Genomic DNA, 57,671 nt, shown 5'->3' with positions numbered 1-57,671 from the left:
ACTGGGCGCGGAAGAAATTACGCGCGACATCTCGAACCTGGCTGAAAATCAGCTGGCACGTCTGGATGAGTCCGGTATCGTCTACATCGGCGCGGAAGTCCAAGCGGGCGACACCCTGGTTGGTAAAGTGACGCCAAAAGGCGAAACCCAGCTGACTCCGGAAGAGAAGCTGCTGCGCGCGATCTTCGGCGAAAAAGCCTCGGACGTAAAAGATACGTCGCTGCGCGTGCCTTCGGGCATGATCGGTACCGTGATCGACGTGCAAGTCTTCACCCGTGAAGGCATTGTGCGCGACAAGCGTGCCCAGCAAATTATCGATGACGAACTGAAACGCTTCCGTCTGGACTTGAACGACCAGATGCGTATCGTTGAAGGCGATGCCTTCCAGCGTCTGGAAAAAATGCTGATCGGCAAAGTTGTCAACGGCGGCCCGAAAAAGCTGGCCAAAGGCGCCAAGATCACCAAGGAATACCTGGCCGATCTGGACAAATACCACTGGTTCGACATCCGCCCTGCGGACGACGACGCCGCGGTAGCGCTGGAAGCGATCAAGGAGTCGATCAACGAGAAGCGTCACCAGTTCGATCTGGCCTTCGAAGAGAAGCGCAAGAAACTGACGCAAGGCGATGAGCTGCAACCAGGCGTGCAAAAAATGGTCAAGGTCTACCTGGCCGTGAAACGCCGCCTGCAGTCGGGCGACAAGATGGCAGGTCGCCACGGTAACAAGGGTGTGGTTTCCCGTATTGTTCCTGTGGAAGACATGCCATACATGGCCGACGGCACGCCAGCCGACGTTGTGCTGAACCCGCTGGGCGTTCCTTCGCGGATGAACGTTGGTCAGATTCTCGAGACGCACTTGGGCTGGGCTGCCAAGGGTCTGGGTATCCGCATCGGCGAAATGCTGAAGGCGCAAACCAAGGTCGAGCAAGTGCGCAAGTACCTGACGACGATCTACAACGACAACGGCCGCGCGGAAGATCTGAACGACTTCGACGACGAAGAGATCATGAAGCTGGCGGAAAACCTGAAAAAAGGTGTTCCATTCGCCACGCCAGTGTTCGACGGCGCCAATGAAGAAGAGATCCGCCGCATGCTGGACCTGGCGTATCCGGACGACATCGCCAAGAACCTGGGCATGACCGCTTCGAAAAACCAGGTGACCATGTATGACGGTCGCACCGGTGAAGCGTTCGAGCGCAAGGTCACTGTCGGCGTCATGCACATGCTGAAACTGCATCACTTGGTTGATGACAAGATGCATGCGCGTTCGACCGGTCCTTACTCGCTGGTGACGCAACAGCCGCTGGGTGGTAAAGCCCAGTTCGGTGGTCAGCGTTTCGGTGAGATGGAAGTCTGGGCACTGGAAGCGTATGGCGCGTCGTATGTCTTGCAAGAGATGTTGACGGTCAAGTCCGATGACGTGAATGGCCGTACCAAAGTGTACGAGAACCTCGTCAAGGGCGACCACGTGATCGACGCCGGCATGCCGGAATCGTTCAACGTGCTGGTCAAGGAAATCCGTTCGCTGGGTATCGATATCGACCTCGAACGCAACTAAACGACAGCACCCTGTCATTTGGTTTGGGAAACACAAAGCCCGGCTGGGAAACCACGCCGGGCAATGTAGTCTCAGGAATATAGAAATTTAATCACCTCTGGAGTGATACATGAAAGCACTGCTCGATCTATTCAAGCAAGTACAGACCAACGAGACCTTCGATGCAATCAAGATCGGTCTCGCTTCGCCTGAGAAAATCCGTTCGTGGTCCTACGGCGAAGTCAAGAAGCCGGAAACCATCAACTACCGTACCTTCAAGCCTGAGCGCGACGGCCTGTTCTGCGCCAAGATCTTTGGCCCGATCAAGGATTACGAATGCCTGTGCGGCAAGTACAAGCGCCTGAAACACCGCGGTGTGATCTGCGAAAAGTGCGGCGTCGAAGTCACCTTGGCCAAAGTGCGCCGCGAGCGCATGGGCCACATCGAGCTGGCTTCGCCGACCGCGCACATCTGGTTCCTGAAGTCGCTGCCGTCGCGTCTGGGCATGGTCCTGGACATGACCCTGCGGGACATCGAACGCGTGCTGTACTTTGAAGCATACGTCGTGACCGATCCAGGCATGACCCCGCTGAAGAAGTGCCAGATCATGTCGGAAGACGACTACGCCGCCAAGTACGAAGAGTACGGCGACGACTTCACCGCCTTCATGGGTGCCGAAGGTATCCGTGAACTGCTGCGCTCGATCGACATCCACCGCGATGCCGAAACCCTGCGCGTGGAACTGAAGGAATCGAAATCCGAAGCCAAGATCAAGAAATACGCGAAGCGCCTGAAAGTGCTGGAAGCGTTCCAACGTTCGGGCATCAAGCCTGACTGGATGATCATGGAAGTGCTGCCAGTGCTGCCGCCGGAATTGCGTCCGCTGGTACCGCTGGACGGTGGCCGTTTCGCGACCTCGGATCTGAACGATCTGTATCGCCGCGTCATCAACCGTAACAACCGTCTGAAACGCCTGATGGAGCTGCGCGCTCCAGAGATCATCACGCGTAACGAAAAGCGCATGCTGCAAGAAGCGGTCGATTCGCTGCTGGACAACGGCCGTCGCGGCAAAGCGATGACCGGCGCTAACAAGCGTCCGCTGAAGTCCTTGGCCGAGATGATCAAGGGCAAGGGCGGCCGTTTCCGTCAAAACTTGCTGGGCAAACGCGTCGATTACTCCGGTCGTTCGGTCATCGTCGTGGGCCCGCAATTGAAACTGCATCAGTGCGGCTTGCCGAAACTGATGGCACTGGAACTGTTCAAGCCATTCATTTTCAATAAACTGGAACTGATGGGTCTGGCTACCACGATCAAGGCCGCTAAAAAGCTGGTCGAGATCCAGGAACCGGTCGTGTGGGACATCCTGGAAGACGTGATCCGCGAACATCCGATCATGTTGAACCGCGCACCGACCTTGCACCGTCTGGGTATCCAGGCGTTCGAGCCAGTCCTGATTGAAGGCAAGGCCATCCAGCTGCACCCGCTCGTCTGCGCCGCATTCAACGCCGACTTTGACGGTGACCAAATGGCGGTCCACGTTCCTCTGTCGATCGAAGCGCAGATGGAAGCACGCACCTTGATGCTGGCATCGAACAACATCCTGTTCCCATCGAACGGCGAACCATCGATCGTTCCTTCCCAGGATATCGTGCTGGGTCTGTACTACGCGACCCGCGAAGCGATCAATGCGAAGAACGAAGGGATGATGTTCCCTGACGTGTCGGAAGTGATCCGCGCCTATGACAACAAGGAAGTCGAACTGACGACCCGCGTCACCGTGCGTATTACCGAATACCCGAAAAACGCCGAAACGGGCGAATTCGAGAAAACGGTAACCCGCTACGAAACGACGATCGGCCGTGCGATCCTGTCGGAAATTCTGCCGAAAGGCCTGCCGTTCTCCGTCCTGAACCGCGCGCTGAAAAAGAAAGAAATTTCCAAGCTGATCAACACGTCGTTCCGCAAGTGCGGCCTGCGCGCCACCGTGGTGTTCGCAGACAAACTGATGCAATCGGGTTTCCGCCTGGCGACACGCGCCGGTATCTCGATCTGCGTCGACGACATGCTGGTACCGCCGCAAAAAGTCACGCTGATCGCGACGGCCGAATCGGAAGTCAAGCAGATCGAACAGCAATACGCCTCGGGTCTCGTGACCGCCGGCGAGCGTTACAACAAGGTCGTCGATATCTGGGGCAAAACCTCGGATGAAGTCGGCAAGGCCATGATGGACCAGCTCAAAGTCGAAGACGTGATCCGCCGCGACGGCACCAAGTCGACGCAAGAATCGTTCAACGCCATTTACATGATGGCCGACTCCGGCGCGCGCGGTTCCGCAGCCCAGATTCGCCAGTTGGCCGGTATGCGTGGTCTGATGGCCAAACCGGATGGCTCGATTATCGAAACGCCGATTACCGCGAACTTCCGCGAAGGTCTGAACGTTTTGCAGTACTTCATTTCGACCCACGGTGCGCGTAAAGGTCTGGCCGATACGGCGCTGAAAACGGCGAACTCCGGTTACCTGACGCGTCGTCTGGTTGACGTGACGCAAGACTTGGTGGTGATCGAGGACGATTGCGGCACCATGAACGGCGCCGTCATGAAGGCACTGGTCGAAGGTGGTGAAGTCATCGAACCGTTGCGTGACCGTATCCTCGGCCGCGTGGTGGTGCATGACGTCGTCAATCCTGAAACCCAGGAAACGCTGTACGAAGCCGGCACCCTGATGGACGAAGACATGGTCGAAGAGATCGAGCGTCTGTCCATCGATGAAGTCAAGGTCCGCACGCCACTGACTTGCGACACGCGCTTCGGCCTGTGCGCCAAGTGCTATGGCCGCGACCTGGGCCGCGGTATGCTGGTCAACGCCGGCGAAGCCGTCGGTGTGGTGGCAGCGCAGTCGATTGGTGAACCTGGTACCCAGCTGACCATGCGTACGTTCCACATTGGTGGTGCGGCATCGCGTGCGGCAGTGGCATCGTCGGTGGAAGCCAAGTCGAACGGTACCATCCGCTTCACGGCAACCATGCGTTACGTGACGAACGGCAAGGGCGCGCAAATCGTCATTTCCCGTTCCGGTGAAGTGCTGATTACCGACGACCACGGCCGTGAGCGTGAGCGTCATAAAGTACCGTACGGTGCGACCCTGATCGTCAAGGACGGCATGGTCATCAAGGCCGGTACGGCCCTGGCAACGTGGGATCCGCTGACCCGTCCGATCATTACCGAATACGCCGGTCAAGTGCGTTTCGAGAACGTCGAAGAAGGCGTCACCGTCGCCCGTCAGGTCGACGAAGTGACCGGTCTGTCCACCCTGGTGGCGATCGATGCGAAACGTCGCGGTTCGCTGACCAAGACCCTGCGTCCGCAAGTCAAGCTGATCAACGACGCGAACGAAGAAGTCAAGATCGCCGGTACCGAACACTCGGTGGCGATCGGCTTCCAGGTCGGCGCGCTGATCATGGTCAAGGACGGTCAACAGGTATCGGTGGGTGAAGTGCTGGCACGTATTCCTACCGAATCGCAAAAAACGCGCGATATTACCGGTGGTCTGCCACGCGTTGCGGAACTGTTCGAAGCGCGCTCGCCGAAAGACGCCGGTATGCTGGCGGAAGTCACGGGTACGGTTGCGTTCGGTAAAGAAACCAAGGGCAAGCAGCGTCTGGAAATCACGGACATGGACGGCAACAAGCATGAGTTCTTGATCACCAAGGACAAGCAAGTGCTGGTGCATGACGGCCAAGTCGTGAACAAGGGCGAGATGATCGTGGACGGCCCGGCCGATCCGCAAGACATCCTGCGTCTGCTGGGTATCGAAGCGCTGGCACATTACATCGTTGACGAAGTGCAGGACGTGTACCGTCTGCAAGGCGTGAAGATCAATGACAAGCACATCGAAGTGATCGTGCGTCAGATGCTGCGCCGCGTACAGATCGTCAATGCCGGCGACACCAACTACATCGTTGGCGAGCAGGTGGAGCGTTCGGAACTGCTGGACGAGAACGATCGCATGGCCGTTGAGAACAAGATTCCAGCGACCTACGAAAACGTCTTGTTGGGTATTACCAAGGCATCGCTGTCGACCGATTCGTTTATCTCGGCCGCATCGTTCCAGGAAACCACCCGCGTGCTGACCGAAGCGGCGATCATGGGCAAGCGCGATGGTCTGCGCGGCCTGAAAGAGAACGTCATCGTCGGCCGCCTGATTCCTGGCGGTACGGGCCTGGCCTTCCACCGCGCACGCAAAGAGAAAGAAGCGTGGGAAGTGGAAGAGCGTCAAGCGCTGCTGCTGGCCGATAAAACCACGCTGGCCGGTGCCGCCACCGAAGATCTGCTAGAAAATCGAGACCCAGTAACACCACGGCGACGAAGCGTAATCTGCGCTGCTAGCTGACAAGAACGGCACCTTCGGGTGCCGTTTTTTTATGCCCGTTGCACAGCCTTCCACGATGCACGCAAAGAGAAAGAAGCGTGGGAAGTGGAAGAGCGTCAAGCGCTGCTGCTGGCCGATAAAACCACGCTGGCCGGTGCCGCCACCGAAGATCTGCTAGAAAATCGAGACCCAGTAACACCACGGCGACGAAGCGTAATCTGCGTTGCTAGCTGACCGCTGCTAGCTGACAAGAACGGCACCTTCGGGTGCCGTTTTTTATGCCTGTCCGCATTGCCATGCGCGAAAAGATAGCGTGGCAGGCGGTAAATGATGGCAGCCCATTCCATTTGTCTATTCGTTTGGCATGCATATCGCCACGGCAGCACATCATTTATATCGCTCACTGAGGAAAACGATTTTCGGCTGTCGCTTGTTCGCACCCATTCATTTTTATTTCGCAGCCTATTTATATAAATGGCAAGCGTAAAATGGAAGGGCAACGCATGCATTAGAAGTCATGCTCTTATTACTGGCCCAGATGACGAACAAGATTCCTATGCAGGCATGCATCCTGATACGCTGATAGCTTAATACGGCCGAGTTAAATTACGTCGAGCATGTTTGAATTGATGGACTAAAACCGTGTAACGCGGTTGACGCCAGACTCGTGCAGGTGCGAGGCAGGATGGGTAGACGTGGCGCCGACGAATTTGAAGTGAGCGCTTACAAGAATGGCTGCTTGCCGTTGACGGCTCTTGGCTACTGCTGTTGCGTCATCCCGCTTTGCTGCCTATGGGCTCGCCCAACTGCTGGTGATGACGCATCACGGCGTTGTTGTGGCGTCACGCCCCGTTGCCTGCGCCACGCCAGTTTTCAGTTCATTCATGCTAAGATTTGGCGCATGATTGCCCAAGCCCTGTTTACTCCCGCCCAGCAAAAACTGCTGGGTTTGCTCTTTGTCCGCGTGAATGAAGGCTTTCACTTGAACGAGATCATGCGCTTGACGGGGCTGGGCAGCGCGTCGGCGCAGCGCGAGCTGCGCCGTCTGCATGAGTCCGGCCTGATCATATCGGAGCGGATCGGTAATGTGCGGCGCTTCTGGCCTAACAAGGAAAGTCTCGTGTATCCGGAGTTGAGCGGACTGGTGCAAAAAACCTTCGGCATCGTCGGCGTGCTCAGCATGACTCTGGCTCCATTGCGTGCCCAGCTGCACCTGGCATTCGTGTCGGGCGCCACGGCGAAGGGACAGGACCTGCCTGGCAGCGCCATCGATTTGCTGCTGGTGGGCGAAGAAGCCAATTATAGCGATCTATTGACGGGATTGGCCCCGGCCGAGCGAACCTTAAGGCGTAAAATCAATCCCAACCTATATACGCTGGCCGATTATCGCCGGCGGCTGCGTGAAGGCCAGCCATTTCTGCTGCAGGTATTACAGCAGCCGAAGTTGTTTGTCATCGGTGATGAATCGCTATTGCAGGCGCTGGCATTACCGGATTCTTCATTACAAGCGAATGACATGCCATCTGTATTCTAAAGGCCGGGCCTGGCATTCAATTTCAGGTACATGAAATTGTTGGCCAGAATAATATCTGAGGCGGATTGATCGTATGATGAATAAACTACAGGCTTTCGGTTTAATTGTTTCCCAAGCGGTGCGCGGAGAATTAACGTTTCCCACGAGCGTTAATTCAGCACTGCAATTGCAATTGGCCCTGGCTGAACCGGACTGCCATATCGACCATGCGATCAAGCTTGTACTGGCCGAGCCCTTGCTGGCGGCGCGCACGGTCGCGCTGGCCAATTCGGCCGTGTACAGCCGCGGCGATGCGGCGCCCGTGACCAGCGTGCGCGCCGCCGTCATGCGCATGGGCTACCGCAATCTGTACGCGCTGGTGGCGGCCATGGTGGTGCGCCAGTTCGGCAGCAAGATCATCGACCCCGTGCTGCGCCAGAAGGCGACCCAGCTGTGGGAGCACACTGCCCACGTGGCGGCGCTGGCGCACGTGCTGGCCCGCCGCGTGACGAACGTCGATGCCGATACGGCGCTGTTCGCCGGCATCGTGCATGAGGTGGGCGGTTTTTACCTGTTGTCGCGTGCCGATGAATTTCCCGGCCTGCTCGACGACGATGCCGATCACTGGATGGAGTCCGCTGAAGAAATTATTTCCCGCGAAGTCATGAAGAAGCTGCTGATTCCGCGGGCCGTGAGCGAAGCCATCGAAGGCTTGCGCGATGGCTTGCTGTCCATTCCGCCCGACTCCCTGCTCGACACCTTGTTGTTGGCCAAGCAACTGTCGCCCGTGCCCTCGCCCTTGCAGGTGACGTACGTGGAAATGCTCACGCCCTCCGATTCCGTCATCGATTTCATTATCGACAACGAGACCCTGCAAAGCATCCTGGCCGAATCGGATGAGGAAGTACGCTCGATGAGTGCCGCGCTGCTCGTCTGAGGTCAGCGTATTGCTTGTCTGACCCGCCCACGCCGTCTGCCAGCATGCCTGCCGGGACCGGTCAGGGGCCGGGATGCAACACGACCTTGATGCATTGCTCCTGCTTCTTCTGGAAGATATCGTAGCCGTGCGGTGCTTCGTCCAGGCTCAAGTGATGGGAAATGATGGCACCGGGATCGAGCTCGCCCCGTTGTATCCGTTCCAGCAGCGGCTGCATGTAGCGCTGCACGTGGGTTTGCCCCGTCTTGATGGTCAATGAACGGTTCATGATGGAGCCAAACGGGATCTTGTCGCTGAAGCCGCCATACGCGCCCGGCACCGAGACGACGCCGCCGTTGCGGCACGCCATCAGTGCTTCGCGCAGGGCTGTGGGGCGGTCCGATTCCAGTTTCATCGTCTGCTTGAGGCGGTCGTAGATATAGCTGACGCCGGAACCGTGCGCTTCCATGCCGACGGCATCGATGCAGGCATCGGGCCCCCGTCCTCCCGTCATTTCCCGCAGGGCGTCGGGCACGTCCACCGCATCGAAATGCAGGGTTTCGGCGCCGGATAGTTCGCGTGCCATGCGCAGGCGTTCCGGGTAATGGTCGATGGCGATGACGCGCTCGGCGCCGAGCAGGAAGGCGCTCTGGATGGCGAACTGCCCCACGGGGCCGCAACCCCACACGGCCACCACCTGGCCCGGCGTGATGGCGCAGGCTTCGGCCGCCATGTAGCCGGTCGGCAGTATGTCCGAGAGGAACAGTACTTGTTCATCCTTGAGCTCGTCCGGCACCTGGATGGGGCCGACGTCGGCAAACGGCACGCGCACGTATTCCGCCTGGCCGCCCGCGTAACCGCCCGTCAGGTGGGAATAGCCAAAGATGCCCGCCCCCGAGTGGCCCCACATCTTTTCCGCCATGTAGGCGTTGGGATTGGAGTTCTCGCACACCGAGTACAGCTGTTGTTCGCAAAAGAAGCAGCGTCCGCAGGCGATGGGAAACGGCACGACCACCCGTTCTCCCACCTTGAGTTTGCGCACCGCGGAGCCCACCTCCACCACCTCGCCCATGAATTCATGGCCGAGGATGTCGCCTTGTTCCATGGTGGGCACGACGCCATTGTAGAGGTGCAAATCGGAACCGCAGATGGCCGTGGAACTGACCTTGATGATGGCGTCTCCGGGATTGAGGATGACGGGATCGGGTACTTGTTCGATCCGCACGTCGCGCTTGCCGTGCCAGCAATTGGCTTTCATGACACACCTCCGTTTGCTTGCGGTCGAGGGGCAGCGACCGTGCCGCCAGCCTTGTGCAGCAAGCGCGTCTTGAAGCTGCGCTTGCCCGACGGCTGGCCCTCTGTGGTGCTGACCTCGCCCGTTTCCATCCACTGCTTGAAGCGGCGCAAGGTGGTTTCGATCTGGTAGGCGGGCGCCTGGCTGAACAGGCCCGCCACGGCCGCGCCCACCTTGCCGGCCGGCGGCTGCATGTGCAGTTGCATGGTGACCACGGTGCCGCGCCCGCCGGGAGCGGGCGACAGTTCCAGCGCTCCCGTTTCGGCATGGTTTTGTGCCGCGCGCCAGCGCAAGCCCTGACCCGGACGCTCTTGCGTCAGTTCGCCTATCCACTCGCCCTCGACGCTGTGCCAGCGCGAGCGGCGCGCATCGATTACCTGCACCGACTGCAGGCCCGGCATGAAGCGGGGCAGGTTTTCCAGGTCGCGCCAGGCGCGGTAGCAATCGTCGGCGGAACGGTTGACGATGACGCTCTTTTGCAGCGCCAATCCCTCTTCGCCGGGCGCGGGTAATTCGCTCAGCTTGCGCGGCGCCAGTTGGGCGCTGGCGATGTAGTCGATGGCCGTCACGCCTGCCACCACGGCCGCCGTCGCCGCCAGGCGCGTGCGCGCATGGCGCCGGCTGGCCATGGCCACGCCCAGCAGCGACAGGTCCATGGCGTCGCCGGCGATGCGCGACCAGCGCCAGGCCGGAGCGGTTTCGCCGCGCAGCAAGGCCACGCCGCACGCCATTTCGCGCAGGCCGATGGCGCGTATCCAGAAAGACGAGACGCCGCGCAAGCCGCTGGCCCGCGCCAGGCCGCGCGGCGCCACCAGCTGGGCCAGTCCCAGGCCGATGCTGAGCCAGCCAAGCGCCGTGATCATGGCAGGCTTGCCGCGTGCGGTATCGTCGGGAATGTGCCGCGGCGGCCGTCCATCGGCCTGGCCGCGCGCACTGGTGTAGTGAAGAATGGCGTCATGCCCGTGATAGGGCATCTCCGCTGATGTTTGCCATGCGGGCGGGCCAGCCGTGGCGGCGTCGTTCCTGTCTTCGCTTTGCATGCTGCCTCCCTTCTGTGTATGGGAATTAGGCAGCATTGTCTGGTACGCGTTCCGGCGGGCGTGCGCGACATACGCTGGATCTGTGCCAGATCAAATATCGGCACGAAAAAAAACGGCAGCCCCAACTGGCGCTGCCGTTCTCGCAAGAGTGGGCTAGCTTACTTTTGCTGCGCGATCCACCGGTCGACCTTGGCTTCGAGCAGTTTCAGGGGCAGGGTGCCGTCGCCGAGCACCACTTCGTGGAACTTCGGCAGGCTGAACTTGTCGCCCAACGCCTGCTGGGCACGCTGGCGCAGTTCGACGATTTTCAGCGAACCGATCTTGTAGCCCAGCGCCTGGCCAGGCCAGGCCATGTAGCGTTCCGTTTCGCTCCTCGCCACGGCGTCATAGCCGAGGGTGTCGCGCATGTACTTGATCGTCTGCTCGCGCGTCCAGCCCTTGGTGTGCAAGCCCGTGTCGACCACCAGGCGCACGGCGCGCAGCATCTCGTCGTTCAAATGGCCGAAGTACTGGGCAGGATCGTCGAACAGGCCCATTTCCTTGCCCAGGGTTTCCGCATACAGGGCCCAGCCTTCCGTGAAGGCATTGTTGCCGCCGAAACGGCGGAAGTTCGGCAAGTCCATCTCTTGCACCAGCGCCAGGTGGAAATGGTGGCCCGGTTTGCCTTCGTGCAGGAACAGGGTGGTCATGCCCGTGTCGCCATACAGTTTCGGATCGGTGACGACGGACCAGAACACGCCGGGGCGCGAACCGTCGGCGGCCGGCGCCGTGTAGTGATCGGCGGCCGTATCGCGGCTCAGTTCAGGTTCCAGGCGCAAGTCCAGCGGCGCTTTCGGCACCAGGGTGAACAGGGCGGGCAATTTGCTGTCCAGTAGCACGTTCAGCTTGCGGTAGACGTCGAGCACTTCCTGCTCCGTCTTGAACGGGCGGTATTTCGCCTGTTCCGACACCCACACGGGCAAGCCGGCGGCCGGGCCGTTGTAGCCCATCTTCGGACCGACGATCGCGTATTGTTCCTGGATGCGCGCCACTTCCTTCAAGCCGATGGCGTGGATCTGCTCCGGTTTCAAATCCGTCGTGGTGCTGCTGGCCACGCGCGCCTGGTACCAGGCCGCGCCATCGGGCAGGGCGCTCCAGCCGCTGCTCGTGCGGCCGGCCGGCAGGTAATCGCGTTCCATGAAGGTGGCCAGGCGCTGCAGCGCAGGCATCAGCTTGGCCTCGATGATGACGGTGTAGGTTTGCGTCAGGCGTTCCCTGTCGGCGGCGGAAAAGCTGGCCGGCAAGTTCTTGATGGGCGTGTAATACACGCTGTCCTGCGGCGTGGCGCTGACGAGCTTCTTGAATTGCGGCAGGGCCGATTCCGTCAGCGCCTTCGGCAGCACGATGCCCATTTGCATGCCGACTTTCATGTTGGCGATGGCCTGGTCTATCCAGCCCGGCAACTGGCCGATACGGCTCAGGTAAGCATCGTATTCCTTGACCGTGGTCAGCGGTTGCGATGCCTCGCCGCCCGCATAATTGGCCAGGGTGACGGGCATGCTGTCCATCTGGTTCAAAGGCAGCAGGTATTCGGGGAAGCGCTCGAAGCTCAGCGCCGTGGCCAGTTCATAGTCGAGGATATCGTAGTTGATCTGGTCTTGGTGCGACAGCTGCGCGCGGGCAATACCGCGCAGGGTCTTCTGGTACTGGCGGTACAGGGCGAACTGCTTTGCGCGCGCGGCGGGCACGATGGCTGAACCGAGCTGGTCGTCAAAACGGTTGTCGCCGCTCTCTGTGGCATTGATCGGCTCGAAACGGGCCAACGCATCGTAGTACTGGTCGGCCAGCACTTGCAGCTGCTGCTTGGCTTTTGGCGCGCTGACGGCCGGCGCGACGGCCGGTTTGGCCGCGGGCTGGGCCGCTTGCGCCATGGGCGCGTAGGCGAGCAACAGGGAGATGGCCAGGGTGCCGAGGGTGCCGGCGGCAAAACGATGCTTCATGCGCGAGATCCTTTGTAAGGAGGGAATGAACGGAGGCGTAGCGAGGTCGGGGGTGGCCGTTCAAGAAGGAACAGCCGGGGCGTAAGCATACGCCATTGCCCAGTGCGTTTGGATAAATTGTGCGGAAGAAATGTTGCTATTTTTCCGTAGGCGGCAGGGCCGCTTTCATGGCTGGCCAGTGGCTGCTGGTCAAGGGACGGCAGGCCGGGCAGGGCGTGGCGTCGATCAGGCTTTCGATCTGCTGCGCGCGCGCCGCCGTTTGCGGATGCGAGGAAATCCAGTCCGGCACCTTGGCCTGATCCTTGCCATCGAGCCTCTGGAAAAAACGCAGCATGCCGTCGGGGCGGATCTGCGCGCGCTGCAAGGCCAGCAAACCGAGCCGGTCCGCTTCTTCCTCCATGTCGCGGCTGAGATACAGGGTGCCGGCCTGGTGCGCCAGCATGGCGGCCACGGCGCTGATGTCGCCGATGGTCAGGCCCACCAGGGCGCCCCAGCCCAGGCTGCTGATCATCTGCCGCAACGAATGGCGCTGTTCCACGTGCTGCACTTCATGCGCGAGCACGCCGGCCAGTTCGCCCGGGTCCCCCGCCTGGCGCAGTAAGCCCGTATGCACGACGATGATGCCGCCTGGCATGGCAAACGCGTTGACCGTGTCATCCTGCTTGACCAGCCAGCGGTACGGGTAGCGCGAACCGGCCGTCAGCGTGCGGCCGATGTCCTGCACCGTCTGCTGCGCCACGCCGCTCTCGACGATGCCGCCCTGCGCGCGCACTTGCGCCAGGGCCAGTTCGCCCAGCTGCTTTTCCGTCGACAGGGGAATCCATCCCGCCAGCACGCCGATGGCGTTGCTTCCTTGCCACCACAACAGGGCAGTGGCGACGACGGCCGCGCCCGTCAAACCGGCCAGCCAGCCCGACACTTGCCGCCGGTTGCGCTGGCGCTCGCTCCACAGGCGCTGCAGTTGCGGCTGCAGCGCGGCCGGCGCTTCGCGCAAGACGATGGCGATGTCGTCTGCCGTCAGCGGCTTCAGCGAGGCTTGCCGTCCTTGTTCGTCGAGCCAGTTCAGGAACAGTTCCGGTCCGTTGACACCGCCCACGCTGACGACCAGCTGCGCCACATCCACGTTATGGCCGGGCGCATCGATGGTCAGTTGCGTGCCGAAAAAATGCGCGCTGACGGCTGTGCCCGCCGGGCCGCCGTCGGGGCCGCTCAGCAGTGCCCGGAATGGCGTCATGCGGCGGCCTCGGCAAAGCGGCTTTCGTACAGGGCGGCCATCAGGTCGGACTGGCTGATGATGCCGGCCAGGCGTTCTTCCTCGTCGAGGATGGGAATATGGTGATAGCCGGCGTCGGCCATCAGGGGCACGAGATCGATGATGGGCGTGCCGAGGCGGGCCGTGTGCGGCGACGGTGTCATCAGCTGTCCCACCGCTTCCGGCTTGTCGCCGTGGGACAGGCCGCTGCGCTGCAGCAAGCCGCGCAGGCGCTGGCGCATGCCCTGATAATCGTCGAGCCCGCCGTGGCGCAGGAAATCCGTCTGCGTGATGATGCCGATGACGCGGCGCGCCCGGTTCACGACGGGTAGCGCACCCACATCGTGCTCGCGCATGATGCGCCAGGCAACATCGAGCGGCGTGCCGAATTCCACGCTGAGCACATCCTTCGACATGATATCGGCGCAGGTGACGACGCCGAAGCGGCGCTGGTAGGCGCGCATTTCCGTTTGCAGGAAGATTGCCTGCAAATCGTCGCGGCTGATGTCGAGCACTTCACTGTGCTGGCGCAAGACGGCATCGAGGTCATCCGGTGAAAAGCCCAGGCGGTTGCTGGGCACCTCATCCTTGGTGGCGTGCGGATGCGGCGTGACCAGTTGCTGGACGTGCGGGTAGCGGCGTCCCGTCAGGTTGTTGTACAGCACGGCGCAAGCGACCAGCACGGCGGAATTGAACAGTACGGTGATGAAGACGAATTCAAAGCCGGCCGCATGCACGCTGGCGCCGCCGACGACGGTGGTGAGCGCCACGGCGCCGCCCGGCGGATGCAAACAGCGCAGGGCAAACATGGCGCCGATGGCCAGGCAGGCGGCCAGCGCCGCCACGCCCACGCTGGATCCCAGCCATTTGACGCAGGCCATGCCGACCAGGCCGGAGACGACGTTGCCGCCCACCACGGACCACGGTTGCGCCAGCGGGCTGGCCGGCAGGCAGAACAGCAGCACGGCCGAGGCGCCCATGGGCGCGATCAGGTAGACGCTGGCGCTGTCCGGGGCCAGCAGGAAATGGCAGATGAGTCCGGTAAGCAGCAAGCCGCAGATGGCGCCTGCGCAGGCGCGCAATTGTTCGCGGCGGCTGCCGTTGTTCGGTTGCGGCAGCCAGCGTGCCAGGAAAGAAGTCGTCATGGGGAGGGCGCGTTCGGGCCGCGTTGCTCAGTGTGAGCCCGATATTATCCCATGCGTTCCATTTCGCTGCCGTTGGGCATTAATCCTCGGCGCAGACGGCCTGCAAGCCGTGCCGTGCCAGCAGTTTCCTGGCGGCCGCGATGGCGGACGGCGCCGGCTCGCTGCTGGCGCAGGCATAGATGTCATTGAGGACCACCGCCGCATCTTTGCCCGTGACGGCGGCCATCAGCTCGGCCAGGTTACGGTCGGAAAAGTGTTCGTACAGCAGGGCCAGCACGGCGAAATATGCCGTATCGGGCATGCCGCCGGGATAGGCGTCGCGCAACATGCGCGCGGCGCCGGACAATGTCGGGGGCAGGGTATCTGGCATGCTCAAGCGGCTTCTCCTTGGCGTGCTTATACGTTTTCCGCATAAGCGCAGTGCAATTAAATGGTGGATATTTCTTACAAGCAGGCATATTCTAGACAATCACGCCCGCTGGCAGCTGTTCAGCTGGCTTCACGATTTCTCTCAGGAGCCCCGCATGCGCCTTTCCCGTTTCGTCGCCCCATTCTTTGCCAGCCTGCTGCTTGCCGGTACCGCCATTGCCGCCGCCCCCACACCGGCCAACCCGGTCGCCACGCCGCATCTGCCGTACAACGCGGCGGCCGACGCCAAGGCCGACGTGGCCCGCGCGCTGGCCGAGGCCAAGGCGGCGCACGTGCCTGTCTTGCTGATCTTTGGCGCCAACTGGTGTGAGGATTGCCGCGCACTCGACAAGGCCTTGAAGGAAGGCAAGAATGCCGAATTGATGCAACAGCAGTTCAAGGTCGTCAAGGTCGACGTGGGTAACTTCGACCATAACCTGGACGTGGCGCATGCCTATGGCAATCCGCTCAAGAAAGGCATCCCGGCTGCCGTGCTCGTATCGAGCGACAACAACCAGGTGCTGTACGCCACCAAGGGCGGCGAGCTGGCGAATGCGCGCCGCATGAGCGAGAGCGGCATCTATGATTTCTTTAAACAAGCGGCCAGCGTGAAAGCGCCGGCGATTTAAGCGTCTTCCAACATTCCTTAAAACTCTTCCCACGCATCGCTGGCCGGCGCTTTCGGGCGCGCTGGCGTGGGCAGCATGGGCTTGTGCGCTGGCTGCCGAGGCTGCTGCTGCGCCGCATGCCCCGTTTCTTCCAGCTTGAAAACGCTGACCACCTGCGCCAGGCGTCCCGCCTGGTCCTGCAGGGATTGGGCCGCCGCCGCCGCTTCTTCCACCAGCGCTGCATTTTGCTGGGTCGCATCATCCATCTGCGTGACCGTGGCATTGACTTGCGCGATGCCCTGGCTTTGTTCCTGGCTGGCAGAAGCGATCTCTCCCATCAGGTCGGCCACCCTCTGCACGGAGACGACGATGTCCTGCATGGTGGCGCCGGCCGAGTCGACCAGCTTGCTGCCCGCTTCCACCTTGCTGCCGGAGTCGACGATCAAGTCCTTGATTTCCCGGGCTGCTGCCGCTGAGCGTTGCGCCAGGTTGCGCACCTCGGTTGCCACCACGGCAAAGCCGCGCCCCTGTTCGCCCGCGCGGGCCGCCTCGACGGCCGCGTTCAGGGCGAGGATATTGGTTTGAAAGGCAATGCCGTCGATCACGCCGATAATGTCCGCGATCTTGCGCGAACTTTCCGTAATCTCGCTCATCGTCTGCACGACTTGGCCGACCACTTCGCCGCCTTTGACGGCGTGGCCCGAGGCCGATACCACCAGCTGATTCGCCTGGCGCGCGTTGTCCGCATTCTGTTTCACGGTCGACGTCAGCTCTTCCATGGCCGCCGCTGTTTCTTCCAGGCTCGATGCCTGGGCTTCCGTGCGGGCAGACAGGTCCAGGTTGCCCGACGCGATCTGGCTCGATGCACTGGCAATGGCCCCGGTACTGTCGCGAACTTCGCGTATCGTCACGTTCAGCGACGCGACGAAGCGGTTGAAGGCAGCGGCCAGCGCGCCGACCTCGTCTTCCGATTCCACGGGCATGCGGCGGCTCAAGTCGCCATTCCCGCTGGCGATTTCACTGAGCATGTCCGCTGCCCGCGCGACGGGCGCGGCGATGGCGCGGCTGATGACATAAATGATGCACAGGGCGATACCGCCACCGACCAGGCCGGCAATCAGGGCGGCGATCAGGGCCGAGCGCGTGACATTGCCCAGCACTTCCGCTTCCGGCACTTCGGCCACCACGTACAGGTTCAATTCCGGTATGAAAGAGGCCGCTACGAGTTGCTTGCCGCTGGGCGCCGCATAACTGACATAGGTGTATTTGTTGCCGGTCAGCAGAGTCTTGCTCAACGCTTCGTCAAAACCTGGCAAGTCCTTCAATTGATGCTTGCCGTCGGCCAGGGCCGGGTCACGGTGGATCAGCAGGCTGCCGTTGGCGCGCACCAGGTAGACATAGCCGGTCTGGCCGACCTTGTAGCTGCGGATGGTTTCGGCCATGGCGTCGACGCTCAGGCCCATCCCGGCGATGACGGCCTTGCCGCCAGCCGTCTGGCCCCGCGCATTCAGGAACAGCATGAAACTCCCCGAGGCCGGATCGCGGTCCAGATTCACCGTGTGCAGTTTGTTTTCGTCGAGCATGCTGAAGAACCAATGATCGGCTGGCTGTTGCTTGTCCAGCGTGCGGATCAGGCCCGCATCGGTCATGTACCGGGACGCAGTTTGCGAACTCCAACTGACGACGGCCGCCTTGTTTTTTTCCTTGATCATCTTCGCGTAGCGCTGAAAAGTGGGCAAGCCGCTGTCGGCCAGGTCCGCGTCTTCCCAGTCCTGCAGAAAGACATCATTGGCCATCGTTTGCACCACCGACAGCGGCTGATTGATCTGGCGCAGCACGTCGTTGCGGATCTCGCCCACCTGGGCCGGCAATTCTTGGCTGACGACGCGCTCGCGCACGTAATCGCTGCTCATGCGCACGCTGAGGAACGATGAGATGCCCATGAAAAGCAGCAGGCACAAACCCATGCTGAACATCAGTTTTTTCTGGATGGAAAGATGGCGAAGCAGATGCATGGACGACCCTGGGAATGGGCCCGCGCGACCGGCAGAGGTTGCTAGAAAGGCACGGGCAAGTGCGCAGTATAGCGACGGATAAAGGCGATATAGTGGAGGTATGCCGTATTTAATGGGGTTGTGTTGCTGTATGGCAACGATTATAAGGTGTTAACATGCGTGCTTTTCATGTACACCGGCACGGGGTGGAAAATCGTTCAGGCAGGCAAGCCGTGGGCGATCAATTCCAGCGGCAATTCCGTGCTGCACTTAATTTGCTCCATGGAAAAGGCGGACGACACGCCCGTCAGTTGCGCGGCCTTGATGAGTTTTTTATAAAACGTGTCGTAGCCCTTGATGTCGGTGGTGACGACTTTCAGCAGGTAGTCGATGTCGCCGCTCATGCGGTGAAATTCCTGTACCTCGGGCAAGACGATGACGGCGGCGGCGAAGCGGCGCAGCCATTTTTCATCGTGCTGTCCCGTGCGCACGCTGACGAAGACGGTCACGGGCAAACCCACTTTTTGCCGGTTGACGATGGCCACGCGGCTCTCGATATAGCCGTCTTCCTCGAGGCGCTTGACCCGCTTCCAGCACGGCGTGCTGGACAGGCCGATCTTTTCGCTGAGGGCGGCGATCGACAGGGTGCCGTCCTGCTGCAGGGCGGCGAGGATGGCGCAGTCGAATTTGTCGAGCGAGGCGTTTGGTGAATTCATTTTAATATTCCGGTTTTTATGGCATGAACATGCTGCATAGTAGCGTAGTTGCAGTGTCTTTTGGCATATCTTCACGGGGACCGGCCGGTAGACTATCGAGATGGCCCAGCCGCCTGCGCTGCGCCTTTTTAACTGCGCCCTTTTTATAGAATATTCGGACTGCCATCATGAAAGACATCTACCTCGACAGCAATGCCACCACTTGCGTGCTGCCCGCCGCCGTTGCCGCCGCCCGGCAAGCGATGGAGCAGGGCTATGGCAACCCCAGCAGCACACATGCGACGGGTTTGCAGGCCAAGGCCATGATGGATGGCGTGCGCCAGCGTGCCAGCGGCTTGCTGGGCGTGGGCGACGGCCGATTGATGTTCAACAGCGGCGCCACCGAGGGCATCCAGACGGCCGTGCTGTCGGCCCTGTGTGCGCTGCGCGAACGGCGCGACGCGGGCAAGCGCATCGGCAGCCTGCTGCTGTATGGCGCGACCGAGCACAAAGCCGTGCCGGAGAGCCTGGCGCACTGGAACCGTTTACTGGGCCTGAAGCTGGAAGTGCGCAAGCTGCCCGTCGATGCGCAGGGGCGCCACGACCTGCAGGCGCTCGATGCGCTGATCGGCGAGGCGGCCATGCTGTGCACGATGGCGGCGAATAATGAAACGGGTGTCGTCAGCGATTTGTCCGCCATTGCCCAGCTGCTGCAGGAACGCGGTGCCGACGCTTACTGGATGGTCGATTGCGTGCAGGCGCTGGGCAAGCTGAAACTGAACCTGGCCGCCACGCGCATCGACTACGCGCCGTTTTCCGGCCACAAGCTGTATGCGCCCAAGGGCATCGGCATGCTGTACGTGCGCGCCGGCGCCCCGTTTACGCCCTTGATGATGGGCGGCGGCCAGGAAGCGGGCCTGCGTTCTGGCACGGAAAACATGGCCGGCATCGCCGCGCTGGGCGCCGTGCTCGCCGCGCTGGACGATGGCAAGACCTTCCGCAGCCACGCCGACCTGGCCGCGTTCCGCGAGCAGCTGGTGGCCAGCCTGGAACACGCTTTCCCCGGCATCGTGTTCAATATGCCGTTCGATCTGTCCTTGCCGACGACGCTTAATTTTTCCGTGCCGGGCCTGTCCTCGAAAGAGCTGCTGGACCTGTTCGACGCGGCGCGCGTGCGCGTCAGCTCGGGCAGCGCCTGTTCCGCCGCCAAGGCGCTGCCCAGTTATGTGCTGGAAGCGATGCACGTGCCGCAATGGCGCGCCAGTTCCGCCATCCGGCTGTCGTTCGGTCCCCTGATCGATGCGGCGACGGTCGCTTCCGCCTGCGCGCGCATCGAGCGCTGCGGCGAAGCGCTGCGCAGCAGCTGTCTGCTGCCGTCGGCGCTGGCGCCATCGCCGCAGGACGGCATAATCCAGCTGAGCGTCGACGGCCAGTGCACCTGGCTGCTCAGCGACGCCGCCAGCGCCAGTTGCGTCGTCATCGATCCCGCCGCCGCGCTCGTGCCGCGTCTGGCCGCTTTCATCCGCTGCCAGCACCTGGCCTTGCGCGCCATCGTGCATACGACGGCGCCAGCGGACCATGGCGCCGCGCGTCTGGCGCTGCTGCAGGAACTCGCTATCGAGCAGGTGGGCCGCGTCGATATCGATGGCGAGCTGGCGCTGGGCCGGCAGCGGCTGCGCCGCATCGAGTGCGGCGAAACCCATGTGTACCTGCTGGAGCAGCGCTTCGCCTTCATCGGCTCCCTGGCGCCCGAGGCGCTGACCCCTTTGCTGGACGCGGCGCTGCTGACGCAAGACATCGTGCTGTGCGCGTCCGGCGACGACGGCAGCATCTGCGGCACCGTGCGCACGGTGCAGAACGGTAGCGTGCCGGCCGCCGAACTGCAGCTCGACGCGGCCGCCTTGCCCGCCTTCCTGCGCCAGCATCCCGACGCCATCCTGATCGACGTGCGCGAAGCGTATGAACACGCGGCGTGCGCCGGCACGGTCTTCGAGGGCTGCGAAGTGCGCAGCGTACCGCTGAGCCGCTTGGCGGGGCAGGTGGCGGCCTGGCTGCAGCAGCCGCAGCGCCCGCTGGTGTTTTTCTGCCGCAGCGGCAACCGCAGCGCACGGGCCGCCGCCTGCTTGCGCCGCCTCGGTCACGGCGCGGCATGGCAACTCAACGGCGGCATGGCGATGGCGGAGGCGACGCGCCATCCGCTGGCGATTGCGGCCTGAACTGCTTGAACTTTCTTTCATGAAATATTGCACCGTGCCATCATTGGCACGGTGCGCGTCGCGCCTTTTTTTCCGTTCATTTCCCACCGGCATTTTTCTGCCATTCAACACGCTGATTTCTTTGCTGAAACGTCCCTAAAACACGGAGTATGTACGCTAGCGCACGGTCTTGCCTGCGCCGCCCTCCTACGATGAAGTTCAGAAAATCTCCCTATACCCTGAGATTCGTCGCAACGCTCCGGCGCTTCGCTTTCCGTCTTCGCCAGTGTCCGATCGTGTTCTTCCAGACTGGGCCCGCATGACGGTGGCCGCTGGCTGCCTGCGCGCACCTAGCGAGGCTAAAGTTGAAAGAGTACACAGCAGTTGTCACGCAGCAGATCAAGGAACAGGTTTCCAAAGTCAAAGAAATCTTCCGCGACCATTCCCTTGCACCGGACACCTTCGACGCCGCGCGCGACGATGCCTTGCCCCTGCGTTCCGAGTTATTCAGCGCCATGCAGATGGCGGCCCACGGCAAGCATGTGGCCGCCGGCCATGCGGTGGGCAGGCATCATGGCCGCGACCGCCTGTTGGCGCGCCTGGCCGACAATGCGGCCCTCATCACGGCCACCGTCAATGAGCTGACGGCGACTGTCAAAAGCGGGCGCCAGGTCACGCCCGCCTCGGAGTGGCTGCTCGATAATTTTTATCTGATCGAAGAGCAGATCCGCACCACGCGGCGCCACTTGCCGAAGAATTACAGCAAGGAGTTGCCACGGCTGAGTTCCGGCGTGGATGCCGGCTGCCCGCGCGTGTATAAAATCGCGCTGGAAATCATCTCGCACGGCGATGGCAGGGTCGACCTGGAAAACCTCTGCCACTTCGTCGAGGCTTACCAGGACGTGGCCACCTTGACCCTGGGTGAACTGTGGGCCGTGCCCATCATGCTGCGTCTGGCGCTGATCGAAAACCTGCGCCGCGTTGCCGCGCGCGTGGCCGACGACCGCATGCAGCGCGACCTGGCCAACACCTGGGCCGACCAGATGACGGAGATCGCCGAGCGCAATCCCAGCGGCTTGATCCTGCTCGTGGCGGACATGGCCCGTTCGAATCCGCCGATGACCAGCGCCTTCGTGGCCGAATTGTCGCGCCGCCTGCAGGGACAGAGTTCCTCGCTGACCCTGGCGCTGTCGTGGCTGACGCACAAGCTGGCCGAGTCGGGCCTCACCATCGAGCAGCAGATCCAGTCCGAGATCGGGCAGCAGGCGGCCGACCAGGTATCGATCGCCAACAGCATCGGCAGCCTGCGTTTTCTCGGCACCATGGATTGGCAGGAATTCGTCGAGACCATGAGCGTGGTCGAGCAAACCTTGCGCCTGGACCCGGCCGGTACGTATGGCTTGATGGATTTCGCCACGCGCGACAGCTACCGCCACGCCATCGAACGCATCGCCAAGCGCAGCGCGCGCAGCGAAGTGGAAGTGGCCGAGATGGCGGTGCAGCTGGCGCACACGCACGGCAATGGCAATGACGCGCGCCGCGGCCACATCGGCTTTTACCTGGTCGGGCGCGGCGTGCTGGTGCTGGAAAAGCAGGCTGGCGCCAGACTGCCGTTCATCGAGGCGCTGCAGCATACGGCGCGCGCCGCGCCGCTGGCCAGCTATCTGGGCGCCATTGCGTTCCTGACCCTGGCGACGAGCGCCCTGCTGCTCGAGCGCGCCGTGCGCCATGGCGTGCAGGGCTGGCCCCTGGCGGCGCTGGGCGCGCTGGCGCTGCTGGGCAGCAGCCAGCTGGCCGTGGCCGTGGTGAACTGGCTGGCAACCCTGATGACGTCGCCGCATCCGCTGCCGCGCATGGATTACCGGTCCGGCATTCCGTCCGATGCGCGCGGCATCGTCGTGGTGCCGACCTTGATCTACAGCGCGGAAAACGTGGCGGCCCTGTGCGAGGCGCTGGAAGTGCGTTATCTCGCCAACCGCGACCCGAACCTGCGTTTCTGCCTGCTGACGGATTTTGTCGACGCGCAGGCGCAAACCCTGCCCGGCGACGAAGCCTTGCTGAACCAGGCGCAGGAGACCATCCGTGGCCTGAACGAGAAATACCGCGTGGAGGGAGCCGAGTTCAAGGACAACGGCGACCCGGCCGATCCGGAAGAGCTGGGCCATGTGGGGCCGTTCCTGCTGCTGCATCGTCCGCGCCTGTGGAATTCGCAGCAAAACGCGTGGATGGGGCAAGAGCGCAAGCGCGGCAAATTGTCCGACCTGCACGCGTTTTTGCGCGGCGGCGCGCGCGACAAATTCTCTCTGGTGGAAGGCGAGTTGCGCGGCCTGCGCACGATCAAATACGTGATCACGCTCGACACCGATACGCAGCTGCCGCGCGACGCGGCGCGCGAATTCATCGCCACCATGATGCACCCGCTGAACCGTCCCGTGCTCGACGCGGCCGGCACGCGCGTGGTGGCCGGCTACGGCATCCTGCAGCCGCGCGTGGCCGTGGCCCTGCCCAGCGCGAACGCGTCGCGCTACGAGCTGCTGTGCGGCGGCGAACCGGGCATTGACCCGTACACGCGCACCGTCTCCGACCTGTACCAGGACGTGTTTTATGAAGGCTCGTTCATCGGCAAGGGCATCTATGACCTCGACATGTTCGAGCGCGTGCTGGGCCAGCGCCTGCCCGACAATAAAATCCTCAGCCACGATTTGCTGGAAGGCTGTTATTTGCGCGCCGGCCTGCTCAGCGATTCGCAGCTGTATGAAGAATATCCGGCCCGCTACGACGCCGACGTCAGCCGCCGCCAGCGCTGGATCCGCGGCGACTGGCAGCTGATCGGCTGGCTGCTGGGGCGGGTGCCGGGCCGCGCCGGCAAGCGCGAACGCAATCCTTTGTCGATGCTGTCGCGCTGGAAGCTGTTCGACAACCTGCGCCGCAGCGTCGTGGCGCCGGCCACCACCGTGTCCCTGTTGCTGGTGTGGGGCTTTCTGCCGCACGTGGCCTTCTGGAGCGCGGCCGTGCTGGCCATCATCTTCCTGCCGCCCGTGTTTTCGGCCCTGTACGATCTGCTGCGCAAACCGCGCGACACCCTGTGGCGCCAGCATCTGGCCGCGTTCGAGCGGCGCTGCGGCGTGCAGTTTTCGCACGCCATGCTGACCCTCGTCTTCCTGCCGTATGAAGCGTGGATCAGCCTGGACGCCATCGCGCGCACGCTGTGGCGCCTGGGCGTGTCGCACAAGCATTTGCTCGACTGGCGCGCCTCGAACCTGCACAGCTCTTCCGGCAGTCAAGCCGACAGCTGGCGCGCCATGTGGTGCTCGCCCGCGCTGGCACTGGCCACCTTCGGCGCCTTGCTCTACTGGCGCCCGGCCGCCTTGCCGGCCGCCGCCGTGGTACTGCTGTTGTGGCTGGCCGCGCCCGCCATCGCCTGGTGGATCAGCCGCCCCATCGAGCGGGCCGTGGCGCGCCTGTCGGCCGAGCAGGGGCGTTTCCTGCATGGCGTGGCGCGCAAGACCTGGGCGTATTTCGATACCTTCGTCGGGCCGGACGACCACTGGCTGCCGCCCGATAACATGCAGGAACACCCGAACCTCGTGGTGGCGCACCGCACCTCGCCGACGAATATCGGCCTGGCGCTGCTGGCCAACCTGACGGCCTACGATTTCGGCTACATCACCCTCGGCCAGTTGATCGAGCGCAGCCGCGCTACCCTGCACAGCATGGGCGAGCTGGAACGCTTCCAGGGCCATTTCTATAACTGGTACGACACGCAAACGCTTAAGGCGCTGCAGCCGATGTACATCTCGACGGTCGACAGCGGCAACCTGGCCGGCCATCTGCTGACCTTGCAGCCGGGACTGGTGGAACTGTACGACGCTCCCATCATCGGCGCGCAAGTGGTGCAGGGCATCCGCACGACGGCGCAGGTGCTGCAGGAATTCATCGCCGCCGAAGGCGAGGGCAAGGCCATGCGCGAGAGCATGAGCCTGTTGCAGGCGTCCGCCGCGCCCGCCACCCTGGCCGAATGGCATGCTTATCTCGCCGCCGCGAATGGCGCGGCCGATGCGCTGCTGTCGCTGACCCTGCAAAGCGAGGATGGCGAGCTGTCCATGTGGACGGGCGCGCTGGCGCGCCAGTGCCGCGCGGCGCTGGCCGAATTGCTGCAACTGGCGCCGTGGGCGGCGCAGGCGGGTGTCGATCCTGCTTGGCTGCGCGTGCCGACCCTGCGCGAACTGGCCAACCTGGAGGTGCCCGAAGGCACGCCATCGGAGCTGGCCGCCCTGCTGGCGCAAGGCCGCGAACAGGCCGGCCGCCACATGCGCGACATCGCCCACGCGGCGGGCCAGGCGCGCGACTTCGCGCAGATCGAATACGGCTTCCTGTACAACCCGTCGACCAAGCTGCTGGCCATCGGCTACAACGTCAGCGAACGGCGCCTGGACCCCAGCTATTACGATTTATTGGCTTCCGAAGTGCGCCTGGCCAGCTTCATCGCCATCGCCCAGGGGCAGCTGCCGCAGGAGCACTGGTTCGCCCTGGGCCGCCAGCTGTGCATGGTGGCCGGCCAGCCCGTGCTGCTGTCTTGGAGCGGCTCGATGTTCGAGTACCTGATGCCGCTGCTCGTGATGCCGAACTACCCGAATACCCTGCTCGACCAGACCTACCATTCCGTCATCGAGGCGCAGATCGATTACGGGCGCCAGCGCGACGTGCCGTGGGGGATTTCCGAATCCGGCTACAACACGGTCGACGCCAGCCTGAATTACCAGTACCGCGCCTTTGGCGTGCCCGGCCTGGGCCTGAAGCGTGGCCTGGCCGACGACCTGGTGGTGGCGCCGTACGCCAGCATGATGGGCCTGATGGTGCAGCCGGAAGCGTCGTGCCAGAACCTGCAGCGCATGCAGGCGGCCGGCTACATGGGTCGCTACGGCTTTTTTGAAGCCATCGATTTCACCACCGCGCGCCTGCCGCGCGGGCAGGGCAGCGCCGTCATCCGCTCCTTCATGGTGCACCACCAGGGCATGGGCTTTCTGGCCCTCAGCTACCTGCTGCACGACCGGCCGATGCAGCGCCGTTTCGAGTCCGATCCGCTGCTGCAATCGGCCTTGCTGGTGCTGCAGGAACGCACGCCGCAGGCCGGCGCGTTTTACTCGAACACGGCCGAACTGGCGGTGCTGCGCAGCGGCGCGCCCGAGCAGGCCATGCCGATGCGCATCCTCACGCAGGCCAACAGCGCCGTGCCCGAAACGCAGCTGCTGTCAAACGGCCGCTACCACGTCATGGTGAGCAATGCGGGCGGCAGCTACAGCCGCTGGAAAGACCTGTCCGTGACGCGCTGGCGCGAAGACAGCACGCGCGACAACTGGGGCAATTTCTGCTACCTGCGCGACCTCGACGACGGTGAAGTCTGGTCCACCATGTACCAGCCGACCCTGGCCGAACCGAAGAAATACGAAGTGATTTTTTCGGAAGGGCGGGCCGAGTTCCGCCGTGCCGACCATGGCCTCGACCTGTACACGGAAATCGTCGTCTCGCCCGAGGACGACATCGAAATCCGCCGCACGCGGATCAGCAATAATTCGAACCGCCAGCGGCGCATCGAGATCACCAGTTTTGCCGAAGTGGTGATGGCGCCGGCGGCGGCCGATGCGGCCCATCCCGCATTCAGCAAGCTGTTCGTGCAGACGGAAATCCTCGCGCATGAAAAGGCGATTTTATGCACGCGCCGGCCCCGCTCGAAAGACGAGCAGATGCCGTGGCTGCTGCATGTGATGACGGTGCACGATATCGAGCGCTACGAAGTGTCGTTCGAGACGGACCGCGCGCGCTTCATCGGCCGCGGCAACACGGCGCAGCTGCCGCAGGCGCTGCAGGACGACGGGCCGCTCAGCGGCGGCCACGGCTCCGTGCTCGACCCCATCGTGGCCATCCGCTACGTCATCACGCTCGAACCCGACCAGGCCGTCACCGTCGACAGCGTCACCGGCATGGTGGAGCAGCGCGAGGCGGCGCTGCACCTGATCGACAAATACCAGGACCGCCATCTGGCCGACCGGGTCTTCGAACTGGCCTGGACGCACAGCCAGGTGGTGCTGCGCCAGTTGAACGCCAGCGAAGCGGACGCGCAGCTGTATGCGCGCCTGGCCAACGCCGTGATCTACCCGAATGCGGCCTTGCGCGCCGAAGCGAGCATCCTGATCAAGAACCAGCGCGGCCAGTCCGGCCTGTGGGCGTATGCGATTTCCGGCGACCTGCCCATTGTGCTGCTGCAGATACGCGACGCGGCCAATATCGAACTGGCGCGCCAGATGGTGCAGGCGCATGCCTATTGGCGCCTGAAAGGATTGATCGTCGACCTGGTGATCTGGTACGAAGAGCAGTCGGGCTACCGCCAGCTGCTGCACGACCAGATCATGGGCTTGATCGCCTCGGGCATCGATGCGCAGGCGATCGACCGCCCGGGCGGCATCTTCGTGCGCCTGGCCGAGCAGATCGCCAACGAAGACCGCATCTTGCTGCAATCGGTGGCGCGCGCCATCATCAGCGATTTGCGCGGCACCCTGGCCGAGCAGGTCAAGCGTCCGCCGAGCCCCGTGCTGCGCATGCCGCCGCTGCTGCAGGACCCGGCACGCGAGCATGGCGGCGTGCCGCACCGGGCGCCGCAGCGCGAGCTGATCCTGGAAAATGGCCTCGGCGGTTTCACGCCCGATGGGCGCGAATACGTGATCACCACGGCAGAAGGCAAGCAGACGCCGGCGCCGTGGTCGAACGTGCTGGCCAATGCGCAGTTCGGCACGGTGGTGTCGGAAGCCGGCCAGGCGTACACGTGGAGCGAGAACGCGCATGAATTCCGCCTTACGCCATGGCAGAACGACCCCGTGTCCGACCTGTCGGGCGAAGCGTTTTATGTGCGCGACGAGCAGACCGGCCAGTTCTGGTCGCCTTCGTCCCTGCCCGCGCGCGGCAGCGGCGACTACGTGACGCGCCACGGTTTCGGCTACAGCATTTTTGAGCACAGCGAGGGCGGCATCGCCACCGAACTGTGCACCTATGTGGCGCTTGATGCGGCCGTCAAATACTCGGTCATCAAGGTGCGCAACGACAGCGGCGTGCCGCGCCGTCTGTCCGTCACCGGCTACGTGGAATGGGTGATGGCCGACCTGCGCGCCAAGTCCGGCATGCATGTGGCCACCGAAGTCGATACGATCAGCGGCGCGCTGTTTGCGCGCAATAACTACAACACGGAGTTTTCCGGCCGCGTCGGCTTTTTCAATACGGACGCCAGCATCCGCTCCATCACCTGCGACCGTAATGAATTCATCGGCCGCAACGGCAGCCTGGCGCAGCCGGCGGCGCTGCGCCGCGTGCGCCTGTCCGGCAAGGCGGGCACGGGGCTGGACCAGTGTGCCGCCATCCAGGTACCGTTCGAACTGCAGCCGGGACAGGAGCGCGAAATCGTCTTCCTGCTCGGCGTGGGCGGGCGCCGCAATACCGACGCCAGCACCATGGTGCAGCGCCATGCGGGCAAGGAAGCGGCCCGCATGGCGCTCGACGCGGTACGCGCGCACTGGGACACCACTCTGGGCGCGGTGCGCATCGAAACGCCCGACCCGTCGCTCGACGTGATCGCCAATGGCTGGCTGATGTACCAGACCATCGCCTGCCGTCTGTGGGCGCGCAGCGGCTATTACCAGTCGGGCGGCGCCTACGGTTTCCGCGACCAGCTGCAGGACGCGATGGCGATGATCCACACGGCGCCGCAATTGCTGCGCAAGCACTTGCTGCTGTGTGCGGCGCACCAGTTTGTCGAAGGCGACGTGCAGCATTGGTGGCATCCGCCGTCGGACCGGGGCGTGCGCACGCACTGCTCCGACGATTACCTGTGGTTGCCGCTGGCCGCCTGCCGCTATGTGATCGCCACGGGCGACGTCAACGTGCTGTCGGAAGTGGCGCCCTTCATCGAGGGGCGGGCCGTCAAGCCGGAAGAGGATTCCTACTATGACTTGCCCATGCGTTCGGGCGAGTCGGCCGACCTGTACGAGCATTGCGTGCGCGCCATCCGCCATGGCTTGCGCATGGGCGTGCACGGCTTGCCGCTGATCGGTTCCTGCGACTGGAACGACGGCATGGACAAGGTGGGCGAACATGGCAAGGGCGAGAGCGTCTGGCTGGCCTTCTTCCTGTACGAAGTGCTGCAGCGTTTCGCCGAAGTGGCCATGCTGCGCGGCGACGCCGCATTCGCCCAGTTCTGCCGCGACGAAGCCGTGAAACTGGCGGCCAACGTCGAGGAGCATGCATGGGATGGCGAGTGGTACCGGCGCGCGTATTTCGACGACGGCACGCCACTGGGCTCGCACACGAACGAGGAATGCCAGATCGATTCGATTTCGCAAAGCTGGGGCGTGCTGTCGGGCGCCGCCAACAAGGAGCGGGTCGCCGGCGCCATGCGCCAGGTCGACGCGCGCCTCGTGCGCCGCGATTCCGGCGTGATCCAGCTGCTCGACCCGCCGTTCGACAAGGCCGACCTCAATCCCGGCTACATCCGCGGCTATGTGCCGGGCGTGCGCGAAAACGGCGGCCAGTACACGCATGCTGCCATCTGGACGGCGATGGCGTTTGCCCGCATGGGCGACGGCGAAAAGGCGTGGGAGCTGCTGCGCATGATCAATCCCGTGCGCCATGGCGTCGACGCGCAGGCGGTGGCGCGCTACAAGGTGGAACCGTACGTGGTGACGGCCGACGTGTATGCCGTGGCGCCGCACGTGGGACGCGGCGGCTGGAGCTGGTACACGGGATCGTCGGGCTGGCTGTACCGCCTGATCGTCGAATCCCTGCTCGGCTTGACGCGCGAAGCGAACGTGCTGCGTCTGGCGCCGTCCATGCCGGCCGAATGGGACAGCTTCAAGCTGCACTACCGTTTCGGCGCCAGCAACTATGCCATCACGGTGGAGCAGGCGCAGGGGCGGCCCGCGGGGCTGTCGCTCGATGGCGTGGCGCAGGGTGGCAACAGCATCGCCCTGCGCGACGAGGGCCGCGAGTATGCGGTGCTACTGCTGCTGTAGTCTTGTCGTTGTGTCTTGCCACTTCTCGTGTTCGGGGCGGCGCCGGCCAGCCAGCAGGATCAGGCCGGCGCCAAATAGCAGCAAATCGCGCGTGCGCACTTCGGGCGCGGATGGTGTCGCCGTCTGGTGGTGACGCAAGGGGGCCGCCATGGCGGCGGCAGGCTGGCTGGCGCAAGCGGCCAGGCACAGCGCCGCCACGTTTCTATTCAACTGCATATATTCCTCAAGAAAGCGCGCTGACCGTTCCGGATCGGCGCGCCGGTATTCATGCCGCCGATATTGTAATTATGAGCATGAATATTGTAAATGGGAAATTATACAGGGTTGTCTCAAAATCCCAGGGCGGCGCCCGCGCCCAGCAGGGTGGCCACGCCCAGCACGGCAAAGACCAGGGCCGCGATACCATGCACGAGGCGCAGCGGGACGCGGTTGGCGATCCTGTCGCCCAGGTAGACGGCCGGCACGTTGGCCAGCATCATGCCGAAGGTGGTGCCCAGCACGACGGAAACGATATCGTGGTAGCGCGCCGCCAGCGCCACCGTCGCCACCTGCGTCTTGTCTCCCATTTCCGCCATGAAGAAGGCGATCAGGGTGGTCAGGAAGACGCCGTATTTGGCCAGCTTGGTCTCGTCTTCATCGAGCTTGTCGGGGATCAGGGTCCAGGCGGCCATGGCCAAAAAGGAGACGCCCAGCACCCAGCGCAGCACGTCCGGGCCCAGCATGCTGGTGATCCAGGCGCCGACGGCGGCGGCGAACGCGTGGTTGGCGACGGTGGCGACGAAAATGGCCAGCACGATGGGCAAAGGCTTGCGGAATTTGGCGGCCAGCAGAAAGGCCAGCAGTTGGGTTTTGTCGCCGATTTCAGCGAGACCGACGATGCCGGTGGAGATGAGGAATGCTTCCATGAGATTGCAAGAGGTACGCGGGCCGGACGAATTAACCAATGATCCACGGGCGACTCCGGCCCATGCGGCCGCCCTGGATCAATGGTCTCGTCAAGTTTTGCAACCACCTGCACCATGGCCTGCGGGCCAATCATGTTGATACAGGTTCCCGCGGCAGGACCGCGGGACGACTACTCCCCAATGTTCGAGGCGCATCATACGCCTATGCGTGTTTCTGCGCCAGTGCCGCCGGCCCCGGGCGCCGTGCTGCGTGTGGAACTTCCACAACAATGATCGATTGCAAACAGACTCGACTTAGAATGCAGTTCTGTCCACGACTCCCAGATGGAATGCGCCATGCCGGTTCTTGTCCGCTTGCTTGCCCTGTGTTTGACCTTGTTTGCTCCCTTGACCGGCCTGTGCGCCGCCGCGCCCTTCGACGACAAGTTCCGCCAGCTGGAAGAACTGCTGCCCACGCCGAACAGCTACCGCACGGCGTCCGGCGCGCCGGGCCACGCCTACTGGCAGCAGCGCGCCGATTACGTGATCCGCGCCACGCTTGATGAAGTGCGCCGCGCCATCACGGCCAGCGAACAGATCACCTATCACAACCGTTCGCCCGACAGCCTCGCGTATCTGTGGCTGCAGCTGGACCAGAACGGTTTGCGCCAGGATGCCGACCAGCGCCGCGTATTGAGCGCGCCGTCGCGCCAGGCCTGGCTGAGCGGTAACGAAGACGAAGCGCTGAAATTCGAGGACTTGCGCGCCATCCATGCGGGGCGCGAATTTGACGGCGGCTTCAAGCTGACCGCCGTGAAAGCGGCCAGCGGCAAGCCGCTGCCGTATGTGGTCAACCAGACCATGCTGCGCATCGATCTGCCGGTGGCGCTGGCGCCCGGCCAGAGCGTCACGTTCAACATCGACTGGTCGTACCGGATCAATGACCAGAAGGTGCTCGTCGAGCGCTCCGGCTACGAGTATTTTGAAGACGACAAGAACACGATTTTCCAGATCGCGCAGTGGTTTCCCCGCATGGCCGCGTATTACGACGCCGTCGGCTGGCAGCACAAGCAATTTCTCGGCTCCGGGGAATTCACGCTCGAGTTTGGCGACTACGAGCTGTACCTGACCGTGCCGGCCGACCATGTGGTGGCCGCCACGGGCGAGCTGCAAAACCCTGGCGCCGTATTGAGCGCGGCGCAGCGCGAGCGCCTGGCGCGGGCGAAAAACAGCGCTACGCCGCTGCTGGTGATCACGCCCGCCGAGGCGCTGGCGGCGGAAAAGGGCAAGCCGGCGGGCATGAAAACCTGGCACTTCAAGGCGGCCAACGTGCGCGACGTGGCGTGGGCCTCGAGCCGCAAGTTCATCTGGGATGCGCAGGGGCTCGACAGCGGCGGCAAGCGCGTGATGGCCATGTCCTACTATCCGAACGAGGGCAATCCGCTGTGGCAGCAGTACAGCACGCGCGCCGTCGTGCATGCGATCGAGCAGTACAACAAATACAGTTTCGACTATCCGTATCCGAACGCGATTTCCGTCAATGGCGCCGTGGGCGGCATGGAGTATCCGATGATTGCGTTCAATGGCGGGCGCCCCGTGAAGGACAAGAAGACGGGGGAACTCACGTATTCGAAGACGGCCAAATATGACCTGATTGGCGTGATCATCCATGAAGTGGGGCACAATTATTTCCCCATGATCGTCAATTCGGACGAGCGCCAGTGGACGTGGATGGACGAGGGCCTCAACTCCTTCCTGCAGTACCTGGCCGAGCAGGCGTGGGAAGAGCATTTCCCCTCCTGGAATGGCGAGCCGCGCAAGATCGTCGACTACATGCGCAGCCAGAACCAGGTGCCCATCATGACCAATTCCGAGTCCCTGTTGCAGTTCACGGCGAACGCCTACGACAAGCCGGCCACGGCGCTCAACATCCTGCGTGAAACCATCCTCGGGCGTGAACTGTTCGACTTCGCCTTCAAGCAGTACGCCTTGCGCTGGAAGTTCAAGCGCCCGACGCCCGCCGACTTTTTTCGCACCATGGAAGACGCTTCCGGCACGGACCTGGACTGGTTCTGGCGCGGCTGGTTCTATACCACCGATGCGGTCGACATCAGCATCGACGGCATCAGCGAATACGGCGTGAGCACGAAGAATCCGGAAACGGAAAAGGCGTGGAAGAAGGCGCAGAAGGCGGCGCAGCCCATCTCGATCTCGGACCAGCGCAACAAGGCGCTGCCGAAGAAGGTGGATACCGATCCAGCGCTGAAGGATTTCTATAACCGGCACGATGAATTCACGGTCACCAACAAGGACCGCAACAGCTATGCGGAAGAGCAGGAAACGCTGGAGCCGTGGGAGCGGAAGCTGCTGGAACAGCGCAACATGGGCAAGCATCTGTACCTGGTCGATTTTTCGAATCTCGGCGGCCTGGTGATGCCGCTGATCCTGGAAATCGAACTGAAAAGCGGCAAGAAAATCATCGAGCGGGTGCCGGCCGAAGTGTGGCGCTACGCGCCGCACAAGATCAGCAAGGTGATCATCACGGACGAGCCGATGGTGGGCCTGGTGCAGGACCCGTACTGGGAGACGGCCGATATCGACACCAGCAATAACGCCTGGCCGCGAAAGATCACGCCGTCGCGCCTGGAGTTGTTCAAGCAGGACCGCGACAAGCATAATCTGATGAAGGATTTGAATACGCCGCTGAAGGCGCCCGAGGCCAAGCCGCAAGCCAGGGCAGATGAAAAATAGGGAAACAGCGCCGGCCGGTCCGGCGCTTTTTTCTGCCGGCCCGCGCCGGAAGTGCTATTCTGCGCGACGCCCCGGCGCACACGGACCGGGGCTTTCGCAAATCATTCAAAAGACGACCATGCAAACTTTGACCTTCCTGCGCGCGCTGGGCTGTGCGCTATTTTGCCAGCTAACGCTGGCTGCGCACGCCGATCCCCTCAGCTACGCGCGCTACGACCAGGTGCGCACGCGCGACCTGCAGCTGGACCTGAAAGCCGACTTCAAGCAAAAGACGCTCTCCGGCTATGCCGAGCTGTCCTTGAACTGGATCGATCCGGCGGCGCGCACGCTGGTGCTCGATACGCGCGATCTGTCGATCGCCAAGGTGCAGGTACAGGACAAGCGCGGCGCCTGGCAGATGGCGCCGTACCAGCTGGACAAGGCCGACCCGGAAAAGGGCCAGGCGCTGCGCATCACGACCACGGGCCAGCCGGGCAAGGTGCGCGTCTACTATCACACGGCGCCGAACGCCATCGCGCTGCAGTGGCTCACGCCGCAGCAGACGATGTCGGGCAAGCTGCCGTTCATGTTCAGCCAGTCGCAAAGCATCAACGCCCGCTCGTGGGTGCCGTCGCAGGATACGCCGGCCGTGCGCTTTACGTATAGCGCGCGCATCGAGGCACCAAGCGGCATGCGCGTCGTGATGAGCGCCGAGAACGACGAAAAGGCGACCGGCAAGGGCGGCTGGAAATTCAGGATGCCGCAGCCGATTCCCTCGTACCTGCTGGCCATCGCCATCGGCGAACTGGAAGTGCGTAAACTCGGTCCCCGTTCCGCCGTGTATGCGGAACCGCCGCGCATCAAGGCGGCCGAGTACGAGCTGGCCGATACGGAAAAGATGATCCAGGCAGCCGAAGCGCTGTATGGCCCGTATGGCTGGGGGCGCTACGACATGATCGTGCTGCCGCCATCGTTCCCTTACGGCGGCATGGAAAATCCGCGCCTGACCTTCCTCACGCCGACCATGATCGCGGGCGACCGCAGCCTGGTCGACCTGATCGCGCATGAACTGGCCCACTCATGGTCGGGCAACCTGGTCACCAACGCCTCGTGGAAGCACATGTGGCTCAACGAAGGCTTCACCACCTACGTCACGACGCGCATCGTCGAGCAGCTGTATGGCAGCGACGTGGCGCAGATGGGCGTGCAGGTCGACCAGGAAGAACTGGCCGCGTCGATCCGCGAATTGCCGGCTTCGAAAACGGCGCTGATCACGCGCGACGCCGATGCTAACCCGGCGGAAACGTACACGGACGACGGCATCATCTACCCGAAAGGCGCCTGGTTCCTGGCCACCATGGAGCGCCGCGCCGGCCGCGCCGTGTTCGACCCCTTCCTGCGCGGCTGGTTCGACCAGCATGCGTTCCAGAGCGTGACGACGGAGCAGTTCATCGCCTACTTGCGCAAGAACCTGCTGGCACAGCATCCGGACGTGATGCCGCAAGCGGAACTCGAGGAATGGCTGTATGGCACGGGCGTGCCGGCCAGCGCGCAGCGCGTCGTCTCGCCGCGCCTGGCGCTGCTCGACCAGCACCGCGACGCCTGGCTCAAGGGTGAGCTGTCCACCAGGGATCTGGGCATGGACAAGTGGATCGCCATCGAATCGATGCACTTCCTTAACGACATCAACAACAAGGCCAGCGCGGCGCAATTGCGTGAGCTGGACCAGGTCTACGGCGTGGGCAAGAGCGGCAATAATGAAGTGGCCTACCGCTTCTACCTGGCCTCCGTGAACGCCGGCTACGACGTGCGTCAGCCCTTGCAGGCATTCCTGCTGAGCGTGGGCCGCCAGAAGTTCGTCGTGCCCCTGTACAGCGCCTTGATGAAGACGCCGCAGGGCCATGCCTGGGCCCAGGACGTGTATGCGCAGGCGCGCGAACGCTACCACCCGGTGACGCAGGAAAGCGTCGATAAATTGATGGCCGCGCAAGCGCATTGAACCTTTCTTTGGACACCTTGACCATGCATACCATGAACCGTCTCGCCGCCGCCATCGTGCTGGCGTTTTCCAGCATCGCCGTGCCGGCGCTGGCATTTGACGCCGCCCCCGTCGTTGCCGCTGCGCCCGCGCCCGCGCCGGCCTTTGATCTTGAGCGCGACGTCGCCACCGCCCTGAAAGTGTTCGACGTGCCCGGCATGGCGATCGCCATCGTCAAGGATGGCAAAGTCGTCACCGCCAAGGGTTTTGGCGTGCGCAAGCTGGGCGAAGCGGCCGCCGTCGATGCGCAGACCGTGTTCGAGGTGGCATCGAACTCGAAGGGTTTTACGGCAGCCGCGCTGGCCATGCTGGTCGACGAGGGCAAGCTGGCCTGGGACGATCCCGTCACCAAGCATCTGCCCGGCTTCCAGATGCACGATTCCTACGTCACGGGCGCCATGACCATCCGCGATCTGCTGACGCACCGCAGCGGCCTGGGCTTGGGTGCCGGCGACTTGCTGTGGTGGCCCACCACCACGTTCAGCACCGACGAGATTATCGAGAAGCTGCGCTACATCCGTCCCGCCACGAGTTTTCGCAACAGCTATGCCTACGATAACCTGCTGTACATCGTGGCCGGCAAGATCATCGCCGACAAGGCCGGAAAAAGCTGGGGCGAGGCCATGCATGAACGCATCCTGGCGCCGCTGGGCATGACGGGCACCACCACCAGCCTGGCCGAGAATGCGGGCAATCCCGACGTCGCCAGCGCGCACAGCAAGATCGACGGCAAGATCGCCGCCGTCAAGTCGATGCCCGTGCCGAACGCCGTGGGTGCCGTCGGCATCAACACAAATGCGGAAGACATCGCCAAGTGGATGATGGTGCTGCTCGACGGCGGCAAGATCGCCGGCGTGCAGGACAAGGACGGCAAGGAAGCGCGTCTGTTCAGCGAAAAGCAGGGCCGCGAAATGTGGACGGCGCAAACGCCGATCAAGATCCCCGAGCCGAAACCGGCATTGGCCGCGACGAAACCGAACTTCAGCGCGTATGGCCTGGGCTTCCAGCTGCGCGACTACAAGGGCATGAAGGTCGCCATGCACGGCGGCGCGCTGCAGGGATTCTATTCGCGCGTGGTGATGGTGCCGGAAGCGAAATTGGGCGTGGCCATCCTCACCAATGCGGAAAATGGCGGTTCGATGACGGCGCTGCAATGGCGCATCCTCGACCATTACCTGCAGGCGGCGCCGTCGGACTGGCTGGCGCTGGTGGCCAAGGTGGAGCAGGACCAGCATGCGGAAGAAGTGAAAAAGCAGGGCAAGGCGTCGAGCGCGCGCGCGGCGAAATCGCAGCCATCGCTGCCGCTGGCGGCGTATGACGGCGAGTATGAAGACGCCTGGTACGGCAAGGTCGTGATCAAGCCGGAAGGGAAAAAACATATCCTCAGTTTTACGCGCACGCCGGACCTGACGGGCGAGCTGGAACACTGGCAGCACGACACCTTCATCGTGCGCTGGAAAGAGCGCAATTTCAACGCCGACGCCTACGTGACGTTCTCGCTCAATCCCGACGGCAGCATCGACCGGGTGAAGATGGCGCCCGTGTCGGCCGAGACGGATTTCAGCTACGACTTCCAGGACCTGAGCCTGGTGCCGGTGAAGCCGAAGGAAGCGAAGAAATAAAGAATCGATACCAAAACCGCAGCCTGTGCTGCGGTTTTTTTTCGCCCGTTGCCATGCAAATGCGCGGCGCAAGGGCGGCGGGCCGGTTTTTATTCCATGAAATGGCATGAAATGAAAACGTTATCTTGTTTTCTTGTTTGAGTATTTAGTAACTTTCTTTGGTGCTACTATTTTTATGCGCTATACGTCTATCGATAGATGGAAGTTGGCGGCTGGCGTTCTGCCCTGGTTTTTTATAACGATGAACTTTTTTTGCTAACGGGATAAAAATGATCAATTTCAAGAAAGCCGTATTTGTCTTCTGTGCCGCTGTCGGTTTCGCCGGTGCCGTCAGTTCGAGTGCATATGCCTTGCCGTCGCGTGAAACGTGTGAGGAAGCCCGCGATTCCTGTCTCGCCGATGGCAATGAAAACGACTGCGCGCTGGTGCGTCGCCTGTGCGGCGTGTACGGCATTCACATCTGAGCGTGCTGCTGCCTGCGTGCACGCGCTGTTGTGATCTTCCAGTTCACTAGTTTCTAGATCGGCTCAACTCTTTGGGAGTGAAATAAAAATGATCGATGTGAAAAAGGCGATATTTGTCTTCTGCGCCGCCGTTGGTTTGGCCGGTGCCGTGAGCACCGCGTATGCGCAGCCGACACGCCGGGAGTGCATGCAGGCCCTGATTGACTGCACCGAAAATGGCACGGCGAGCCAGTGCATGCTTGTCTCGCGCTCTTGCGGTGTGTACGGCATTTACCTTTAAGGCGCGCTGCGCGCACAAGTCAATGGGGCGCGCCGTATCGGCCCGCCGCCATTGGCTTTTCTAGTGACTCAGGGTTTGACGAACTTCAAGGTCATGCGGTCGCTCTCGCCGATGGCCGTGTACCTGGCCCGGTCCACATCCTTGTTGGCGTAGGTGGGCGGCAGCGCCCAGACGCCGCCTTGATGGTCCGCCGTGTCTTTCGGATTGGCGTTGATGTCCGACTTGGCCGCCAGCTTGAAGCCCGCGTTCTCGGCCAGCTTGATCACATACGCTTCGTGCATGTAGCCGCTGCTGGCCGTGGCATCCTGCGTCTTGTGCGCCGGCAGGCGATGTTCAACGACGCCGAAGACGCCGCCCGGTTTCAGGCTGTCATACACTTCCTTGAACAGGGTCTGCATGCCCGCTTCGCTGATCGGTATCCAGTTGTGGATATTGCGGAAGGTGAGCACCATGTCGGCCGTGCCCTTGGGCGCGATGCGGTAGGTGGTGGGCGGTGCGAAGGCGCCGATTTCCACCTTGCCGAAGGCGGCCGGGTTGGCGTCGAGTTTTTGCTGGAAGCGCGCCGCGCCGCGGCGGGCACCTTCGCTGGCCGATTGCGGGTCGTTGCCGGCGGCGATCAGCTTGCCATTGTCGCGCAGGTAGGGCGCCAGGATCTCCGTGTACCAGCCGCCGCCGGGCGCCAGTTCCACCACCGTCATGGTCGGCTTGATGCCGAAGAACGTCAGCGTTTCATACGGGTGGCGGGCGCTGTCGCGCAGCGCGTTGGCTGGCGTGCGCGCACTGCCGGCGATGGCCGCCTTCAGGGCCGCGTCGCCCGTGTCTGCGGCCAGTGCCGCGCCGCTGCCGCCACAGGCCAGCATGACCGTCAGGGCCGCGGCCAGGGATACTCGCTTCATCATCATATGCTCCATGCGTGATTGGATCGGTTGGTGAATTGGTGGCGATCGCCATCAATGCCGATCATCGGGCAAGCACGCTGGCCGGTCAAGCGGATTCCGTCCCCCAGGCGGCGGCATACGGGGGCAACTCGCAGGTGTTGAGCGCATCGGCGATGGCCGTGCCACGGCCGTGCGTAAAGGGCAGTTCGCCCGTCCAGACGGCATGCGCCATGTCGTCCGCGTCGTCGAGTGGGCCGCCCTGGCGCTGCTTGACGGCATATTCGTCGAGCGCGATGCGCAGCACGGTGGTGGCCGCGTATTCCTTGGCGCTGCCGCCGCGCACGTGCGCCAGGCGTCCCGGCACCAGCTTTTCCATCAGCGCGTCCATGGCCGCATGCTGCCGGCCGATATCGCTTACTTTTTCAAACTGCCCGTACACCATCGCCGAACGGTAGTTCATCGTGTGATTGAAGGCGGAGCGCGCCAGCACCAGGCCGTCGAGATGGGTGATGGTCACGCAGACGTCGCTCTCTTGCAGGCGCTTGAGCATGCGGCTGCCGTTCGAACCATGGATGTACAGGTGGCCCTCGATGCGCCAGCAGGCGGTCGGGATGCAATGGCTGCCCTTGTCGTCGTGGAAGGCGATATGGCACAGGTAGGCGGCATCGACGATGGCGTACAGGGCGGCTTGCTCGTAGCTGGCCAGTTCGGCGACGCGGCGCACGCGGGTACGGGGGCTGGGAGGCAGGGCGGTAGCGGTCATGGCGGGAATCCGGTTGGTTGAAGAAGCAGGCCGCACTATAATCGGCATCTGGCCCTGAAAAAAGATCCAGAACTGCCAAATAATATAGAGCCACGATGAAAGGACGCATGGATTTCGCTTTGCTGCTGGACGCGTTCGAGCGCACGCACCGCGAGCGGGGCTGGCCGCGCCAGCGCCTGCTGCATGAATGCCTGCGCGCGGCGATCCGCGGCGGCCAGCTGGCGCCGGGCACGCGGCTGACTGCCACGCGCGTGCTGGCGGCCGAACTGGGCGTGGCGCGCAATACCGTGCTGTATGCCTACGAGCAACTGGCCAGCGAAGGGTTTGTCTTGCCGGACCGGCGCGGTACCGTCGTCGCCGGCGGCGCCGGCATGCCGGTGACGTCGCCAGTGAGCGGCGGCCAGGATGGCTTGTCGCGCCGCGCCCGGCATTTGCGCGGCGTGTCAGGACAGGATGCCAGCGCGGCGCTGGTGTTTCCCGCCGACGCCATGGGCGCGTTCGCGCCTGGGGTACCGGCGCTCGATGCATTTCCGCTGGCGCAGTGGCGGCGCATGCTGGACCGCGCGTGGCGCGCGCTGACGCCGGGCCAGCTCAATTACGGCGACCCTGCCGGCGAGCCCCAGCTGCGCATGGCCATCGCCGACCATTTGCGCGCCGCGCGCGGCGTCGTCTGCGATGCGGGCCAGGTGTTCATCACGGACGGCACGCAGAGCAGTCTTGATGTCTGCCTGCGCGCCTTTGCCGACCAGGGCGACACCTTGTGGATCGAGCATCCCGGCTATGGCGGCGCGCTGGCGGCGGGCCGTGGCGCCGGCTTGCAGGTGACCGGCGTCGCCGTCGACATCGATGGCATCGCGCCGACGGACGCCGACTGGCGCGATACGCCGCCGCGTCTGATCTACACGACGCCGTCGCACCAGTATCCGACGGGCAGCGTGCTCAGTCCCGCGCGCCGCATGGCGTTGCTCGAACGCGCGCGCGCGGCCAGAGCGCTGATCATCGAAGACGATTACGACAGCGAGTTTCGCCATGGCGGACCGCCCCTGGCGGCCATGCAGGGACTGGTGGCCGACGCGCCCGTCGTGTATCTGGGCACTTTCAGCAAGACCATGTTCCCCGCCTTGCGCATTGCCTTTATCGTCGTGCCGGCCGCGCTGGCCGGCGCCTTCGCGCAGATGCAGGCGCAGGGCGCCGCACGCGGCCGCGTCGCCGAGCAGCTGGCGCTGGCCGAGTTCCTGCGCAGTGGCCTGTTTGCGCGCCACGTGCGCCGCATGCGCAGGCTGTACCGCCAGCGCCGCGACGCCTTGAGCGAGGCCTTGCGGCGCCATGCGTGTGCGGGCGCGGCCATCCATGGCGGTACGGCCGGCATGCACCTGGCGCTGCGTTTTCACGATAGCGCATGGGATGACCTGGCGCTGAGCCGCCGCGCCGCGCAGGACGGCATCGTGGCGCTGGCGCTGTCCGCGCATGGCACCGGCGAGGGACCGGGCTGGAACGGTTTCCTGCTCGGTTATGCGCAGGTGCCGGCCGAGAACATGGATGGCCTGGCGCGCCGCCTGGGCGCGCTGCTGCCGGCGTGATGCGGCGCTACCGCCTTACTGCTGATCCTGCATCCACTGCTTCAAGCCGTTGACCCAGTTCTTGGCGGGCAGGTTGAACTGTTTCTTGATGGTGGCGGCGCGTTCATATAGCTCGCTGAAGTCGAGCGATGGCGATTTTTTGAAGGCCAGCACGACGATGTTTTCATCTTCCATTTCCGGCACCCAGACGACGGCGTCGAAGACCAGTTCCATCGCCTGCAAGTTCTTGTCGTAGTTGGGGAAGTCGCCGAAGACATTCGTGCACATGATGCCGTCGTCCGTCAGGCAGTCAAAGCAGGCCTGGTAGAACTCGGGCGTGTCGAGCACGGGGCCGCGAGCGTCTTCGTCGTACAGGTCCACTTGCAGCGCGTCGACCGTGCCGTGGTTGGCCGGGTCGAGCACGAAGTCGAGCGCATTCATTTCGCGCACGTCGAGGCGAGCATCGTTCGGCGGCAGCGCGAACTGGGCGCCGCAGATGGCGATCACGTTCGGATTGAGTTCGATGGCCGTGACCGTGGCGTCGGGAAAGCGGCGGTAGCTGAACTTGGTCAGCGCGGCGCTGCCCAGACCCAGCTGCACGATGCGTTTGGGCTGCGTCTTGAACAGCATCCACATCATCATCATCTGCACGTACTCGAGCTCGATGGCGTCAGGTTTGTCCAGGCGCATGGCGCCCTGCACCCACTTGGTGCCCAGGTGCAGGTAGCGGATGCCGCGGTGTTCGGTGGTGGTGGCGGGCGGGTGGCCCGGGTGGCTGAAAGCGGTGTTGCTGGTGGAGATAAAGTCGGTCGTCATGGCGCCAGTTTAGCAGCCGCCAAAGAAAAAGACGCCGTGGCGTCTTTTGGTTAGAGCGCTCAAGATTGCTTGCGGCGTCGCGCCAGGAAGCCGAGTATGCCCAGGCCGGCCAGCAGCATGCCATAGGTTTCCGGTTCGGGAACGGGCGCCAGGTTCAGATTGAAGACGCCGCCATAGCTGCCGCCCTTGGTATTGCCGATGACGGTGAGGACCAGCGGGCCGTTGAACAGGAGGCTTGTAGGCGCCAGGACTTCGCCCTGGGCATAGCCAAAGGGGGTGGGGCTGCCAAACCCCGTCAGGCCGATGCCATTCAGGTTGGCGCTGGTGAAGCTGATGGAAGAGCTGTCCGAACCCGTGACGGACAGGTTGGCCAGGAAGGCTTGCGCGGTTGAACCGAAGGTCGCGTTGGGCGTGAACGTGAACGTATCGGTGAAGTCGCCGAGCGGGCTGGGAACGGCGCTGAAGCCGCTGGTCCACAGATTGCCCGTGGTATTGACGAGGTTGACTGTGTAGGCGGTGGCGCTGGCGCTGCCAATGGAAGCAGCGCTCAGGACTGCCGCTGCGATGAGTGATTTTAATTTCATATTGATCCCCGCGAAAAAACGATTAATGTTTCAAAAAAACCGTACCGCGTTGATAAATTATCGCCGAGACTAGTCATTGTCAATTAGTTATTTTGATATCATTATGCAAACTCAAATAGCTTATTTCTAACACACGGGCATGGGGCTCGGGCAGTTGCAATATTCAGCATGATAATTATTAATATTGCACTGAAAATTAATCGCGGATGATGTGATTTAAAAATCGTTACACAAGGAACTAATTTCTGTCGAGTAAGGGAAGAATCAAGGTCACCGCCAGGCCGCCGTCCTCGCGGTTGGCCAGGGTGATGCGCCCGCCATGGGCTTCGGCGATTTCGCGCGCCAGGGCCAGGCCCAGTCCCGTGCCGCTGCGCTTGGTGGAATAAAACGGCACCAGCGCGTTTTCCAGCACGGCGCCGCTCATGCCCGGCCCGCGGTCGCTCACTTCGATGCGCAGCTGCCCTTGCGCCTGGCTGACGTGCAGGCCGATATGCTGGAGCTTGGAGCCGGACTCCAGCGCATTCTTGAGCAGGTTCAGCAGCGCCTGCTGCATTTGCGCCGCATCGAACACGGCAGCCTGCGCGGGAGGCGGACCGTCCAGCGTGAAGGCCGCTTGCGAGGCCAGGCTGTCGAGGAAGGGTTGCCATTCGCACGGTGCCAGTCGCGGTGCGGGCAGCTTGGCAAAGCGCGCGTAGCCGAGGATGAAGGTTTCCAGATGGCGCGTGCGCTCCTCGATGGTGGCGAGGATTTGCGGCAGGCGCTCCGTCTGGCCACGGCGCACCAGCTCGGCGCCGGAATGGGCCAGCGAGGCCAGCGGCGCCAGCGAGTTGTTGAGCTCATGGCTGATGACGCGGATGACCTTTTTCCAGGTCTGCACTTCCTGGCGCCGCAGCTCCAGCGTCAGCTGGCGCAGCAGCAGCAGTTCGTGCTTGCGCCCGTTCAGGCTGAAGCTGCGCCGCGCCAGGTGATACACCTCTTCCTGCTCCCCTTCGCCGCTGGTAAACAAGCCGTCGTTGCGGCGCGCCAGCGCTTCGGCCAGGGCCGGCGCCGCCTGCTGCACGATGTCGGCCAGATGATGCCCTTCGAGCCGGCGGCCGTGGTGCAGCAGCTGGCGCGCGGCCAGGTTGGCGTAGACGATGGCGCTGCCCTCGGCCACCAGCAGCATGGCCACCGGCGTGTTTTGCACCATGGTGTCGAGCAGCAGTTCGCGCTGCACCAGGTCCAGGCGCTGCTTGCGCAGCACGTCGCCCAGCGCATTGTGGGCCGCCACCAGATCGGCCAGTTCATCGTTCTGCGGCCAGCGCAGGCTGAAGCCGAAGTCGCCGTCCTGGTAGCTGGCGACTGTGCCGCTCAAGGCGCGAAACAGCGACAGCATCGCCTGCAGCTGCGCGCGGATGGTAATGACGGCCACCGGCAGCACGCACAGCAGGGTACCGGCCAGCACCAGCAGCGGCTGGCCTGGCAAAAAATGCGCGAGCAGCAGGGCGATGACGATGCCCAGCACCAGCAAGGTGACGATCAGCGCCGTCCAGCGCGTGAGCAGGGAAAGACGCATGGGGCGGTCTGCCATCAGCCGCGCGCGATGCCCAGGCGTTCCATGCGCCGGTACAGGGCCTGGCGCGACAGTCCCAGTTCCTGCGCCGCCTGTGCCACCACGCCGTGCGCGCGCGCGAGCGCCGCGGTGACGCTGTCGCGGTCCGGTTCCGCCGCGCCGGCATCCTGCGGCGCGCGCGGCGATGTGGCACCGGCCAGCGGCAAACCCGTTTCCAGCGCGCCGATCAACGGGCCGGCCGTCAGCAGGCTGGCGCGCTGCATGACGTTTTTCAGTTCGCGCACATTGCCCGGCCAGCCGTGTGCCAGCAGGGTGGCCTGCGCCTGCGCGTCCAGCGTTTTTTCGCTGCCCAGGAAATGCCGCGCCAGCACGAGGATGTCCAGCGGACGCTGGGCCAGCGGCGGCAGCCGCAGTTCGATCACGTTCAGGCGGTAGAACAGGTCTTCGCGAAACGTGCCGGCCTTGATCATCGCGGGCAGGTCGGCATTGCTGGCGCTGATGACACGCACTTTCACTTGCCGCTCGCGGTTCGAGCCGAGGCGTTCGAAGCGCCCCGTTTCGAGCACGCGCAGCAGTTTCATTTGTCCGGCCAGCGGCAGGTTGCCGATTTCGTCGAGGAACAGGGTGCCGCCGTCGGCCGCGTCGAACTTGCCGTCGCGCGCCCGTGTGATGCCGGTATAGGCGCCGGCCTCGGCGCCGAACAGTTCCGCCTCGATCAGCTCCACGGGAACGGCGCCGCAATTGAGCACGACGAAGGGGCCGCCGGCGACCTGGGAATTGGCTTGCACGATGGCGGCGATGCGTTCCTTGCCGCTGCCGTTCGGCCCCGAAATGAGCACGGGCACGTCGGCGCGCGCCACCTGGCACGCAAGGTGCACCACTCTTTCGGTGGCCGGGTCTTGCCATACCATGCCGCGCAAGTCGAAGTCGTGCTCCAGGGCGTGGCGCTGGCGCTGTTCGGACAGCACGCGCTGGCGCAGCGCGCGGTTTGCCTGTCCCAGTTCCAGCAGGTTCTGCACGCTGGCGATCAGGCGCCGGTCATCCCAGGGCTTGGCCAGGTAGTCGGCCGCGCCGGACTTGATCAGGTCGACGGCCGCGTCGAGCTGGGTCCAGGCCGTCAGCAGGATCACGGGCAGGTCGGGGTAGCGCGCGCGGATCGCGTGGAACAGCGCGCTGCCTTCCTCGCCCGACGTGGTGTCGGCCGTGAAGTTCATGTCCTGCACCACCAGGTCGATGGCGTGGCGCTCGAGCAGATGCAGGCCTTCCTCGGGCGAGGCGGCGCGCACGGCGTCGATCTCGTGCAGGGAAAACAGCACGTCGAGCGCGATGGCCACGGCGGCATTGTCGTCAATAATCAGTACGGTAGGCATGCGCGCAGCATATCACTCAGGTGCCGGCTCAGGTACTGCGGGTGGCAGTGGCCGGCGAAATGCTGGCCGCGCGCCATGCCGGGCCGTACACGGCGCCCAGGCCCAGCAGCCAGAACACGAGCGCGCCGGCCAGCAGGTAGCCGGGCGGCAGGCGCGCCATTTCCAGCTGGCTTACCAGCAGCTGGTTCAAGCCCAGGGCCAGCAGCACGCCGCACGCCACGCCGGCGCTGGTGATCATGAAATTCTCCGTCAGGAAGTAGCGCAGGATGTCGACGCGGCGGGCGCCCAGTGCGCGCCGCACGCCGATCTGCTTCCTGCGCTGCGTCACCCACAGGCTGGCGATGCCGACGATGCCGCTTGCCGTCACCAGCAGCAGCAAGGTCGACACGGCGATCAGCATCCAGGACAAGCCCTGGTCGGCCCGGTAGCGTGACGTGCGGTGCTTTTCCAGTGTATCGGTGCGTACCAGCAGGCGCTCGCTGGTGGCGCTGCGGATGGCTTGCTCGGCCTCCTTCATCAGGCGGTCGCGCTGGCCAGGCTCGGCCCGCACGGCGTACAGCAGCGAGTCGCGCGAACCCGTCAGGCGCGCCGGCAGGATCAGCGAATGCTCGCCATGCGCGCTGACCTGGCCGACCTGTGTCTGCAACCGCTCCACCACGCCGATCACGCGCATTTCGTCGTCATCGTCGCCGGTGCCGTTGAACAGGGTCTTGCCGACAAAGCTGCTTTCGCCAGGCCAGATCTTTTGCGCTGCGGCGAGCGTCACGATGACCACCTTGGGAAAGGTCTCATCGACTTTTTCATCGATTTCCAGCACCTCGTCGGGATGGAAATCACGGCCTTCCACCAGCTTGAGGCCGTATGTCTTGACCAGCGAGTCAGGCGTGAAATACATCGACGTGGTGGCGCTGGCCGTGGGCTGTCCACGCTTGATGGAGACATTGGTGCTGCTGCCGGAACGCGACAGCACGGCCTGCGAGGTCTGCGCCACGGAGAGCACGCCGGGCAGGCCGCGCAGCAAGGCAGCCTGGCGTTTCTGGTCGGCCAGCTGGCGCTGGTGGCTGCCTTTGTCCATGCTTTGGATGTTGACATAAAAGATGTCGTTTTCAGCGGCCACGCCGGTGGGGCGGGCGGCGATCGCCTGGCGCAGGTTAACGATATGCAGGGCGTTGGCCAGGATGGCCAGGCTGATGGCGACCTGCACGGCGACGAGTACGGCACCGGTTTTGCTGCGCATCAGTGCCGACAGGATGGGGCGGATTTCCATGTTGAACCTCATTGCGGTACGGTGAATGTCATTGGGATTTGAGCTGTATCGCCGGCGTCACCTGGCAGGCGCGCCAGGTGGGCAGCAACCCCGCCAGCAGGGCGGCCAGCACGGAGACGGCAAACGTCAGCAGCAGCATCGGGATATCCATGTGCGCCACGGTGCCCAGTTCCTTCGATTGCGAACGCACGACGGCCAGCGCTGCATACGCCAGCAGCAGGCCCAGCACGCCGCCGGCCAGGCCGATGACGCCCGTCTCGATCAGGAACTGGCGAAAGATGTCGCGCCGTGTGGCGCCCAGCGCACGGCGGATCCCCACTTCACTGGCGCGTACGGAAAACTTCGCCAGCAGCAGGCCGATGGTATTGACCAGGCATAGCAGCAGGAAGCCGAAGGCCAGCCAGGCCGCCAGCTTGTTGTCGTTGTCGACCACGTTCAGGAACACCATCCATTCCTTGACGTTGTACAGCGCGTTGGGCGCGTGGCGCGGCATGCGGCCCAGCTTGCGCTGCTCGGCAGCATAGCTGTCGAGATATGCCTGCAGCTCGCCACGCTGGCCCGCGTTTTCCATCTCGAACCAGAACTGCAGCCAGGTACAGTCCGACGCCAGGGTGCCCTGGAAGCCGGGGCCGCGTTCGACGCCGCTGCAGGCCATGCCGCCGTCATGCCGCGTTTCATGGCGGATGGCGCTGGCAAACGGAATGAAGAATTCATCTTCCGTGCCAAAGGCGCCCTTGCTGCCGATGATGCGGTGTATGCGCGGCACGGGATCCCAGTGATCGAGCACGCCGCTGACCAGATAGGACTGTCCCAGTACCGTCACGCGCCGGCCCACGGGATTGACCGTACCCAGCAGTCTTTCCGCCAGCGAACGGCTCAGCACGATGACGTCGGCGCCGTTGGCGTCATCGGCTTCGCTCCATGGCTGGCCATACAGGAAGGGGACTTCGAACATGGCGAAGAAATCGCGCGTGGGCGCCAGGCCCTGGGCCTGGAAGGCACCGATATCCGTGCGTGCTGGCTCGACCGGGCCGGCCACGCCGTACATGACGGTGCGGCGCACGCCCATGTTGCTGGCCATGAAATGCTTCGCGTCGGTGTAAGCCAGCTGCGACTGGCCGAAGCTGGGCTTGGCGCCCGGCACATAACTTTTCAAGGGGACGACGTCGATCATCGGCACGAACAGGCGGTCGCTCTTGTGCGGCAGCGGGTCGCCCGACATGGCGTGCAGGATGGTGACGGTCGACACGCTGGCGGCCACGCCGACGGCCAGGGTCAGCACCATCAGCACGGTCAAGGCGCGGTTGCGGCGCAGGCTGCGCAGGCCCAGCGTGAAATAGTAGCGGAACATGGTCTCTCCTTACGCGGTCGCGGCGTGCTGCGGCCTGGCCGACAGCGAGGCGCCGTGCTGCACCAGGTCCGACACCTGGCCGTCGATGATGTGCACATTGCGCTGGCTGCGCAGCGCCAGTTCCGGATCGTGCGTGACCATCAGGATGGTGGTGCCTTGCGCGTTGATGTCTTCCAGCAGCTCCATCACGCCGCGCGCCATCTGCGTGTCCAGGTTGCCCGTCGGTTCATCGGCCAGCAGCAGCTTGGGCGACCCGGCCAGCGCGCGCGCGATCGCCACGCGCTGCTGCTGGCCCCCCGACAGTTCGGCTGGATAGTGTTTCATGCGCGACGCCAGGCCCACCTTGGCCAGCGCGTCCTCGATGCGCTCCTTGCGCTCGGCGCGGTTGAAGCCCCGATAGCGCAGCGGCACGTCGACATTGTCGAACAGCGACAGGTCGGGAATCAGATTAAAACCCTGGAAGATGAAGCCCAGCTTTTCATTGCGCAGGCGCGAACGGGCATTGTCGTCCATGCCCCTGACGTTGACGCCGTCAAGGATGTATTCGCCGTCGGTGAATTCCTCGAGCAGGCCGGCGATGTTCAGAAAGCTCGTCTTGCCCGAGCCGGACGGCCCTGTGACGGTGACGAATTCACCTTGTTGTACGTGGATGTCGAAGCCGCGCAGGGCGTGGGTTTCGATCATGTGGGTGCGGTAGACTTTGCTCAGGTTGTGCATGCGCAGCATGGCGGGGCCTCTTGTGGGGTGAGATGAGTGAGATTCAGTTGAGCGAGACGCGGGCCGCGTTCTCGAAGTTTTCCGTGCCGGCGACGACCACCTTGTCGCCCAGCTTCAAGCCGTCGAGGATTTCCACGACCGCTACGCTGGTTGCGCCCAGTTTGATCGGCGTGCGCATCGCCACGCCATCGCGCACGACGTAGGCGAAACGGCCGCCTTCGGCTTCGACGAAGGAGCCGCGCGCCAGCATCAGTACACCCGGTTTTTCATCGATCAGCAGGCGCGCCGCCACGCGCTGGTTCTGGCGCAGGCCGGCCGGCTGCGCGCCGTCGAAACGCACGCGTGCCAGCACCTGGTTTTTCACTACTTCAGGCGACAGCGCCGACAGCTTGCCGGTCGCCCGGATGGTGCCCGTTTCGATCTCGGCGCGCATGCCCAGACCCATGTCGGCCACATAGGTTTCCGGCACTTCAAGCTCGACTTCCAGCTGCGACAGGTCGACCAGCGTCATCAGGGCGGTATTGGCTTGCACCACGCTGCGGTTGGCCACCGACAGGGTGCCGATGAAGCCGTTGACGGGCGCGCGCACGGTCAGCTCGTCGACCCTGCGCTGGGCGTTGTCGCGGACGAGGCGCTGGCGTTCCAGTTCGTTGACCTTGGTCTTGAGCGCCAGGGTCACGTCTTCGCTTTCCAGGCCCGCCGCCTGCGACGCGTGCTTGCTGCGGATATCGGCGGAATTCAAGGCATCCTTCGCCTTCTGGTAATCGATCTTGGCGATGATGCCCACCTGCGCCACGCTCTCATAGCGCTCCAGGGTGCGCTGCGCGGACAGGCGCTCGATCTCGGCCGTGTCGGCTTCACGGCGCGCCAGCAGTTTCTGCTTCTTGGCCAGGATCTGCTGGCGCGCCACTTCCGCCTCCAGTTGCTGCACGCTCGACTGCTCGCGCTTGAGGGCGTCGGACAGATCAGGCGACTCCAGCACGGCCAGGATGTCGCCCTTTTTCACCGTGTCGCCCGCCTTCGCTTTCAGCGTGACGGTGGCCACCGTGGTCGAATACAGGGTGGGGCTGATCGAGGCGACCACGCGGCCCGTGACGGCCGCGTCGCGGATCAGGGTGCCGCGCGTGACGTCGGCGATGCGCAGGCGGCTGGCGTTGACGGAATGCTCGCTGTTGCGCCAGCCGGCAACGACCGCGACGGCGGCGCCGATGACGATGACGGCGCCGGCCAGCAGCAGGGCGCGTTGCCTGCGGCGCTGGCCCGGCGGGGCGGACAGTACGGCGTCTTGAGAGGAGGTATCGCGGATCATGGTCATGTCTCGTGAAGGATGACTTTTCCAATGCACGATCCATGCCAATGATTAAGTCGTTGATTTGAATGGGAAAAAATTCGGGCGTCCGGCTGTCCGTTGTGTCCGTGCCGTCCGGCATGTCCGCGTGCGCAGGCGGCACTTGATAAATTGGCAATCGCCTGCATCTGCTGTGGCATTCCCTTCATCGACTCCTCCGCAGGCGCCATGCATCCGTTCCTCCAGCAACTTTTCCCTGCCAGCGCCTTCGCGCCGGCGCTCGATTATCCTTTCGCGCGCAGCGACGTGGCGATGCTGCAGCGGCTGACGGGCGAGGCGCCATCGCTCGATGGCCAGACCTGGGACGAGCTGCTGCTTGACCAGTATGCGGCGCAGCTGGCGCGCGAGACCGGCATCTTCGGCCAGCAGGAGCTGCACCGGCGTCTGAGCGGCGGCCAGGCCGATCCGGCCTCTGTCGCGCGCGTCCGGCGATTGCTGGACGACCCGGCACAAGTGGCCAGCCTGGAGCGCGCCTGCCTGCCCTTGCGCCAGGCCGATACAGAGGTGAGCGAGACCCTGTTCGGCGCGGCGCTGGCACCGGCGCCATGGTGGAGCGCCTGGCTATGGCTGGTGCCGCTGGCCCTGTTGCTGGCCATCGCCGCCGCCTGGCTGGTGGGCTGGCCGGCGCTGTTTGGCGTGCTGGCCGCCTGTGTCGCGCTGATGGCCGTACAGGTGCGTTTTTACGAAAGCGCCAAGCAATGGGAGCGCACGCTCGATACCTTGCGCCTCCTGCTGAAAACCCGTGCCGCGCTGGCGCGGCTTGATGGACCGGCAGCCTTGCCATGGGCCGCCGGCGGCGCGCAGGCGGCCAGGCTGACGCGCGCCATCGAGCGCTCGCTGCTGCACTACGTGCCCTTCATCGATACGGTACTGGTCGAATATGGCGACTGGCTCCTGCTGAAAAACATCAAGCGCTATTTCCGCACGCGCCAGTTGGTGGCGCAGCAGCTGCCCTTTCTGCGCGACAGCTTCACCCAGGTGGCGCAGCTGGAAGCGGACCTGGCGCTGGCGCGGCACCTGCGCGCGCTTCCCGTGTTTTGCTGGGCGGGCACCGCGCCGCCGCGCTCCCTGGCTTTGCAGGGCATGCGGCATCCACTGCTGGCGAACGCCGCGCCGCTGTCGTTCGGCGTGCAGGGCAAGGGGGGCTTCATCTCCGGACAGAACGGTATCGGCAAGAGCACCTTGCTGCGTTGCATAGGCTTGAACCTGGTCTGCGCGCGGGCCTTTGGCTTTTGCCATGCGCACAGCGCCGATGTGCCGCGCCTGGCCGTGTATGCGAGCATGCAGAACGAGGACTCGCTCGATGGCGGCGAAAGTCTGTACATCGCCGAATTGCGCCGCGCGCGCGAATTGCTGGCGTTGGCCGAGGAGGGGGCGCCGGCGCTGTTCCTGATCGACGAGATTTTTCGCGGCACGAACCACCTCGAGTCGGTGGCGGCGGCTGCCGCCGTGCTGCATACGCTGGCCGCGCGCCACCTGGTGATCGTCTCGTCGCACAACCTGGTGCTGGGCCCCTTGCTGGAAGACTGCCTGGCGCCGTGGTGCGTGCGCCGCGACGATGCGGGCGCGCTGCTGCTGGCGCCCGGCGTGCTGCAGGCCACGAACGGCATCGCCCTGCTGGCGCAGCGGGGCTTTGACAGCGCCATCGAAGACAAGGCGGAACGCGTCTTCGACTGGCTCAGCATGCACATGGCACAACCGGCCGATTGCGGCGGCGTGCTGGAACGGGCGTGATGGCCGCCCTTACTTGTCCTGCTTTTCCGGCGTGCTCTTGTCGATCACTTCGCGGCAATCGCCGCGGATGATGGCGTTGTCGTAGTTGGTCCAGCCGTAGCTGTCGACGTAGCGCTTGTGCTGCTTGAAGCGGGGGCTGGCGATGCTCCATTCGGGCTGTTCGCCGGCAAAGCGGATGTCGCCCAGGTCGAGCAGGGTGTGGAACATGTTTTCCGTCGACAGGCGCGCCTTCTGATGGCGCCGCAGCTGCGTCACCTTGTCCGGATAATGCTGCTGGAATTGCGGCGAATACCAGACGAAGGCGGGCACGTGGAATTCGAACTGCGTGTTGTGCCCATGGAAGGCCAGGCGGCAGGTGCCGTCGTACAGGGTCTGGCCGTGATCGGCCACGTAGACGAGCGAGCTGCGCAGGGCGGTGCGCTGGCCGTCGTCCTTCAGCATGCCGATCACGTTCGACAGGAACCAGTCCGTGTACAGGATGGAGCTGTCGTAGCTGTTGTTCAGCTGCGGCTTGATCGCCGTGTCCGTGTAGACGGGCTTGTCGACGCCGAACAGCGACGGCTGCCACTTGTCGAACGATTTCGGATAGCGCTGGCTGTAGTTCCAGTGGCTGCCCAGGGTGTGCAGCACGATGAGTTTCTTCTGCGCCGGGTCGGCCAGCGCATTTTTGAACGGGTCGAACAGGATCTGGTCGAAATTCGAACTGTTGGTAAAGCCGCCCAGGTTCAGGAATTGCACCACGTCCGCTTCCTTGGCGAATACGGAGACGGGCGTGTCGAACTGGCCGAACGAGATCTGGTTCGACAGCCAGTAGGTCTTGAAGCCCGCTTCCTTGTAGGCGGTGAGGAAGGATTTTTCCGAGAAGCCATCCTTGAGGCTTTGCGTGGCCGGCTTGCGCGAGATGATGACGGGCACGGACAGGCGCGTGGCGGAAACGGCCGTGATGACGTCGGCCAGCGGCACCAGGTTATTTTCCTGTTTCAGCAGGGGATTGGTGTCGCGTTCGTAGCCGTTCAGGCTCCAGCGGTCGTAACGCGACGATTCGCCGATCACCATGACCACCACTTCCGGATGGGGATCGGGTTGTTGCTGGTGCGCGCCGAAACGGAAGCTGCTGCTTTTCTGTCCCAGCTCGGCCAGGTATCTGCGTTCCTTGTAGAAATCGAAGCCGCGCGCGGCCAGGCCGAAGGGCCAGGAATTGCTGACGGTGTCGAAGGCGTAGGGCAGGCGCGCCCAGTGGGGCAGGCTGGGCCAGCCCAGGCCCGTCTCGTCGGCGCCGGCGATGCTGGCGTTCTCGGGCTTGCTGCTCTCTTCGTCTTCCTCGGCCGTTTCGTCGTCGGCCGAACTGGCGTCGCCGAAGCCGGAGGCGCCCGCCTTGCCGCTGGCCGCCGGATGGCTGGCCTTGGCGGATGCGGCGGTGCTGTGCAGCACCTTGGCCTCGAAACCGAATTCGTAGCCATACCACCAGAAGCCGCCCAGCAGGATCAGCAGCACGAAGGCGGCCGGGCGCGTCTTGCCGCGCCAGTCCAGGTCGCGCGTGCGCGTGGCCGCATACCAACTCAGGGCGCACCAGGCGATCACGCCCAGCATGACGGCGCCCATCAGCCATACTTTTTGCCCGAGAAATTCCATCGCTTCCTTGGGACTGGTTTCGAAGATGATGCCCAGGTGGTGCGTGGAAATGCCCTGGCCATAGAAGATGAACAGGTAGATTTCCGTCGGCAGGGCCAGGAAGGCCGGCACCAGCAGCCAGTGGAAGTAGGCGGGGCGCTGGAACACGCTCCAGACGGCCAGCCAGGCCAGCAGCTCGAAGGTGAGCATCTGCCACGGATGCTCGAGCGCGCGCCCCAGCAGCGTGGGGATGAAGGGCACGGCCGTCAGCAAGGCATACGTCAGGAGCAGGAACAGATTGGCGGGGCGAAGCAAGGAGCGCATAAAGGAGGGCGGGAGGGCAGCGAAAAATGTCCGCTATTATCAATCCTTTTGTTGTCTTGCGGTCATACAAGAATGTGCGTGCCAGATGCTTGGTCGCAGGGAAAGAGTGCCAAATCATCAAGCGTTTGCGCGTGGCGGCGTCCGTACGTCGCTGCCGAAAATTAGTCAAAATGCCACAAATACCCCCGTTCTTTGCCTTTTTTTATAGCAAAAAGCGGTAAACTGATTGACCCCCTGTAACACAAGGTCTAAACTAGCGAGTTCTCGATTTTATTCTGCTCATCGTTTACGCATTACTTGGCATTTCATGGCCGCTCCTTATCGAGTGGCTGCGGGCGCCTCCGGTGCGCAGTAGATGAAAGCGGGACGAGGTTTTAGTCGCCGGGCATCTTGCCCGGGTTATTAATCGTAGTTTTTTGTTGGATTTATAACGATGCCAACCATCAATCAATTGATTCGCAATCCACGCGTCGCTTTGACCGTGAAGAGCAAATCGCCGGCGCTGGAAAACAGCCCGCAAAAACGTGGCGTCTGCACACGTGTTTACACCACGACTCCAAAGAAGCCTAACTCGGCTCTGCGTAAAGTCGCTAAAGTTCGCCTGACCAATGGTTTCGAAGTCATTTCGTACATTGGCGGTGAAGGCCATAACCTGCAAGAGCATAGTGTTGTGCTGTTGCGCGGCGGCCGCGTCAAGGATTTGCCGGGTGTGCGTTACCACATGGTTCGCGGTGCCCTCGATACCCAAGGCGTCAAAGACCGTAAGCAATCGCGTTCGAAGTACGGTACCAAGCGCGCTAAAGCTGGCAAGAAGTAATAAGTTGTACGCAGCAAACCCAAGTTTCGCTCAGTGGCAACTAGCTAAGTGAATGTAGTCGACCGCATCTGGTCGAGTAAGTGGAAGACTATGATGGTCGTCCGCGAGTGTGCGAAGAACGCGCGCTCAACTGAAGATTGAAAGGAATTGATATGCCACGTCGTCGTGAAGTACCCAAGCGCGAAATTTTGCCAGATCCAAAATTCGGCAACACTGATGTCGCTAAATTTGTAAACGTGCTGATGCTGTCCGGTAAGAAATCGGTTGCAGAAAACATCATCTACGGTGCTTTCGAGCACATCGCAGCAAAATCGGGCAAAGATCCGCTCGAAGTTTTTGCTACCGCAATCAACAACGCCAAGCCGCTGGTTGAGGTGAAATCCCGTCGCGTCGGTGGTGCAAACTACCAGGTGCCGGTCGAAGTTCGCCCAGTCCGTCGTATGGCTCTGTCCATGCGTTGGTTGCGTGAAGCTGCTAACAAGCGCAGCGAAAAATCGATGCCACAACGCCTCGGCGGTGAGCTGATGGAAGCGGCTGAAAGCCGCGGCGGCGCGATGAAAAAACGCGACGAAGTCCATCGTATGGCTGAAGCGAACAAAGCGTTCTCGCATTTCCGCTTCTAATATAAAGCCAGCTACCGCAAGGCGGCTGTCAAGCATCTGTTGTTCGAGGCCGGGCTCATTTTTGCAAAAAAATGCTGCTCGGTTTTGTCCATTCATTTAGGATTAATTATGGCCCGCAAGACCCCCATTGAGCGCTACCGCAATATCGGTATTTCCGCTCACATCGATGCAGGTAAGACGACCACGACCGAGCGCGTCCTGTTCTACACAGGCGTGAACCACAAGCTGGGCGAAGTCCATGATGGCGCAGCCACCACCGACTGGATGGCACAAGAGCAAGAGCGCGGTATCACGATTACCTCGGCTGCTGTTACGTGCTTCTGGAAAGGCATGGCAAACAACTTCCCAGCGCACCACATCAACATCATCGACACCCCAGGCCACGTTGACTTCACCATTGAAGTGGAACGTTCGATGCGCGTGTTGGATGGCGCCTGCATGGTTTACTGTGCAGTCGGCGGCGTGCAGCCACAATCGGAAACGGTATGGCGTCAGGCTAACAAGTACAAAGTGCCGCGTTTGGCCTTCGTGAACAAGATGGACCGTACCGGCGCCAACTTCTTCAAGGTCTACGATCAGATGCGTTCGCGTCTGAAAGCGAACCCAGTACCTATTCAGATGCCTATCGGCGCTGAAGACGTCTTCACCGGTGTGATCGATCTGGTCAAGATGAAAGCGGTTATCTGGGACGACGCGTCGCAAGGCATGAAGTTTGAATACGGCGACATTCCTGCACACCTGGCCGCTGATGCTGCCAAGTGGCGCGAGAACATGGTTGAAGCCGCTGCTGAAGCGTCCGAAGACCTGATGAACAAGTACCTGGAAGAAGGCGACCTGTCGGAAGCCGAGATCAAGGCTGCTCTGCGTCAGCGTACCATCGCCAGCGAAATCGTTCCAATGTTGTGCGGTACCGCCTTTAAAAACAAGGGCGTGCAAGCCATGTTGGACGCGGTCATCGAGTACCTGCCATCGCCTATCGACATTCCGCCTGTCCCAGGTCTGGATGACGACGAGCAGCCAGTCGAGCGCGCAGCTGACGACAATGAGAAATTCTCGGCATTGGCGTTCAAGATCGCAACCGATCCGTTCGTCGGTCAGTTGTGCTTCATCCGTTGCTACTCGGGTACCCTGAATTCGGGCGACTCGGTGTTGAACTCCGTGAAGCAGAAGAAAGAGCGTATCGGCCGTATCGTGCAGATGCAAGCGAACGAACGCGAAGAAATCAAGGAAATGCGCGCTGGCGACATCGCCGCCGTTGTGGGTCTGAAAGACACCACCACGGGCGATACGCTTTGCGACGAAAAAGCCAGCGTGGTTCTGGAGCGCATGGTTTTCCCTGAGCCGGTGATTTCGCAGGCAGTCGAGCCAAAAACCAAGGCCGACCAGGAAAAAATGGGCCTGGCGCTGAACCGCCTGGCTGCAGAAGATCCATCGTTCCGCGTGCGTACCGATGAAGAATCGGGCCAGACCATCATCGCCGGTATGGGCGAGTTGCACCTGGACATCATCGTTGACCGCATGAAGCGCGAATTCAACGTTGAAGCGACCGTCGGCAAGCCACAAGTGGCTTACCGCGAAACGATCCGTAAAGTGTGCGAAGAGTCGGAAGGCAAATTCGTCAAGCAATCGGGTGGTCGTGGTCAATACGGTCACGTGGTTCTGAAGATCGAACCGCAAGAACCGGGCAAGGGCTTCGAATTCGTTGACGCGATCAAGGGCGGTACCGTTCCTCGCGAATACATCCCTGCAGTTGAAAAAGGTGTGCGCGACACGCTGACTTCGGGCGTGATGGCTGGCTACCCAGTCGTTGACGTGAAAGTCACGCTGTTCTTCGGTTCGTACCATGATGTTGACTCGAACGAAAATGCATTCCGCATGGCCGCTTCGATGGCATTCAAAGATGGCTGCCGCAAAGCATCGCCAGTCATCCTGGAGCCGATGATGGCCGTGGAAGTGGAAACGCCGGAAGACTACGCCGGTACCGTGATGGGCGATCTGTCGTCGCGTCGCGGCATGGTGCAAGGTATGGATGAAATTGCTGGCGGTGGCGGCAAGATCATCAAGGCCGAAGTACCTCTGTCGGAAATGTTCGGTTACGCTACATCGTTGCGTTCGTCGACCCAAGGTCGTGCGACTTACACGATGGAATTCAAGCACTATGCTGAAGCACCTAAGCATGTGACTGAAGCAATCGTAAGCTCGAAAGCTAAGTAATAGAAGTTCCGGGCCGGCTTTCACGAGAATGCCGGTCCCTACATTTAAATCATTGTTCTAAGGAAGAATAAAATGGCAAAAGGTAAATTCGAACGGACCAAGCCGCACGTCAACGTCGGCACCA

The 57,671-nt window shown here is 62.9% G+C and carries 38 protein-coding genes and 1 riboswitch (1 of these 39 running past the window's edge); of the genes, 17 read left to right on the top strand and 21 right to left on the bottom strand.

The window, feature by feature from the left end; genetic code table 11:
* The 4 genes from rpoB to JAB8_RS24100 form a co-directional block, all read left to right on the top strand.
* Positions 1-1,558, top strand: the 3' end of a protein-coding gene (gene rpoB, locus JAB8_RS24115; RefSeq protein WP_070223392.1) for a DNA-directed RNA polymerase subunit beta. 2,549 nt of this gene lie to the left of the window's left edge; 1,558 of the gene's 4,107 nt are visible here — the last part of the coding sequence; its start codon lies beyond the left edge, outside the window; the stop codon is at positions 1,556-1,558.
* A gap of 109 nt (positions 1,559-1,667) precedes the next feature.
* Positions 1,668-5,927 carry a DNA-directed RNA polymerase subunit beta' gene (rpoC, locus tag JAB8_RS24110; protein ID WP_070291756.1) on the top strand — a complete coding sequence of 1,420 codons (4,260 nt, stop codon included), beginning with the start codon at positions 1,668-1,670 and terminating at the stop codon, positions 5,925-5,927.
* Positions 5,928-6,807: 880 nt separating this feature from the next.
* Positions 6,808-7,440: a transcriptional regulator gene (locus JAB8_RS24105; RefSeq protein ID WP_070291755.1), complete on the top strand. Its 633-nt coding sequence runs from the start codon at positions 6,808-6,810 to the stop codon at positions 7,438-7,440.
* 76 nt (positions 7,441-7,516) lie between these two features.
* A complete protein-coding gene (locus JAB8_RS24100; protein WP_070223450.1) occupies positions 7,517-8,356 on the top strand; it encodes an HDOD domain-containing protein in 840 nt (279 codons plus the stop codon).
* Between the two features lie 61 nt (positions 8,357-8,417).
* Here the strand turns inward: JAB8_RS24100 and JAB8_RS24095 are convergent, their stop codons facing one another.
* The 6 genes from JAB8_RS24095 to JAB8_RS24070 form a co-directional block, all read right to left on the bottom strand.
* Positions 8,418-9,593, bottom strand: coding sequence for a zinc-dependent alcohol dehydrogenase (locus tag JAB8_RS24095; RefSeq protein ID WP_070291754.1), 1,176 nt, complete (start codon positions 9,591-9,593; stop codon positions 8,418-8,420).
* A complete protein-coding gene (locus tag JAB8_RS24090; RefSeq protein WP_139143168.1) occupies positions 9,590-10,669 on the bottom strand; it encodes an SRPBCC family protein in 1,080 nt (359 codons plus the stop codon). The genes JAB8_RS24095 and JAB8_RS24090 overlap by 4 nt, the downstream gene beginning before the upstream one ends.
* Positions 10,670-10,827: 158 nt before the next feature.
* Positions 10,828-12,648, bottom strand: a complete 1,821-nt coding sequence (locus JAB8_RS24085) for a DUF885 domain-containing protein (RefSeq protein WP_070291752.1) — start codon at positions 12,646-12,648, stop codon at positions 10,828-10,830.
* Between the two features lie 136 nt (positions 12,649-12,784).
* Complete coding sequence (locus JAB8_RS24080) at positions 12,785-13,882, bottom strand: M48 family metallopeptidase (RefSeq protein WP_070291751.1); 1,098 nt, start codon at positions 13,880-13,882, stop codon at positions 12,785-12,787.
* A complete protein-coding gene (locus tag JAB8_RS24075; RefSeq protein WP_070291750.1) occupies positions 13,879-15,045 on the bottom strand; it encodes an HPP family protein in 1,167 nt (388 codons plus the stop codon). Before JAB8_RS24075 ends, JAB8_RS24080 begins: the two co-directional genes overlap by 4 nt.
* Before the next feature lie 79 nt (positions 15,046-15,124).
* Positions 15,125-15,415 carry a DUF3349 domain-containing protein gene (locus JAB8_RS24070; protein WP_070291761.1) on the bottom strand — a complete coding sequence of 97 codons (291 nt, stop codon included), beginning with the start codon at positions 15,413-15,415 and terminating at the stop codon, positions 15,125-15,127.
* A 154-nt stretch (positions 15,416-15,569) separates the two neighbouring features.
* On the opposite strand from JAB8_RS24070, the gene JAB8_RS24065 reads away from it, so the two are divergent.
* Positions 15,570-16,082 carry a thioredoxin family protein gene (locus tag JAB8_RS24065; RefSeq protein ID WP_217494244.1) on the top strand — a complete coding sequence of 171 codons (513 nt, stop codon included), beginning with the start codon at positions 15,570-15,572 and terminating at the stop codon, positions 16,080-16,082.
* Positions 16,083-16,099: 17 nt separating this feature from the next.
* Here the strand turns inward: JAB8_RS24065 and JAB8_RS24060 are convergent, their stop codons facing one another.
* A complete protein-coding gene (locus JAB8_RS24060) occupies positions 16,100-18,076 on the bottom strand; it encodes a methyl-accepting chemotaxis protein (RefSeq protein WP_083287902.1) in 1,977 nt (658 codons plus the stop codon).
* Between the two features lie 197 nt (positions 18,077-18,273).
* Positions 18,274-18,771 carry an Lrp/AsnC family transcriptional regulator gene (locus JAB8_RS24055; protein ID WP_070223410.1) on the bottom strand — a complete coding sequence of 166 codons (498 nt, stop codon included), beginning with the start codon at positions 18,769-18,771 and terminating at the stop codon, positions 18,274-18,276.
* A gap of 167 nt (positions 18,772-18,938) precedes the next feature.
* Between JAB8_RS24055 and JAB8_RS24050 the strand changes: the two genes are divergently transcribed.
* A complete protein-coding gene (locus JAB8_RS24050; protein ID WP_070291748.1) occupies positions 18,939-20,966 on the top strand; it encodes an aminotransferase class V-fold PLP-dependent enzyme in 2,028 nt (675 codons plus the stop codon).
* 500 nt (positions 20,967-21,466) lie between these two features.
* Positions 21,467-30,001 (top strand): glucoamylase family protein, encoded by an 8,535-nt coding sequence (locus JAB8_RS24045; RefSeq protein WP_254679586.1) that lies wholly within the window; start codon positions 21,467-21,469, stop codon positions 29,999-30,001.
* On the opposite strand, the gene JAB8_RS24040 is transcribed toward JAB8_RS24045, so the two are convergent.
* Both JAB8_RS24040 and JAB8_RS24035 read right to left on the bottom strand, forming a co-directional pair.
* Positions 29,987-30,217 (bottom strand): hypothetical protein, encoded by a 231-nt coding sequence (locus JAB8_RS24040; protein WP_070291747.1) that lies wholly within the window; start codon positions 30,215-30,217, stop codon positions 29,987-29,989. The two genes, JAB8_RS24045 and JAB8_RS24040, sit on opposite strands and share 15 nt — an antisense overlap.
* Positions 30,218-30,330: 113 nt before the next feature.
* Positions 30,331-30,906 (bottom strand): TMEM165/GDT1 family protein, encoded by a 576-nt coding sequence (locus tag JAB8_RS24035; protein ID WP_070223416.1) that lies wholly within the window; start codon positions 30,904-30,906, stop codon positions 30,331-30,333.
* Positions 30,907-30,915: 9 nt separating this feature from the next.
* Positions 30,916-31,097: riboswitch (yybP-ykoY riboswitch) on the bottom strand.
* Between the two features lie 145 nt (positions 31,098-31,242).
* Here JAB8_RS24035 and JAB8_RS24030 point away from each other — a divergent pair.
* The 5 genes from JAB8_RS24030 (at position 31,243) to JAB8_RS24010 (ending at position 38,019) form a co-directional block, all read left to right on the top strand.
* Positions 31,243-33,636, top strand: a complete 2,394-nt coding sequence (locus tag JAB8_RS24030) for a M1 family metallopeptidase (RefSeq protein ID WP_070291746.1) — start codon at positions 31,243-31,245, stop codon at positions 33,634-33,636.
* A 118-nt stretch (positions 33,637-33,754) separates the two neighbouring features.
* Entirely contained in the window at positions 33,755-35,614 is a 1,860-nt protein-coding gene (locus tag JAB8_RS24025) for a M1 family metallopeptidase (RefSeq protein ID WP_070291745.1), read from the top strand.
* Between the two features lie 23 nt (positions 35,615-35,637).
* A complete protein-coding gene (locus tag JAB8_RS24020) occupies positions 35,638-37,275 on the top strand; it encodes a serine hydrolase (RefSeq protein WP_070291758.1) in 1,638 nt (545 codons plus the stop codon).
* Between the two features lie 269 nt (positions 37,276-37,544).
* Complete coding sequence (locus JAB8_RS24015; RefSeq protein ID WP_070291744.1) at positions 37,545-37,739, top strand: hypothetical protein; 195 nt, start codon at positions 37,545-37,547, stop codon at positions 37,737-37,739.
* A gap of 88 nt (positions 37,740-37,827) precedes the next feature.
* A complete protein-coding gene (locus tag JAB8_RS24010) occupies positions 37,828-38,019 on the top strand; it encodes a hypothetical protein (protein ID WP_070223423.1) in 192 nt (63 codons plus the stop codon).
* Between the two features lie 68 nt (positions 38,020-38,087).
* Here JAB8_RS24010 and JAB8_RS24005 read toward each other — a convergent pair whose 3' ends face one another.
* Together JAB8_RS24005 and JAB8_RS24000 are read right to left on the bottom strand one after the other, a co-directional pair.
* On the bottom strand, positions 38,088-38,915 hold the full coding sequence (locus tag JAB8_RS24005) for a class I SAM-dependent methyltransferase (RefSeq protein ID WP_070291757.1): 828 nt from the start codon (positions 38,913-38,915) through the stop codon (positions 38,088-38,090).
* Between the two features lie 88 nt (positions 38,916-39,003).
* Complete coding sequence (locus JAB8_RS24000) at positions 39,004-39,660, bottom strand: pyridoxamine 5'-phosphate oxidase family protein (RefSeq protein WP_070291743.1); 657 nt, start codon at positions 39,658-39,660, stop codon at positions 39,004-39,006.
* Positions 39,661-39,767: 107 nt separating this feature from the next.
* On the opposite strand from JAB8_RS24000, the gene JAB8_RS23995 reads away from it, so the two are divergent.
* Positions 39,768-41,240 (top strand): PLP-dependent aminotransferase family protein, encoded by a 1,473-nt coding sequence (locus tag JAB8_RS23995; protein ID WP_070291742.1) that lies wholly within the window; start codon positions 39,768-39,770, stop codon positions 41,238-41,240.
* A 15-nt stretch (positions 41,241-41,255) separates the two neighbouring features.
* On the opposite strand, the gene JAB8_RS23990 is transcribed toward JAB8_RS23995, so the two are convergent.
* The 8 genes from JAB8_RS23990 to JAB8_RS23955 all read right to left on the bottom strand — a co-directional run bounded on the left by JAB8_RS23990 (position 41,256) and on the right by JAB8_RS23955 (position 50,185).
* A complete protein-coding gene (locus JAB8_RS23990; RefSeq protein ID WP_070223429.1) occupies positions 41,256-42,035 on the bottom strand; it encodes a spermidine synthase in 780 nt (259 codons plus the stop codon).
* A 59-nt stretch (positions 42,036-42,094) separates the two neighbouring features.
* Positions 42,095-42,619, bottom strand: coding sequence for an FxDxF family PEP-CTERM protein (locus JAB8_RS23985; RefSeq protein ID WP_070291741.1), 525 nt, complete (start codon positions 42,617-42,619; stop codon positions 42,095-42,097).
* Positions 42,620-42,857: 238 nt separating this feature from the next.
* Complete coding sequence (locus JAB8_RS23980; protein WP_254679585.1) at positions 42,858-44,174, bottom strand: ATP-binding protein; 1,317 nt, start codon at positions 44,172-44,174, stop codon at positions 42,858-42,860.
* A gap of 14 nt (positions 44,175-44,188) precedes the next feature.
* Complete coding sequence (locus JAB8_RS23975; protein WP_070291739.1) at positions 44,189-45,541, bottom strand: sigma-54 dependent transcriptional regulator; 1,353 nt, start codon at positions 45,539-45,541, stop codon at positions 44,189-44,191.
* 28 nt (positions 45,542-45,569) lie between these two features.
* Positions 45,570-46,808 carry an FtsX-like permease family protein gene (locus tag JAB8_RS23970; RefSeq protein ID WP_070291738.1) on the bottom strand — a complete coding sequence of 413 codons (1,239 nt, stop codon included), beginning with the start codon at positions 46,806-46,808 and terminating at the stop codon, positions 45,570-45,572.
* Between the two features lie 28 nt (positions 46,809-46,836).
* Positions 46,837-48,159 carry an ABC transporter permease gene (locus tag JAB8_RS23965; RefSeq protein ID WP_070291737.1) on the bottom strand — a complete coding sequence of 441 codons (1,323 nt, stop codon included), beginning with the start codon at positions 48,157-48,159 and terminating at the stop codon, positions 46,837-46,839.
* Between the two features lie 9 nt (positions 48,160-48,168).
* Entirely contained in the window at positions 48,169-48,885 is a 717-nt protein-coding gene (locus JAB8_RS23960) for an ABC transporter ATP-binding protein (RefSeq protein ID WP_070223441.1), read from the bottom strand.
* A gap of 34 nt (positions 48,886-48,919) precedes the next feature.
* Positions 48,920-50,185, bottom strand: coding sequence for an efflux RND transporter periplasmic adaptor subunit (locus JAB8_RS23955; protein WP_070223462.1), 1,266 nt, complete (start codon positions 50,183-50,185; stop codon positions 48,920-48,922).
* A 207-nt stretch (positions 50,186-50,392) separates the two neighbouring features.
* Between JAB8_RS23955 and JAB8_RS23950 the strand changes: the two genes are divergently transcribed.
* Positions 50,393-51,958 (top strand): DNA mismatch repair protein MutS, encoded by a 1,566-nt coding sequence (locus JAB8_RS23950; RefSeq protein WP_139143167.1) that lies wholly within the window; start codon positions 50,393-50,395, stop codon positions 51,956-51,958.
* Positions 51,959-51,967: 9 nt separating this feature from the next.
* On the opposite strand, the gene JAB8_RS23945 is transcribed toward JAB8_RS23950, so the two are convergent.
* The gene (locus JAB8_RS23945; protein ID WP_070291735.1) at positions 51,968-53,893 is read right to left on the bottom strand and encodes a phosphoethanolamine transferase; all 1,926 of its coding nucleotides are present in this window, start codon (positions 53,891-53,893) and stop codon (positions 51,968-51,970) included.
* A gap of 433 nt (positions 53,894-54,326) precedes the next feature.
* Here JAB8_RS23945 and rpsL point away from each other — a divergent pair, with 433 nt between their 5' ends.
* The 3 genes from rpsL (at position 54,327) to fusA (ending at position 57,547) form a co-directional block, all read left to right on the top strand.
* Positions 54,327-54,710, top strand: a complete 384-nt coding sequence (gene rpsL / locus JAB8_RS23940) for a 30S ribosomal protein S12 (protein ID WP_010394376.1) — start codon at positions 54,327-54,329, stop codon at positions 54,708-54,710.
* A gap of 152 nt (positions 54,711-54,862) precedes the next feature.
* Positions 54,863-55,333, top strand: coding sequence for a 30S ribosomal protein S7 (gene rpsG / locus JAB8_RS23935; protein ID WP_010394377.1), 471 nt, complete (start codon positions 54,863-54,865; stop codon positions 55,331-55,333).
* 108 nt (positions 55,334-55,441) lie between these two features.
* Complete coding sequence (gene fusA / locus JAB8_RS23930) at positions 55,442-57,547, top strand: elongation factor G (protein ID WP_070223447.1); 2,106 nt, start codon at positions 55,442-55,444, stop codon at positions 57,545-57,547.
* Positions 57,548-57,671: the final 124 nt, after the last annotated feature.

This window comes from Janthinobacterium sp. HH106, from assembly GCF_001758725.1.
In the GTDB taxonomy this organism is placed as follows: domain Bacteria; phylum Pseudomonadota; class Gammaproteobacteria; order Burkholderiales; family Burkholderiaceae_D; genus Janthinobacterium.
Note: the sequence above shows the minus strand (reverse complement) of the source record. Positions and strands in the feature narration are given on the sequence as shown.

Excerpts from the sequence above, each read along its gene's own strand:
- JAB8_RS24050 (WP_070291748.1), top strand. The coding sequence starts at position 18,939 with ATGAAAGACATCTACCTCGACAGCAATGCCACCACTTGCGTGCTGCCC.
- JAB8_RS23955 (WP_070223462.1), bottom strand. The coding sequence starts at position 50,185 with ATGATCCGCGATACCTCCTCTCAAGACGCCGTACTGTCCGCCCCGCCG.
- JAB8_RS24005 (WP_070291757.1), bottom strand. The coding sequence starts at position 38,915 with ATGAAGCGAGTATCCCTGGCCGCGGCCCTGACGGTCATGCTGGCCTGT.
- JAB8_RS24090 (WP_139143168.1), bottom strand. The coding sequence starts at position 10,669 with ATGCAAAGCGAAGACAGGAACGACGCCGCCACGGCTGGCCCGCCCGCA.
- JAB8_RS23995 (WP_070291742.1), top strand. The coding sequence starts at position 39,768 with ATGGATTTCGCTTTGCTGCTGGACGCGTTCGAGCGCACGCACCGCGAG.
- JAB8_RS24020 (WP_070291758.1), top strand. The coding sequence starts at position 35,638 with ATGCATACCATGAACCGTCTCGCCGCCGCCATCGTGCTGGCGTTTTCC.
- JAB8_RS24000 (WP_070291743.1), bottom strand. The coding sequence starts at position 39,660 with ATGACCGCTACCGCCCTGCCTCCCAGCCCCCGTACCCGCGTGCGCCGC.
- JAB8_RS24085 (WP_070291752.1), bottom strand. The coding sequence starts at position 12,648 with ATGAAGCATCGTTTTGCCGCCGGCACCCTCGGCACCCTGGCCATCTCC.
- JAB8_RS24095 (WP_070291754.1), bottom strand. The coding sequence starts at position 9,593 with ATGAAAGCCAATTGCTGGCACGGCAAGCGCGACGTGCGGATCGAACAA.
- JAB8_RS23980 (WP_254679585.1), bottom strand. The coding sequence starts at position 44,174 with ATGCGTCTTTCCCTGCTCACGCGCTGGACGGCGCTGATCGTCACCTTG.
- JAB8_RS24035 (WP_070223416.1), bottom strand. The coding sequence starts at position 30,906 with ATGGAAGCATTCCTCATCTCCACCGGCATCGTCGGTCTCGCTGAAATC.
- JAB8_RS23960 (WP_070223441.1), bottom strand. The coding sequence starts at position 48,885 with ATGCTGCGCATGCACAACCTGAGCAAAGTCTACCGCACCCACATGATC.
- JAB8_RS24065 (WP_217494244.1), top strand. The coding sequence starts at position 15,570 with ATGCGCCTTTCCCGTTTCGTCGCCCCATTCTTTGCCAGCCTGCTGCTT.
- JAB8_RS24100 (WP_070223450.1), top strand. The coding sequence starts at position 7,517 with ATGAATAAACTACAGGCTTTCGGTTTAATTGTTTCCCAAGCGGTGCGC.
- rpsL (WP_010394376.1), top strand. The coding sequence starts at position 54,327 with ATGCCAACCATCAATCAATTGATTCGCAATCCACGCGTCGCTTTGACC.
- rpsG (WP_010394377.1), top strand. The coding sequence starts at position 54,863 with ATGCCACGTCGTCGTGAAGTACCCAAGCGCGAAATTTTGCCAGATCCA.
- JAB8_RS24070 (WP_070291761.1), bottom strand. The coding sequence starts at position 15,415 with ATGCCAGATACCCTGCCCCCGACATTGTCCGGCGCCGCGCGCATGTTG.
- JAB8_RS23985 (WP_070291741.1), bottom strand. The coding sequence starts at position 42,619 with ATGAAATTAAAATCACTCATCGCAGCGGCAGTCCTGAGCGCTGCTTCC.
- JAB8_RS24015 (WP_070291744.1), top strand. The coding sequence starts at position 37,545 with ATGATCAATTTCAAGAAAGCCGTATTTGTCTTCTGTGCCGCTGTCGGT.
- JAB8_RS23945 (WP_070291735.1), bottom strand. The coding sequence starts at position 53,893 with ATGCGCTCCTTGCTTCGCCCCGCCAATCTGTTCCTGCTCCTGACGTAT.
- JAB8_RS24060 (WP_083287902.1), bottom strand. The coding sequence starts at position 18,076 with ATGCATCTGCTTCGCCATCTTTCCATCCAGAAAAAACTGATGTTCAGC.
- JAB8_RS24055 (WP_070223410.1), bottom strand. The coding sequence starts at position 18,771 with ATGAATTCACCAAACGCCTCGCTCGACAAATTCGACTGCGCCATCCTC.
- JAB8_RS24010 (WP_070223423.1), top strand. The coding sequence starts at position 37,828 with ATGATCGATGTGAAAAAGGCGATATTTGTCTTCTGCGCCGCCGTTGGT.
- rpoC (WP_070291756.1), top strand. The coding sequence starts at position 1,668 with ATGAAAGCACTGCTCGATCTATTCAAGCAAGTACAGACCAACGAGACC.
- JAB8_RS24075 (WP_070291750.1), bottom strand. The coding sequence starts at position 15,045 with ATGACGACTTCTTTCCTGGCACGCTGGCTGCCGCAACCGAACAACGGC.
- JAB8_RS23950 (WP_139143167.1), top strand. The coding sequence starts at position 50,393 with ATGCATCCGTTCCTCCAGCAACTTTTCCCTGCCAGCGCCTTCGCGCCG.
- JAB8_RS24045 (WP_254679586.1), top strand. The coding sequence starts at position 21,467 with ATGGCGGCCCACGGCAAGCATGTGGCCGCCGGCCATGCGGTGGGCAGG.
- JAB8_RS23970 (WP_070291738.1), bottom strand. The coding sequence starts at position 46,808 with ATGGAAATCCGCCCCATCCTGTCGGCACTGATGCGCAGCAAAACCGGT.
- fusA (WP_070223447.1), top strand. The coding sequence starts at position 55,442 with ATGGCCCGCAAGACCCCCATTGAGCGCTACCGCAATATCGGTATTTCC.
- JAB8_RS24040 (WP_070291747.1), bottom strand. The coding sequence starts at position 30,217 with ATGCAGTTGAATAGAAACGTGGCGGCGCTGTGCCTGGCCGCTTGCGCC.
- JAB8_RS23965 (WP_070291737.1), bottom strand. The coding sequence starts at position 48,159 with ATGTTCCGCTACTATTTCACGCTGGGCCTGCGCAGCCTGCGCCGCAAC.
- JAB8_RS24025 (WP_070291745.1), top strand. The coding sequence starts at position 33,755 with ATGCAAACTTTGACCTTCCTGCGCGCGCTGGGCTGTGCGCTATTTTGC.
- JAB8_RS23990 (WP_070223429.1), bottom strand. The coding sequence starts at position 42,035 with ATGACGACCGACTTTATCTCCACCAGCAACACCGCTTTCAGCCACCCG.
- JAB8_RS24105 (WP_070291755.1), top strand. The coding sequence starts at position 6,808 with ATGATTGCCCAAGCCCTGTTTACTCCCGCCCAGCAAAAACTGCTGGGT.
- JAB8_RS24080 (WP_070291751.1), bottom strand. The coding sequence starts at position 13,882 with ATGACGCCATTCCGGGCACTGCTGAGCGGCCCCGACGGCGGCCCGGCG.
- JAB8_RS24030 (WP_070291746.1), top strand. The coding sequence starts at position 31,243 with ATGCCGGTTCTTGTCCGCTTGCTTGCCCTGTGTTTGACCTTGTTTGCT.
- JAB8_RS23975 (WP_070291739.1), bottom strand. The coding sequence starts at position 45,541 with ATGCCTACCGTACTGATTATTGACGACAATGCCGCCGTGGCCATCGCG.